A 41,590-nucleotide genomic window follows, 5' to 3' on the forward strand; every position below is an offset into this window, starting at 1 on the left:
AAGGCGCTTCCGCTTTTCTGTTTTATCCATTTTTATGGAATACTGCGGTTGAATCTCTCACAATCAATTTGGTAGGAAGGAGGATCTCTTGGATGGGGTCCTCTTTATGATGGATTCGCCACCAAAGCTGCTCCACTGCTTTTTTACCAAAGTACTTTAAATCAATGTCCATGGTCGTAATTTTTGGCGTGGCAATTTGTGATAGCTGGCCGTTATCAAAGTTACAAACCGACACATCCTCAGGAACCTTGTAGCCTTTTTGATGTAATAAGGAAGTAATCAGGAAACCATGGCCATCGTTCACGCAGAACCAGGCACTAGGCTTCGTATCCAGCGCTTCAAAATACTGATTTAATTCCCCTAAATCTTCTTGAGCTTTTGTAAAAATGAACTCATGCTTCGGCTCCAACCCGTAATTTCTAAGTGCAAGTAAATACCCATCTAATCGTTCTTGATAGCTCGGTGAAAAATTCACATCACCGACAAAGCCGATCTCTTGATGGCCTAGTTGGATTAAATGTTCAACTGCCGAGTACGCACCAAAACGATTGTTGGTTAAAATCGCATCCGCCTGCAGGCTTGGTTCATGATGGTCAATGAGAACCGTTGGAATGCCGGTATCAATTACTTTTGCAATATAATCTGTACTGATATGAGATAAAATCAGGATGCCATCGATTTGATGGTTAGAAAGCAGGCTAGGTAAAATTAACTTCTCTTTTGATTCACTATTAATCGATTCAATGAACAAATTCATGCCACGGTTTCTGACTTCTTTTTCCACACTTAAGTAAATTTCGCCAAAGAAGCTTACAAGTGAAAAGGCAAAATCAGAAGCAATCAGGGCTATGTTTTTGGGGGCAGTGGTGTTATCAGGTTGTTTCAGCTTACGGCTGCCTGCATATTGATACCCTAATTCATCTGCCACCTTTTGAACTAGCTGTCTTGTTTCTTCACTAACCCCTGGTTTCCCCGAAAGAGCTTGAGACACTGAGTTCTTCGATATGTTTAGCCGATCGGCTATGTCTTGCATCGAAACCTTTCTTTCCATATTACATTCTCCCTTTATATAGTAACTTTACGTTTTGTTTAATTTGTCATCTGTTGTAACTTCATTGTAACGTTACAGCGTTATTATTGCAATAGAGCTTTATGTAGTGTGTAAGGTAAATTTTTGTAAGGTTTCTGTAAATTTTCACGAAATATTGTTTGACATTACAGGTTTACAGTGTAATAATGTTCTTGTAACGTTAATTACAACATTACAAAATAAGTAATTTACTAGTTTTGTAATGATGAAATCATTTATAGGAAATGAGGGATTACGGCAAGACTGACCTTCCATGACAAATGATTACATGTTTATTGTAAATTTTTTTGCAAGACAATGATAGCGTTATCATACTTTATTTTTCGTAGATTCGTAATCATGTTTTTAACTTCTTCAAATTAAGACAAGATATTAATAATTGGAGGAATTTAGGATGAAAATAAAAAAGGTAGCATCAATCTTATTTGCAGCATCACTGACTGTTTCCGGCCTTGCTGGCTGTTCTACAGGAAACAAGGAGTCGAAAACAGCAGGATCCAAAAGTGGAGTAACAACGATTGAATTCTGGGCCGCACCAAACCCAACGCAACAAGTATATTGGAAGGAAGTTGCTGAAGAATTCACAAAAGAAAATCCTAAAATCAAAGTTAATGTAAGTCCGATGAAGGAAAGTCCAACATCAGAAGCAAGCATCCAATCAGCGATTGCTGGCGGAAGTGCTCCTACCTTATCTGAAAATATTAACCGTGGGTTCGCGGCGCAATTAGCGGATAGTAAAGCGCTAGTTCCACTGGATCAATTAGATGGATGGAAGGAAGTAACTGAAAGCCGTAAGATGGAAAATACAATGAAGGGCTGGGAATTTGCAGACGGTCATCAATATGTATTACCAATCTACTCTAACGCGATGTTATTTGGTTGGAGACTCGACATCTTAAAAGAACTTGGCTTTAACGAAGCACCAAAAACCTACAGCGAAATGTTAGCTGTTGCGAAGAAATTAAAAGAAAAATATCCTGACAAATATGTTTGGGCAAAAGCGGACTTAGCTGACCCAACTGCTTGGAAGAGATGGTTCGACTTCTTCATGCTTTACGATGCAGCGTCAAACGGTAACAAGTTTGTAGAAGGAACAAAGTTCACTGGTGAGGCAAAAGCAGGCGAGCAAGTTCTTTCATTAGTAGATGGTCTTCGTAAAGAGAATGCATTACTTCCGAAGCAAGCAAAAGATCCATTTGAAACAGGATTAGGAATCTTCACTGACATTGGTCCTTGGACGATTCCATACTGGGCAGACAAATTCCCTGATATGAAGTTTAACGAAACTTACACATTAGCATTACCACCGGTTCCAGATGATATGGACCCAGCTAATGCGAAAACATTCGCAGATACAAAAGGTTTAGTCGTATACGCTTCTGCAACGAAAGAACAACAAAAAGCAGCAATGGAATTCATTAAGTGGGTTTATGCAAATCCAGAAAATGATGTGAAATGGCTTGAAAAGACAAGCTTACCACCTGCTCGAGATGACCTAACATCTAATGATGCGTTCAAAGCGTTCTTTGATAAAAACCCAGCATTACAACCATATGCAGCCGCTGTTCCGAATGGAATTCCTTCAATGGATAACGCTAAATATAATGATATTCAAACATTAATTGGCCAACAGGCATTCAATCCAGTAGTAAAGGGTGAAAAAGATCCAAAAACTGCATGGAAGGATATGCAGAAGGCTATTGAGGGGGCTCTTAAGTAATGAGCACGAAACAAGGAAGGTTGGGCTGGCTATTTGCCAGTCCTTATCTTTTATACGCCATTGTTTTCTTTCTAATACCGCTAGTGTGGTCACTATTCCTTTCTTTTACTGATTGGAACTTAATTGCGCCTACGTTCAGTTTCGTAGGATTGGAAAATTATTCGGAGGCTTTTAAAAGTCCAGGGGTGCAATCGGCCTTCTTCGTATCGTTTAAGTTTATGGCCGTGTTTGTCCCATTGGTGATTGCCTCATCGATTATTGTTGCGTTAATTGTTCAAGGATTACCGAAGTTTAAAGGGGTATTCTTAATTGGCTTTTTCCTCCCTTACTTAGCATCAGGGGTTGTTTCCTCGCTAATTGTAAAAGGGCTTCTATCGTATAACAGTCCGGTAAATGAATTTTTACGAGGCTCTTTAGGGTTAGATATTGACTGGCTTGGAAGCCCGTTTGCGGCATTGTTTACGGTTGCCGTCATTATTGCGTGGAAGTTCACTGGTTATTATGCGCTGATTTTAACATCAGGCTTTGAAAGCATTGATAAGGAAGTATATGAAGCAGCCAGTATCGATGGGGTTACCGGCTGGCAGCGTTTTTGGAAGATTACGTTCCCGCTTCTATACCCGGCTTTGTTTACGGTGTTAATTTTATCAATCGGTGTGACGTTCGGTATTTTCACAGAGGTGTACCAGTTAACAGGCGGTGGACCAAACTTTGCAACGAATACATGGCAGATGGAGATTTTTACAAGAGCGTTCTCGAATCTTCAGGCAGGTTATGCTTCTGCTATTGCGATTATTGCTTCTGTTGTCACGTTTATTTCCATTTTTATCATTCGAAAACTTCTAGAAATGTGGGGGAAACGAAATGGATGGAGCTAAGAAAAAGGGAGTATGGTTTCGCTACCTACTTGCGATCGTTCTCTTACTAGTCATGATTTTTCCATACATTTATATGGTACTGAATTCTTTTGCTGATTGGGATCAAGTCGATAAAAAGCTTATTCCCACACAGTTTAGCTTGAAATCGTATGAATGGCTTCTTGGTGGAGGAGAAGCGGTCATTCCAAGACCTTGGGTGAGTGCCTTCTTTAACAGCTTTCTTGTGTCAGCCGGTTCGACTTTCTTGATGATGGTCACTGGGGTCATGGTCGCGTATGCGTTAGCAAAAATTCCTTTTAAGGGAAGAGATACAATTAACAACGTGATTTTGTTCCAAATGTTTTTCCCGGCGATTATTTTGTTAATCCCGACGTTCTTGGTGATTCAACGAATCGGCATGTATGACTCTTACTGGGGCATGATTTTGCCAAAGGCACTGAGCTTATGGGCAGTATTTATGTATACGAACTTCTTTAAGGCAATACCAGATACGTTTATTGAAGCGGCGAAGCTAGATGGGGCGAGTGAGTTACAGATCATGTTCAAAATCGTGTTGCCGATGTCGAAGTCGATTACGACAGTTATTTTCTTGTTCTTGTTCATGGAACGTTGGACAGAGCTTTTATGGGATATGTTAGTGGCGAAGAGCGACAGCATGCTGACACTGAACGTGTTGCTTTCACAAATGTTCGGTCCATACGGCGGCTATCCAGGCCCAATGTATGCAGCATCCGTGTTACTAACGCTTCCGATTATTATCATTTTCTTATTGTTTGCGAAAAAGTTCCAAGAAGGAATGCAGTTTACTCTTAAATAATCGTTTGGACTGGGGAGTTATGGTCGGGATTTGAGGAGTTGGCGGAATAAACTCAGAAGTTGGCGGAATTCTGGCCCAAGTTGGCGGAATAAATGCAAAAACTGGCGGAATTCCAATTCAAGTTGGCGGAATGAATTCAAAAACCGGCGGAATCCCGCATCGCAAAGGAAAATTTAGTTTAAAAAACAGGAAAAAAACTAGTCTCAAAGTCTTCAAAGGTTAGGAGTCCAATCAAATGGTGAAATGGTGGCAAAAGTCGACTTTTTATGAAATCTATATGCCGAGCTTTAAAGACGGAAATGGCGATGGAATGGGGGATTTCTCAGGTATCACCTCCAAGCTCGACTACTTAAAAGAGTTAGGAATTGATGGCCTGTGGCTGACGCCGTTTTATCCGTCGCCCAAAGTGGATAACGGCTATGACATTTCTGATTACCAAAGCATCGATCCGGCGTACGGAACGATGGAAGAGTTTACCCTTTTTATAAAAGAAGCTCATCAGCGCGGCATCAAGGTCATCGCCGATTTGGTTCTGAACCATACCTCTTCAGCACACAAGTGGTTTCAGGAGTCGAAGTCATCAAAGGACCATCCGAAACGCGATTGGTACATTTGGAGAGATGAGCCGAACAACTGGGAATCGTTCTTTGGCGGCACAGCCTGGGAGTATGATGAGGCGACCGAGCAGTATTATTACCATGCGTTTGCGAAGGAACAGGTCGACTTAAACTGGGCGAATCCAGAAGTGAAGGTCGCCATGTTCGATGTGATGAAGTTTTGGCTTGAAAAAGGGGTCGATGGCTTCCGTCTTGATGTCATCAACTTTTTAAAAATCAATGATCAGTTCGTGGACAATCCGTATGATGCTGAGAAGCAAGAACAGGAGCATGTATACGATAAAGACCAAGAAGGAATCCTCGGCATCATCGAGGAGATTGCGGCCTTTGTCCATCAGTATCCGGATACATTCCTTGTAGGCGAGGTGGGGTCTGAAGACCTCGATATCCTCAAGCAGTATTCAGGTCTTGGAAAATTAGATGTGGTGTTCAATTTTAATATCGGAAGTATTGCGGAGTTTAACACAACCAAGCTGTATCAGCAACTCGCGGATACGGAGGCTGCTTATAACGAAACGCAGGTACCGACGCTGTTCTTCGGCAGTCATGATATGTCACGCTTTATTTCACGGTTCGGCGGGGACGAGGACCGGGCCAAGCTCGTTGCAACCCTGATGCTTACCGCAAGAGGGGTACCGTTCATCTATTTCGGTGATGAAATCGGCATGCGCGACTGGATCACCGATGATATCAACAAAATGAAGGATGTGCAAGGGATCATGGGTTACAAGCTGGCACTGGAGGCTGGTAAGTCACATGAAGAGGCCCTTGTCATCGCGAATGACAAATCACGTGACAAATCGCGGACACCGATGCAATGGGATACAAGCGAGTATGTCGGCTTTTCTGAGCAGAAACCATGGATTACCGTTCCGAATAATGCTGCACTAATAAATGTAGAAGAACAGAAGAACAAACCGGAATCGATGCTTTCTTTTTATAAAAGCTTGCTGAAGCTGCGGAAGGAACATGCTGCGCTTACCTTAGGAACCTATGAATCTTTACGGTACGAGGATGGATTGATGACGTTCGTCAGAAGAGATGAATCGGAACGAGTTCTCGTGGCGTTAAATTTTTCAGAGCAGCTGAAAGCCCTTGATGGGCTCACGACAGGAAGCCGTTTGCTGCTGTCTAACAAGCGGACAGCTCTTGATGGAAAAATAAGAATGATTTTGGGCAACGAAGCCATGATTTTAAAGGAGGATCTTGAATAATGACCGTTTTAACGAAAGGGAATGTCAAAACCTGTGAACAGCTGGTAGAGGAGTTTGCGAAAACACCGATGAATCCTGAGAAAATTATCTTCACAGGAGTAGGCGAAAACGATGTGTATAATATTTCTGCGCCATTTGAGGATGAAGGGGAGCTTGTCATTGCGGGTCGCGTAGAGTCACGTGACAGCGAGCATTCAAATGTGTATTTCTTTGTTAATCGCGATGGACAGTGGGTACCGCGTGAAGGTGCACCAGTCCTAGAATTACAGGATCCTTTTTTTACAAAAATTGCAGGGGAACTCGTGCTGGGTGGCGTACAAATTTTTCCACACCCCATCAATAAAGGCGCCCTCGGCTGGCGCACAGTTTTTTATAAAGGTGCCAACATTGCAAGCCTTAAGGAATTTGCCAAAGGACCAGACGGCATGAAGGACCTTCGCTTAATAGAGTTAAAGGACGGAAGTATTGGGGTATTAACGAGACCTCAAGGGGATAAGGGCGGCCGTGGAAAAATTGGTTGGACACGTATTGCTTCATTAGATGAGTTAACCATTGATGTGGTGGAGCAGGCTCCATTATTAGAAGGTCAGTTTATCGAGGAACAGTGGGGCGGAGCGAACGAACCGCACTTGCTGGAGAACGGCCTTGTCGGTGTGTTGGGACACATTGCTTCTTTTGATGAAGAAGGAAACCGTCACTACTATCCAATGGTATTTGCTTTGAACCCAGAAACAGGTGCCATTTCTGACATCGAGTTAATCGCGACAAGAAGTCATTTTCTGCCTGGCCCTGCGAAGCGTCCGGATTTAATTGATGTGGTGTTCAGCGGCGGTCTCGTACGAAAAGCTGATGGAACAGCTGATATATACGCAGGAATCAGTGATGCGGAAGCGCAAAAAATTACGATTATTGATCCGTTTTTACAATACGAAGGTTAAGAGGAGACTATACAAATGAACGTATATAGATATGAACAGAACCCATTAGTAACTCCGGCAGATGTTACGCCACACCGCGAGGATTTCGAAGTCATCGGTGCGTTTAACGCAGGGGTAACCACTTTCAACGATGAAATTATCATGATGCTTCGTGTGGCCGAGCGCCCGATTAGTCACGAACCGAATATCGTGAAGGCGCCGATTTATAATCCACAAACAAATGAGCTTGAAATTATCGAGTTCCGTTTAGATGATTCAACGTATGATTTTTCCGATCCGCGTGTGATTCGTCGAAACGGTGATACGCAAGGGTTTGAGTACCTAACTTCTATCGCATATTTACGTATTGCTCGCAGCAAGGACGGCGGCCATCATTTTACGATTGATGAAAAGCCGTTTGTGTATCCATCCAATGAGTTAGAAACGTTTGGAATTGAGGATCCGCGGATTACGAAAATTGACGATACGTATTATATCTATTTCAGTGCGGTTTCACCGGTGGGTGTAGGGGAATCGATGGTTTCCACGAAGGACTTTGTTACGACTGAGCACCACGGGATGATTTTTGCACCGGAAAATAAAGATGTGTTAATTTTTCCAGAAAAAATCAACGGTAAATATTATGCGATTCACCGACCAGTTCCAAAGAGTGTAGGGATGCCGGAGATGTGGATTGCGGAATCTACGAATCTCATACACTGGGGTAACCACAAGCATTTGCTAGGATTGCGTGAAGGTATGTGGGATAGTGCTCGTATGGGCGGAGGAGCGGTTCCGTTTAAAACGGAAAAGGGCTGGCTCGAGCTTTACCACGGTGCGACGACGGATCATCGCTATTGTATGGGGGCAGTGTTGCTAGATTTAGAGGATCCAACGAAGGTGATTGCTCGCTCGGATCAGCCAATTCTGGAGCCGGAAGCAGAGTATGAGGTTGAAGGATTCTTTGGAAACGTTGTTTTCTCTTGCGGTGCCGTGGTAGAAGGCGATGTCGTTAAAATGTTCTATGGTGTTGCCGACACGTCAATGGCTTGTGCGGAGTTAAATGTACAAGAAATCTTAGATTCATTGACCTATATAAAATAGTTCTTATAGTGCCAAAATTGTTCACACGATTTTGGCCTTTCGTATGTTTTTACCAAGACGAGCTTACAACAAGGCAGGTGAGGTTTCGATGAAACTGAATGACAACTGGAAGATCAAGCATTTTGATATAGGGGCTGCGCGTGACCTGGAGGTCGCTTCGCCTGAGTATATTGATTATTTTTGGATGACAACTGCCGTACCGGGCGACGTCCACTCCACGTTAATTGAACGGAAATTGATTGACGACCCTTTTTACGGCCATAACGACTTAAAATGTCAGTGGGTCGAGGAAAAGGTGTGGTGGTACCGGACTACGTTTGAGCTTCACGACGAAATCCAAAAAGGAGACCGCTATGAACTCATTTTCGACGGCCTCGACACGTTCGCAACTGTGTATCTAAACGGCGTAGAGCTTGGTTCTACCGAGAATATGTTTATCAGCCATACCTTTGAAGTGGCGCGCGAGCTAAAACAAGGGAAAAACGTGTTGGCGGTTCGGTTTGATCCGGTCACAGTAAATGTTAAAGATAAGGTGCAATATTACTGGTCCGGTTTTAGCAAAAAAAGAATTTGGACGCGGAAAGCCCAAAGTCATTATGGCTGGGATTGGGGTCCGCGACTCGTTGCTGCTGGGATTTGGAAGGATGTTCGTTTAGAAAAGCGGTCCACGGCTAAAATTGATCACGTGTTTGCGAGAACCACATCGATTGACGCTGGCAAAGCTACCCTCGAAGTCGATGTGGACATCACCTCGTACGCACGTGAAAAAGAATTTGAGATCCTCATTAGCCTTAACGACGGCGAGGAGAAAATTACTACCAAGAAAGTCAAAGTCAATCGAAAAAAAGCAGTGGCAGTCTTAGAAGTAGCGAATCCAAAGCTATGGTGGACCCATGATATTGGGATGCCGCATCTGTATGAGCTAACCGTTGAGCTACTTGCCGATGGAGCTATCATCGACGAAAAACAAGAAGACATCGGGATTCGTACGATCGAAGTCAGACGAAGAGACGAGAATGGTGAGCCTAGCTTTACCTTCGTTCTAAACGGGGAAAAGATTTTTGCCAAGGGAGCCAACTGGATTCCGATTGATAGTTTCATAGGAGCGGTGCCTGACACCCGCTATAAACACCTGATTAAGATGTCAAAGGATGCAAACATGAACATGCTCCGCGTGTGGGGGGGCGGCATCTATGAAAAAGAGGTGTTCTATGAAGAGTGCAACCGACTGGGAATCTTAGTGTGGCAGGACTTCATGTTCGCTTGTGCGCTTTATCCCGATTACAACAAGAATTTCATGGCGAATGTCCGCGAAGAAATTATCCATGTGGTCAAACGTCTACGCAATCATCCGTGCCTTGCGATTTGGTGCGGCAACAATGAAAATGATTGGCTGTATGAGGCATTAAATTCTTCAGGTGAGATTACGCATCCTTTTTACGGCGAGAAAATCTACCATGAGTTAATGCCGGAATTACTAGAGGAACTCGACCCAACCCGGCTGTTTTGGCCAAGCTCCCCGTTTGGCGGGAATGACCATAACTCGAGGGAAGAGGGAGACACGCATAATTGGCAGGTGTGGCATGGAAATATCGAACCGCGGGTGTTTGGTGAACCGCAGCGTGTCAATTACAGTATTGAAGGTCTTTCTTTTAAAAATTTCAAAACGGACACGACGCTGTTTGCCAGTGAGTTTGGTATGCATGCTTCGTCTAACCGTTATACGCTCGAACGAAACATCCCCAAGGAACAATTCTTCTGGGGAAGTGATGAAATGTCGTACCGGAACAAAGATATTCATCATCCAAAAGGCATATTGTTAATGGAAGGGTACACGGGTGCCCCGAAGGACCTCGATGAGTATATTGCCTTTTCGATGCTGACGCAGGCGGAAGGTTTGAAATTTGGTATTGAGCATTATAGACGCAACAAGCCGCATACAAGTGGTGCATTGTTCTGGCAGCTGAACGATTGCTGGCCGGGGACGAGCTGGTCGGTGATTGATTATTATTTATTGCCAAAGGCTTCCTATCATTATGCGCGGAAATTCTTCAGCCCAATTGTATTAACGCTTGATGTGGTTCCAGGGGAAGACATCAAGGTGTGGGTCGTGAATGACCGGTTAGAAGCCTATATGGATGAAATTGAACTTGCTGTGTACCATTTTAACGGGGAAAAGGTGTTTTCTAAGGAGTGGCAGGTCCGTGTGGAAGCCAATGTGGCGATACAGGTTGCGACAGTCTTAGAACACAAAGCTCTTGGCGGACTGCAGCCGGAAGAGTCTGTGATGGTCATTCGCTCGAAAAATCATAGAGCTGGCGAGAACTACTATTTTTTCCGCGATCAAAAGGATTTGCGATTCGAAGAGGCTGAACTAACGGTTTCCGTCAATCGCGAAACGAACGAGATGACGGTCTCAACGAATACGCTGGCGCGAATGGTCACGATTGAACTCGATCAGGAGCAGCTAGTGATGGAGGACAATTTCTTTGACCTACTGGCGAATGAGTCGCGCACGATTCGAGTTGAGCAGGCACAGGGAAAAGAAATTCCTTGGGAGACTTTACGAGTAAAAGCGATCAATAGCAAGAAAGGATGAGCCAAATGAAGGCAGCGGTATTGCAGGGAACAAAGCAGTTAAAAGTGCTAGAGTGGGAGAATCGACAACCACTCGCCCATGAGGTGGTTGTAAAGGTGAAAAGCTGTGGTATTTGCGGCACGGACCAGCATATCTACCATGGACATCCAGGTTCTGCCGAAGTTCATCCGCCAATTGTGCTTGGACATGAGCTAGCAGGAGAAGTGGTGGAAGTAGGTTCAGAGGTTACTAGTTTACAAGCAGGCGACCGTGTGTCGATTGACCCGAACATTTACTGCGGAACCTGTGAGTACTGCCGCAGTAATCGTGCGCATCTTTGCCAACGACTTCAGGCGGTTGGTGTCACAAGAGATGGCGGCATGGCCGAATATTGTACGGTGCCAAGCGCGAACTGCTATCAGATACCGGATGAAATGACGTTTGAGGAAGCGGCACTTGTTGAGCCGTTAGGCTGTGTACTGCATGGCTTTAGAAAAATAAACCTGTCAACTTTGAGTAGAGTGCTGATTATCGGCGGCGGATTTATTGGCCAGTTGTTTTTGCAATTGGTAAAGCAACAGCATGTTCAGTCGATTGTTGTCAGTGAGCCAGCTGATAATAAAAGAGAGCTTCTGTATCAGCTGGGTGCGGATGAAGTCGTTCAACCGGTGGCTGCTGCGAAGCTTGAAGTAGATGTGGTGATTGAGTGCGTCGGTCGACCAGAGAGCATGGAGCTTGCCGTGAAATCGGCGGCAAAAGGCGGGCAGGTACTACTTTTCGGAGTGGCTGCCCCTGACACAGTGATTTCTGTGTCTCCATTTGAGATTTTTTCAAAAGAACTAACGATCAAGGGCTCGTTTATTAACCCTTATACACACGAAGAAGCGATTAGGTTGATCGCGAAAAAAGTAGTCGATGTGGGCCCGCTCATCTCGCACCGCTTTACAAAGGAAGAACTACCTGCGGCGATGGCAGACTATCCAGCCCTTCGTGTGTCAAAAGGGATCATTAACCATTAGCGCATTAAAGCAGCGGGGGACAGTCCCCCGTTGCTTTAATGCCCCATTGCTTTAAAGGAGATTAAACTATGTTTCAAATTTTTAAATCGTTTTCCACGGAATTAAAGTTCTATTTGCTGATGAATACCTTTTTTTCCTTTGGGGGAGCCTTGTCGGGGGTCTTTCAAAGCGTGTTTCTGTGGAAACTGGATAAAACGTATTCCCTGCTAGCGTACTATAGCTTGTATTGGTCGTTGGCGATCATTGTTTTTTTTGGAGTGTGTGCCTGGATTGCCAGGAAAACAAGTCCGATGATCACGATGCGGTTAGGGTTTGTTTTTTACCTGATCACCTACCTTATAATGCTGGTCTTCCATGATACGTTACGAGATCATATCTTTTTGCTGGGCATGTCCAATGGTTTGGCGATGAGCCTTTACTATGTGGGCGTCCATATGGCCGTGTTAGATTTGACTACGAATGATAAGCGCGATCAATTTTTATATGTGCAAGGGATTTTACTTACGATCGGAGGCGTTATCGCTCCACTTATTGCTGGTGTGTTGATTTCCCAATTCCAAGGTATGGTTGGTTATTATGTAGTTTTTATTGCGACCTGTGTATTCTTCTTCATTTCCTTCTTGGTTTCGTTAAAAGTAAAAGGAAGTCCGGTGACGACAAAGAGTCATTTCTGGGATGTGATCAAGCGACCGTCACCGGAATGGATGAAGATGTACAAGGTCATGTTTGCGGATGGCATCGTTTCTGGTGTCTACACCACCTTTTTGATTACGATGATTACCTTCAAGGTTGCCGGAGGAGAGCTGAGTTTAGGGGTGTATAATACAGCGGCAGAGATTGTCGCGATTGTCGCGTTTTATGTGCTCGCTAAGTTCTCAAATCCGAAATACCGGTTGGTTATTTTTACGATAGGCTCGATCAGTGTATTTTTAAGCTCTGTCTTATTATCCGTATTGCCTGTGCTTTTTTCGTTGGTGGTCTTTGGAATTGTATCTCCTGTTGCGATGAATATGATTAGCACGTCAATGAATGCAATGATATATGAATCAATCGAGAGGGACCCTCATTATAAGGAGCGGCGTTTGGACTATATTATCATCCGCGAAATTCCACTCGGTGTGGGAAGAATCATTGGGGTGTTCTTATTTTTAGCGATGCGGAAGTTCTTTGATTTTGAACAGCTTTTACCCGTATCGTTTAGCCTTTTTCCAATTGTCTATGTCATAATGATACCAGCGCTATATTTTATTTGGAAAAAGCCTAAAAAGGAATCTGTGTTGGGTTCAAATGAATGCTAGGATAAATTTTCACATGGAGGAATTGCTGTATGTTAGGTGCCATTGAAGCAGGCGGAACAAAGTTTGTTTGTGCGGTGGGGGACGAAAAGGGAACGATTGTGGAGCGAATTCAAATCCCGACTACTGTCCCTGAGGAAACTCTGCCACAGGTCAGTGCCTTTTTTGAAAAATATGATGTCGAAGCAATCGGGATTGGTTCGTTTGGACCGATTGATGTGAATGTGGAGAGTCCAACCTACGGGTATATTACGTCTACACCGAAGCCGGGGTGGAAGGATTATCCGTTCGTTCAGAGGATGAAGGAAGCGTTCGGTGTGCCGATTGGATTTAATACGGATGTGAACGCAGCGGCGTTAGGCGAGGCCTCGTTTGGTGCAGCGAAAGGCTTGGACAGCTGTTTGTATATCACGGTTGGCACCGGGATTGGTGCCGGCGCGATTGTCCAGGGGCAGCTTTTACAAGGATGGTCTCATCCGGAGATGGGGCATATTCTGTTACGACGTCATCCGAATGATGCGTTCCAAGGGAAGTGCCCTTATCATGGTGATTGTTTGGAGGGCTTGGCAGCCGGTCCTGCGATTGAAGAACGCTGGGGGGAAAAGGGCGTAAATTTGGTGGACCGTCCAGAGGTTTGGGATCTAGAGGGCTACTATCTGGCACAAGCTCTCATGCAATATATATTGATTCTTTCGCCGAAGAAAATCATCCTCGGCGGGGGAGTGAGCCATCAGGAAGCCGTTTTTGCAGCCATATACAAATATCTGCCAGAACTGTTGAATGATTACGTCGCATTACCAGAGCTATCCGACTACATCGTCCGCCCAGGATTAGGCGATGATGCAGGAATCACCGGGTCATTGATGCTCGCGGATAGAGCAAAATAAGGGGACAGTCCCCCAGCGCTTTAGCGCAGTGGGGGACTGTCCCTCTCTCTCTTTTTTATTGTTGTTTTTTACCAGCCAGTGTTTCATACGCTGCATCGTCCGGTGCATCGCCTTTTGGCCAGTCATAAGCCTTTTTCGCAAAGTCTGGGCGTTGTTGGAGCTTGTTGATGTAGGCCGCGATATTCATTGCTTCTTCATCCGTAAAGGAACCGGCTTCATATCCACCCATTGGTGATTTTGGCATATAGGCTTGGATAAACCCAGCAGCTGTTCGAACCCTTGCCATTCCAGCGCCGATATTGTAGGAATTGTCTCCCCATAACGGGATGCCTAGTGCACCGCCGTCTCCGCCTTCACCATGACAGGTAATACACGCTTTATTGTAAAGCTCTCTGCCAGCTTCAGCATCAACAGTTGTTAAATCGCCTTGAACCTTTTTAAGTGTGGCCCATGGTCTTTCCTTTGTCCCATCTGGAACATTTTGTGAAATAAACGTGTAATACGCAATCATTGCCTTCATTTCTGGACCATCTTTCTTTAGTGGCTTGCCGTTCATGCTTCGAACAAAACATCCGTTAATGCGGTCCTCTAACGTTACCTCTCTACCGGCACGAGGATTATATTGTGGATAGGTTTTGGCCACACCAACTAAATCGAGAGAACCATTCACTCCTCCATTTGCATGACAGCTGGTACAGTTTAATTTATTACCTACATACCCATCTAGAGCACTGCTTGTTTCATTGTGGTATTTTTCCCCTAACTTGATTAAATCGCCTTCTTCTCCATTAGGAACTTCGTCCATGCTTGGTGGTAAATATGGGTGGGTAGGTTCTTGTTCTTCTGTTGTCTGAGTGTCCTCCATACTGGCAGTTGCTGTTTCATTTTCTACAGGATTTGCCTTTACGTACAGGTAGAGGAATGAAAATCCTAACACTAACGTAACGAGGATGGCAGTAATTGAGTAAATGGCTTCCTTCTTATTCATGTTTGTTCTCCTTCCAGGGTGGGAATTCACTATAAAAATTTTGGTTAGATTAATTAATTAAAATTATAGAATAAGAGACGATTCATTTTACCCTCCAAGGTATAAGGTTCAAAAAGTTATCACATTTGTCGACATAAAATGGACACTTGTAGGGGTAAGGGTATATCGGCGTGTTCGACTATTGTAGTAGTTTTTTATAGTTGGTGTTTACCACGGGGTACTGTTTTTGAATCCGTACAAGCACAAAAAAAGCGCTCAAATCTTGATGAGCACTTCATTCTTGTTAAAATTCATAAACTGCTTTGCTATTTAGACAGTGCGTGAGAAAGGTGCCTTCCCACGGCTTCTTTAACTTTTCGAGTTTCTGGCAATAGTCGCTTACTACTTCCCTCTGCCCATCGAAGTCTCTTGCCTCCTGGCTGTAATAAATGATCTCACCATTGAATTGGAATTCCGTAATTTCTCCAGGCTTGTCATCTGTGTTGAAGCGAATAAAGCGAAGAAGGTCGGGTTTTCCATCTTCTACGTTCTTTTTAAACTCGTTAATCCTTGCTCGTTGTTTCGCTTTGATTTGTCCTTGTGGAATATCGCCATTTTTAATGGCTTCTTTCAAACTATAATCCTCTGGAACCTGATTGGTTTTCTTTTCACCAAAGTTCTTCACTTGTGTTTTAAGACTCACACTTTTGTCTGCCGTGACCATTTTGTAACCAAACACGCCGACCACGATTAGCATCGCCATAAAGATAAAACCAAACTTTTTCATTCCAGCCCCTCGTTCCCTGTAGTTTTTCTGCACTTACCCATTAGACGAGGCTACCTAGGGATGGTTTCATTGTGGGGACAGTCCCCCAGCGCTTTAGCGCGGTGGGGGACTGTCCCCATCACGAACAACAGGAAGAGGAACATGGTAACTATATAGGTCCAGTCTGTTGTATGGTCAACGACTTTGAAGTCACTAAAATTGCCAATCTGGCTTTTGAACAGGGATACGCTGTTCCAGCCCCAGTGACAGCCTATGGTGAACCAAAGGGACCGTGTTATTGCAAAGGGGATGGCATAGGTCAGTCCCATGAGAAACAGCATGATCCATTGGGTGTAGCTGTCGCCAATCCGCCAAATGTGATTGAGGACGTAAATGATTGACGAGACGACGACTAGCGTAGGGAGTGACCAATTTTTCGGGAGGTACTTGAACACGTACCCGCGGGTTAAGATATCTTCGCTGGCCGAGGAAAGGAATGTAAGTAAAATGATTCCCACTAAGGGCAGGATGATTTGTTGCAGCGAAAAGGTACCTTCAAATTCAATTTTTCCTGTCCAGACCGAGACGAAAAAGCTTCCGCCGTAAAATAAGACGCCTAACAAATAACCAGTCCATAGATTCATAGATGCCAGTTTGTGTTTGTGCAGCCCAAAGGTGGAGAGTCCCTTTTCACCACGAACTTTTGCCACGATGTGTGCGGTGATAAAGAATAGAATAAAGGAGGCAAACAGTAATATTGGGTTACTACCGACCAGCTCTGATGTATGGTAGACAGCAAACAGGATAAGAAAACCTAATAGATTTTTTAGTATCATCGGTTAAACCTACTTTTTTATGTAGTGCTCCTCGGTGGGAGTCTATTAGAGTTTAACATAATTTACCTAAAAAGGGGACAGTCCCCCACCGCTTTAACGCAGCGGGGGACTGTCCCCAAGAAATATTTTATAAATCAAGCTGTGCTCTCAATATGTTTTGCACTCGCTGTTTTTCTTCTGGTGAAACTAAACCATAGTAGATGCTGTTAATCTTGGTGCCTTCTTCTTTTAGCTCCATCTGCTCAATTGTTGTGTCCTTCACGTCATATCCCTTTTGGATGGCAACGATCTGGTTGAAGGTTAGGTTGGTTTTCACATTTTTCCCTAGAACGTCAAAGATGCCTGCAAAGTTCTTTAAGCTGGATAAGCTCGCACCCTCGTCAATCACGCCCTGAATAATTTCACGCTGTCTCATTTGACGGCCAAAATCACCTCTAGGGTCTTCATGCCTCATTCGTGTATAGCTCAAGGCCTTTTCGCCGTTTAGCTTCAATTTCCCTTCCGCAAAATGGAAGCCATCCTGAGTGAAGTCTAAATCATTGTTTACCGTCACACCGCCAACCGCGTCCACCATATCCTTAAAGCCTTCCATATTCACCTGGATATAGTAATCAATCGGAATATTAAGGAAATCCTCAACCGTATTCATCGCCATTGGGACGCCGCCGAAAGCGTAAGCATGGTTAATCTTATCCTCTTTCCCTTTTCCAATAATCTCCGTACGTGTGTCACGCGGGATGCTCAGCATTTTTACCGTATGATTCTTAGGGTTAACCGTCAACACAATCATCGTATCCGAGCGGCCTTTATCTCCTTCGCGCTCATCCACACCCAGCATTAAAACGGAAAAAGGATCCTTTTCCGCCACCGCCACAGGCTCCTCGCGCTTATCAGAAGTTCGATCAACTGCTTGATGCATTGAATCAATCGCGTTATTTAAAGATTTATATACAGAGTAAGCGTACACGCCTCCGCCAATTCCCATAGCTAGAAGGATGGTGCCTGTCACTTTTACCCATTTTCTCAATTTTCTTTTCTTTTTTCGAGCTCTCATAAAAGCAGAACCTCCTAAAAACTAACAAATAAGTTACAATCGTTATCTATGTTAACAAAAAATTAGATTAAGAGGTATGTAAAAAATATGGAAATGATAGAGTGGAGGCATCAAGGACTATGACTAGCTATTCAAACTTCTGCCATTTTCTTGCTATAATGACAGATAGATATAGTGAAAATTGGAGAGGGGCTCCCCATCTTATGAAAATTAAAGTCATAATTGCGGACGATAACTCATTTATTCGAGAAGGGTTAAAAATCATTCTATCTACCTATGCAGAATTTGACGTTTTGGATACCGTGAGTGATGGAAAAGAAGCCGTGGAATACTGTCAAACGCATGAGGTCGATGTTGCTTTATTAGATGTCCGTATGCCGAATATGAACGGAGTGGAAGCCACCAAGCTTCTGACTGAAAGGACGAAAACAAAGCCCATCATCCTCACCACCTTTGATGACGATGAATACATAATGGATGCGATTAAAAACGGTGCGAAAGGCTATTTATTGAAAAATAATGATCCTGAACAAATTCGTGATGCAATCAAAAGTGTGTATAAAGGAAACAGCATTATTCAAGACGTGATTTTAGAGAAGCTCAAATCGAATCTCGGCGCCGGCACGAAACCGTCCGACACCAAACTGGACCTCACCCTTTTTACCGAAAGAGAGCGGGACATTATGTCGTTGATTGCCAAAGGGTATTCCAACAAAGCGATCTCTAAGGACTTGTTTATTTCTGAAGGAACTGTCGCCAATTACATTACTTCAATCCTAAATAAAACTGGTCTCGAGCACCGTACCCAAATCGCTATTTACTACCTCACGGGGAAAGTGGAATAAGATGGAGCTTTGGATGATTTTTACAAAGCTAATCCTCTTGGTATATATCGCGTTTACCTGTATTCGCGGAGAGGTCAGTCACATTTCGTGGGTGGTCCTTGTCTTTTTGCTTTATTTTTGTCTCAATATCACGATGTATATCTTTAAAAATCACACCGTTAAACGGGTGTTGCTGATGCTCACTATCTCTCTCTCGGTCACGGCCTGCATCCTTGTTCAGCCGTTGTTTTGTTTGGTATTGCCGCTAGCAATCATTGAATTGGCTGGAGAATTTGTGCATAGCCGTCTTACTCTATTGATTCTATCCGAGGTTCCTATTCTTTACATAAAGGTCGAGCTTCAGCCCATTTACGGGTTGGCGGCCACTCTTTGTTTTTTGATTTTCACCATGACTCAACTGTATCATGATAAGCTCGAAAAAAATGAAGCCCAGATTGATACGATGCGCAAGACGCTCCACAGGTTAACGAAGAATATTAATGAAAACACGGAATATATCCGACAGTCGGAGTACACGTTTAAGTTAGAGGAGCGGAATCGAATTTCACAGGAGATTCACGATAAAATCGGTCACTCGATGACCGGGGCTCTTTTTCAAATGGAAGCGGCCAAACGCTTGATGGAGACCGACCAGCAAAAAGCCACTGAACTCCTGCAAAACGCCATCAACATCTCCAAGGAGGGGATTGAAAAGATTCGGATGACGTTAAAAAATATGAAGCCCCCAACCGAGCAGGTGGGAATTAACCGGATGAAGCTCTTAATCGACGATTTCAACTCCAAGCAATCCATCAAAACCGTCCTTACCTACGAAGGCAATTTAGATCACATCACGCCGATTCAGTGGAAAATTATCCATGAGAATGTCACGGAGGCATTAACGAATGCCATGAAGTATTCTGGGGCCACGCTTATTTCGGTGGATGTCAAAGTGCTAAACAAAATCATTCGCGTCGAAGTGAAGGACAATGGAGTTGGAACGGAAATGATCAAGAAGGGCCTTGGGATTATTGGGATGGAAGAGCGGACGGCTACTGTGAACGGCAAAATCATCGTGGACAGTACGCATGGATTTTCGGTCACCACCTTGTTGCCAATCGCATCAACATGAGGTTTTTACACAAAACCGGGTTGCCAATCACATCGCCATGAAGTTTTTCACACAAGACAATGTTGCCCAAGCCGTCACCATGACCATCTCACACGAAAAACATGAAGATTCTCATGTGAAAAGAATGAACGATTGCACTTATGCAGGTTCATTCTTTTTTTTATACTTGAACTATACAAGGGAACAGGGGTGAACACGATGAACGTGTTGGAAATTAGAAACTTAACAAAGAAATTCAGTGATTTTATCGCTGTCGATCATATGAGCTTATCCGTCAAAGAGGGAGAAATCTTTGGGTTCCTCGGATCCAATGGAGCCGGGAAAAGTACGACGATTAACATGATTGCCGGCCTCTTGCGCAGCAACGAGGGGACGATTACGATTCTGGGCAAGGATACGGTGAAGCACAGCCGTTACGCTAAAATGAACATCGGAATGGTGCCGCAGGACCTTGCCATTTACGAGGACATGACGGCCTATGAGAATGTGAAATTCTTCGCCGGACTGTACGGTTTACGCGGGGCCGAGTTAAAGGAACGGGTCGAGGAAGCCTTAGAATTTGTCGGACTACAAGATCGCCATAAGAGTTATCCGAAAAGTTTTTCCGGCGGGATGAAACGGCGGTTAAATATTGCCTGTGCCATTGCTCATCGACCAAAGCTGATTATAATGGATGAGCCGACGGTCGGAATCGACCCGCAATCGCGGAATTATATCCTCAATTCGGTTCGGAAGCTAAATGAGATGGGCTGTACGATCATTTACACCAGCCACTATATGGAGGAAGTAGAGGAAATCTGCACGCAGATTGCTATTATTGACCATGGAAAAATCATTGCGGAAGGCACGAAGGAACAGCTGAAATCGATCATCACCAATACAAAGGATTTATGGATAGAGGTCAAATCAACGGAACACGTGAACGTTCAGGCCATTAAGGAAATCAAAGGGGTCGAAGCCGTTACGGTGGACGAAAACTTTATCAAAATTAACTCGGATTCAGGTGTGAACAACTTAAATCAAATCATGGAACACTTTATGAGTCAGCACATCGAAATCCGTTCATTGCAGGAAAAGGCGCCAAACCTAGAAACCGTCTTTTTAACGTTAACAGGCAGGAATTTACGGGACCAATAAGGAAAGGGAGGGACGGCCATGAACATTTTCAGTATTGCTTGGAAGGAAATCAAATCAGATTTCCGTGACAGAAGAACCTTGTTTTTTATGCTCCTCTTTCCGATTGTCTTGATGCTTGTACTGGGTACGGCTTTGTCTAACACGTTTACGACCAGTATTCCTGTGGATGATCTCAACGTGATATACACGGATACAACAAAGGGAGAGAACTTTCAGTCGTTTGTTACGGAGGTCAAAAAGTCGGGTGTTCATTTTAAAAAATCCACCGATGAAACCAAGGCGAAAAAAGACGTACAGCAAAGTAAAGTGGATGGCTATGTCAAGGTATCAGATAAGGGAGTGCAGCTGTATCTCAATAATGGCAACAGCATCGAAGCAAACATCCTTCAAGGCATGCTGTCCGCTTATGTGAATCAATACAATATTGCCACTGAAATCATGAAGACGGCACCGGATAAAATGGCAGCAGCGTTTTCTCGCGACAGCCAGGCGAATTTTATCAAAGAAACCTCGCTTCAACCGGATAAACAGCCGAGTTCGATGGACTATTACGCCATTGTGATTACCACGATGATCATCCTGTACGGAGCGATGTCCTCCAGTTCGTTAATTGTGGAAGAACGAGTGAGAGGGACGGCCAATCGTCTAATTGCCTCTCCGATTAGAAAAAGTGATATTTTTATCGGAAAAGTACTTGGAAGTCTTGTGAGCAGTAGTCTATCTGCCTTGCTGGTGGTTCAGCTGAGCAAGCTGTTATTCCATGCGAATTGGGGCGATCATGAAGGAATGGTCTACCTGGTTCTTTTGACAGAGATTATTTTTGCGGTGAGCTTAGGGATTGGGATCAGCTTTTTAGCAAAAACACATGCCACTCCAAAAGTGATCATTACACTTGTTGCTCAGTTATCCTCCTTCTTTGGCGGATCCTATTTTAGGATTGTAAATCCTGAGGGTTTCTTCAAATTTATTACGGAGCTTTCTCCCCTTACTTGGATGAACAACGGGTTAATGAAATTAATTTATGCGAATGACCTTTCTGCGGCCATCCCTGCAATCACAATCAACTTGGCTGGGTCACTCCTCTTTTTACTAGTAGCGGTTATCTCTTTAAAACGACGGGAGGGGCTATAAATGAAGGATATCCTCTGGTTAATTCAAAACACATTAAGTATGACGTTTCGTAAACGAAAAAATGTCATCATGTTCTTGTTAATGCCGTTGGTGGGGATTTTCATTGCCCTTCTTGCTTATGGCGGAAACCAAACACCGACCCTAACGGTAGGCGTCGTAAATCAAGACAAGGGTCTGGTCACGGACGATACGATCCAATTCCTCAAAGGGTCAGAAAATGTGAAGGTGTCCGAGGTGGAGGCTACAGAGGGGAAGGAGCAGATTACGTCCGGCAAGCTGGACTCTGTGATTACCTTTGAAAAAGGATTCTCAGCAAGCGTACTCAAGGGTTCGCCTGACCATATTGAGATTAGCTCCATCAAAGGGGCTGCGGTGACAGGATTCGTGAAATCCTATTTATATCAATATATCAATAATTTAGCAACGATCAGTCGTGCGGCGGACGGAAATCAGCCGATGTTCGAACAAATGTTGAAGGACTATCAGCAAAGCGGATATAAGCTTGCGACCCATTCGGTTGAAGATGCTTCAAAAAATAAGCTTATGACCAACCAAGCGATTGGGTTCCTGATTATGATCATGATGATGTCAGCGGTTAATCTATCTGAGATCATTTTGTTGGAAAAAGAACAGCGGACGTATTACCGTTTATTATCGACACCGATCAATGCGAGGAAGTATTTATTAGCGAATGTGATTGTGAATATGATTGTGATGACGATCCAGGTGTTAATCACGTTAACCATTATGAGAACGGTCTTTGATATGGGCGTGAATGTGTCCTTTTGGGAAGCGGCGTTTGTTATGATCCTGTTTTCCTTGATTTCGGTCGGCTTGTCATTAGTGATTATTTCTTTCGCCAACAACCGAAGTGCGGCGGGCGCTTTGCAAAACTTAGTGATCACTCCAACTGTCATGCTGTCTGGCTGCTTCTGGCCAGTTGAAGTCATGCCGAAATCGTTGCAAAAAATCGCAGAATTCCTGCCGCAGCGCTGGACATTAGACACGCTTACTAAATTGCAGGAAGGAAGCACCTTCAGCGGCCTGTACCTACACTACATCATCCTATTCTCCTTTGCAACGGCCTTCTTCCTCATCGCCGTGTATCGGTTCAGCAGAAATAACACGACACAGAACTTTATCTAAAAGAGCGGGGACAGTCCCCCACTGCGCTAAAGCGCTGGGGGACTGTCCCCAAAAATATTTTTAGACACCCTAAATAGTTGATTTGATAATAATGGAAACACTTACAATGGTAGAATACTATTTTTTGATGATTGACAAGATAAAAATAGATTAGTAATATCAAAAATGTTAAAAAAAACTAATAATTCTTATCGAGAGTGACCGAGGGACTTGGCCCTATGACGTCCGGCAACCCCCTAACTGGGAAGGTGCCAATTCCAGCAGAATGAACTTCATTCTGAAAGATAAGCTTGAAATAATCGTTTGTATTTCGATGCTCCTTTCAGATGAAAGGGGCATTTTTTTATAGAGAAAACCAACTAGTCACACCTTATTAATTGGACAAATAAACATTATTTTAGAATAGCGCTTATAGAAAATGAGGTCATACATATGATTGAGATTCGTCAGCTTACAAAGGAATATAAAACGAAAAATGGCACGGTAAAGGGAGTGGATGACGTTTCCTTAACAGTTCAACGAGGCGAAATTTATGGCATCGTCGGCTATTCTGGTGCCGGGAAAAGCTCGTTGCTACGTTGCATCAACCTATTGGAGCGGCCCACTTCAGGCAGCATTACTGTCGAAGGAACAGACCTTACTTCCTTAAAAGGAGAAAAGCTCCGCTTAGCCCGGTTAAAGATCGGTATGATCTTTCAGCACTTTTACCTCATCAGTCAGAAGACAGTGTATGAGAACATTGCCTTTTCGCTGAAAGCGGCCAACTATCCAAAGAGCCAAATCAGTGAGCGTGTCATGGAATTGCTAGAAACGGTGGGACTTGCGGATAAGCGCGACGTGTACCCAGCCCAGCTAAGTGGAGGGCAAAAGCAACGGGTCGGAATCGCAAGGGCACTCGCCAACAATCCAACGGTTTTATTGTGTGACGAGGCAACCTCCGCCCTTGACCCAACCACAACCAAGTCGATCTTGAATTTATTAAAAAAGATCAACAGGGAGCTTAACATTACAATTATTTTGATCACACATGAGATGGATGTAGTCAAAGAAATTTGCCACCGGATGGCGATTATGCAAAACGGCAAGGTCATTGAAGAGGGTTCGGTCTATGACATCTTCGCCAATCCTCAAGCGGAACTTACCAAAGAGTTTATTGATAGCGTGGTATCTTTTGATATTCCGGAATCGATCCTGGCTAGCTGTGAAGGGCCGATCATCAAGGTGTTGTTTAAAGGGAAGGTCGCCGGAGAGGGGGTCATTTCCGATATGCTGCAGAAATTCAGCGTAAAAGGGAATTTCCTGCATGGTTCGATTGAATATATTCAGGAACTGCCTTTGGGTATTTTCATTATGGAACTGAAGGGTGAGAAGGAAGAAGTGTCATCGGCACTTCAATACATCGAGGACCGGGCAGCGCAAGTGGAGGTGTTACATAATGGGCTTTGATTTTCAGCATCTAGTGGAATTAATTCCAGATATCAATACCGCTTTTATGCAAACAATTTATATGATTGTGATTTCCTTAGCAATTGCCATCGTCATTGGCCTGCCAGTGGGAATCCTGTTATTTGTCACTGACAAGGGTTTGTTTTTACAAAATCGCTTCATCCAAATAACCATGGGATTCTTGGTTAACTTAATCCGGTCCATTCCTTTTATTATTTTGCTGGTTGCATTGATTCCATTAACCGATTTCATCGTAGGTTCCACTATTGGACCCACTGCAGCAAGTGTATCGCTATCAGTCGCGGCGATTCCGTTCTTTGCCCGTATCGTCGAATCAGCATTAAGGGAAATTGATAAGGGGGTCATCGAAGCAGCGATTGCAGTTGGAGCGACGCCAACTATGATTATAAAAGATGTTCTGCTCCTTGAAGCGAGATCAGGAATCATCTCTGGTATTACGTTGACCCTCATTAGTTTAATTGGATTCTCGGCGATGGCTGGTACAGTCGGCGGAGGCGGAATTGGTGATTTAGCGATTCGCTTTGGGTATTACCGCTATGACAATACCATCATGATTGCCACTGTTGTTATATTAATAGTTTTAGTTCAGGTAATTCAGCTTCTTGGTGATTACATTGCCAAAGTTGTCGATAAAAGAAGATAAAGTAGAAAGAAGGAAAAAGTCATGAAAAAATGGTTTTTAGCAATGATTTTAGTTTTACTCGTAGGTGCGTTAGCAGCATGCGGCAGCAGTTCAGAAAGCAAAGAGAAGGCTGAAGCAAAATCAAAGGGCATCAAATTGGGAGCAACTGCTGGCCCGTATAGCGATATGTTGAAGGAAGCGATTGTTCCTGGATTAGAAAAGAAGGGCTACAAAGTTGAGATTGTAGAATTTAGCGATTACATTCAACCAAACAAAGCGTTAGATAATGGGGATATCCAAGCAAACCTATTCCAGCATTCTATCTATCTAGAGAATTTTGCGAAGGAAAACAACATGAAGCTGTCTGCATTGATTTCAGTACCAACTGCACCAATGGGGCTTTACTCAAAAAAATACAAATCATTGGGTGAAGTAAAAGACGGAGCAACGGTTACTCTTCCGAATGACCCAACAAATGCGGCACGTGCATTGAATACTCTACGTGATGAAGGCTTAATTACAATCAACGAAAGTGCCGATCCATTAAAAGTTTCAGAGAAAGATATTGTTGAAAATAAGAAAAAACTAAAGTTCCAAGCGATTGAAGCTGGTCAACTACCTCGTTCTGTGGACAGTGTCGATTTAGCAGCAGTACCAGGAAACTTCGCATTAGCTGCAAAAATGAATCTGCTTGATGCATTAGCACTTGAAAACATGCTAGATTCCTATCGTAATATTGTTGCGGTAAAAACAGTAAACAAAGATTCCCAGCTTGCAAAAGATATTAAAGAAGTTGTGGAATCTGCAGACTTCGAAAAAGTTATGGATGAAAAATTCAAGGGCTTCGGGAAGCCTGAGTGGATGAAATAAATAAAAAGAAAGGACGCAAACCAATGTGGGAATGCGTCCTTTTTCTAACATAAGAATCTGTTTGTTATGATGTAATTATTAAAGCTTCTTTGGAAGAAGAAAAAATAATGAAACTTGCCATCATTCATACAACCCCTGTAACTATTGAGCCATTAAAGAAATTAGCTGAGAAATATTTAGCAAACTATGAAATAATCAATTTTCTCGATGATAGCATCCTACCCAGCTTACTCTCAACTGGGGGAAACATAGAAAAAATTGAGCACAAGTTAATTCAATACTCCATCTTTGCAAAGGAAGCAGAAGCAGACATTATCCTTTTCGCCTGTTCCTCTGTAGGAGAAGTGGCTGTAAAGGCAGAACAAAAAGTATCCATTCCTGTGGAAAGAATTGACGAAGCAATGGCAGAACAGGCGATTCATCAAGGAGATAAAATTGCTGTAATCGCCACTTTATCCACCACCTTGAATCCAACGGTAGCACTTCTTAAACAAAAAGCGGACATATACAATATGAGCCCACAAATTATTACCTTACTTGCTAATGAGGCTTATACAGCTTTGACAAACGGAGATAAAGAGATGCATGATACCATTTTGGCGAATGAAATTGATCGATTGGCAGCAGAAGTAGATATAGTGGTTCTTGCACAGGCTTCTATGGCTAGGGTATTGGTTCAATTACCAGAAAAGGTTAAGGACAAATGTCTTACATCACCAGAATTAGGTATGAAACGAGTACAAGAAGTGATGAAAGGGCTTTGGTAAAAATAAAATTATACGGGTTCGGTATCTGCTATTTTTCTAAACAGCAAGAATGATATATCCATATATTTACTTTTTTAAGGGTGGGAAAGTTATTTCCTAGCCTTTTTTTTATTAATAGAGCTTTTCCAAGAGGTTTAAATGAGCTAAAATACAAGCCTAATATAATTATGTGAAAAATATCACATAATTATTTAGAATTTTTCAAAAAATCCAATTGACATTGTAAGCGGTTTACAATATGATTTACATCAAGGAATCTAACATAGATTTATGATAGATTTATGTTGAATCTATGATGATGATAGTTAAGTGATCTACGAAAGGTTGGTGTGATAATGCAGTCCAATAGAGTTCTAGCTAAGTATCTAGTAGAAACGGCTTTTCCTCTTGATTACGCAGCTGAAGTGATGGCAGGGGAACAATCAACTGGAACCTTTGTATCAGTTCCAGGAGAAACTCCTGAATTGAAGGAAAAACACGGAGCTCATGTAGTTAAAATAATAGAATTAGAGACTGTCAAAACCCCATCCCTACCGGGAGCCCAGATTCCAAAGGGAGTCGATTCCTCCAACGTGGAGTACCGGAGAGCGATCATCGAGCTATCGTTCCCACTTGATAATTTTGGACCATCCTTACCGAACCTTCTATCGACGGTTGCCGGAAATTTATACGAGCTTGGAGCTTTTTCCGGATTAAGATTAATAGATATAGAGCTGCCAAATGCTTTTGCTGAAAAGTATCCTGGGCCTCAATTTGGAATAAAAGGAACGAGGGCATTAATCGGGGTGGATGAAAGACCTTTAATAGGAACAATCATTAAACCAAGCATCGGACTACATACAGAAGATTACCGTCCACTTGTCAGAGAACTTGCCGAGGCAGGCATTGATTTCATAAAAGATGATGAATTATGTGCAAACCCTACGTTTGCACCGCTTGAACAGCGGGTCAAGGTTATCATGGAGGAAATCGAACGAGTGGCAGATCGAACAGGAAAAAAACTGATGTACGCCTTTAATATTACAGGCGATATCGACGAACTCCGTAGAAATCATGATCTCGTCCTAAATGCAGGCGGAACGTGTGTGATGGTTTGTGTCAATAGTGTGGGGTTAAGTGGCACCGCTTACTTACGGCAATACTCGGAGCTGCCGATCCACGGACACCGTACACAATGGGGGGCAATGTCCCGTGACCCGCTATTAGGAATGAGTTTTACAGTCTTTCAAAAGCTTTGCCGACTTGCAGGGGTGGATCATCTGCATACGAATGGCTTAAACAATAAATTCTCTGAGGATAATGAAACGGTTGCACAAGCGATTCGGGATAGCTTAACCCCTTTCCTTGGTGGATACCCGATTATGCCTGTACTTTCTTCTGCACAGTGGGCAGCAAGCGCGATCCCAACTTATGAAGCGGTCCAAACCGTTGATGTTATCCATTTGGCAGGAGGAGGAATTCTTGCTCACCCAGATGGGATTGAAGCAGGGGTCCTTAGTATGAGGCAGGGATGGGAAGCAGCTGTTCAAGGAATCCCTTTGGAAACCTACGCGAAGCAAAACCCTGAGTTAGCAAAGGCAATAGATAAATTTTCGACAACATAAGCTTGGAGGTAAAACAACATGAAAGAAAGTGAACTGTTACTCGCTTTTTATGGAGATGATTTCACCGGATCGACGGATGCGATGGAAGCGCTGGCTATCAGTGGGTATCGGACGGTTCTTTTCCTCGAGCCGCCGAGTGAAGAATTACTTAAACGGTTTGAAGGAATAAGCTGTATCGGGGTGGCAGGAACAAGCAGAGCTAAAAATCCTGAGGACATGGAGGAAGAGCTTCGCCCAGTATTCAAGAGCTTTGCTGAAACAGAGGCAAAGGTGGTCCATTATAAGACTTGTTCGACGTTTGATTCTGCTCCTGATGTGGGAAGTATCGGGAAAGCAATTGAAGTAGCGAGAGAGTACTTTGATGATAAAAAAGTAATTCCCCTTCTTGTTGGTGCACCACCTTTAGGACGATTTACCGTCTTTGGGCAGCACTTCGCCAGAATGCACGATACAGTGTATCGATTAGACCGCCATCCGGTTATGTCTAGGCACCCGATTACACCGATGGGTGAAGCGGACTTACGCCTGCATCTTGCAGAACAAACTTCTGAAAAAATCGAACTGATGAATATTTTGGAACTAGAAGGCAGCATAGAGGCTGTACGGGAAAGATACAATCAGAAATTGAATCAACCAGGCGTACTGCTCCATGATGTACTTGATGAAGATCGCCTCCGAATAAGTGGGCAGTTGATTTGGGAATCTGCCGAAGAAAATCGAACCTTTGCAGTAGGCTCCTCTGGTTTAGGCTATGCCTTAACAGCCCATTGGAAAAATGCTGGAGTGGCACCTAGGATTCAAGAATCCGTGGAATCTGTTCCTGCTAGAAATCAAGTATTTGCAGTTTCGGGAAGCGCTTCGATGGTTACTCAGCAGCAAATTGAAGAGGCACTTACGGATGGATTCCATGGTATTAAAATTAAACCGGAGCAAATCGTCCAAACTGATTCTGTCCCGCGTGAACTACTTGATCAGGTTATTCAACTGATTAAGGAGGGGAAAAGCGTAATTCTTTATACGGCAATGGGGCCGGAGGATGAAGCGATTTCAGCTACACGTGAACTTTTCAATCAGCTGGGGATTCCGGAATTCCAATCCGGTGAGTTGATTGGACGTCAGCTTGGTAAATGGACTCGTGAAGTTATGGAGGCCACCGGAATTCGCCGTGTGATCGTCGCAGGCGGGGATACATCTGGATTTGCAACTCGGGAAATGGGTGTCTATGGATTAGAGATGCTGCTGCCAATTTCTCCAGGAGCACCGCTTTGTAAGGCTTATTCCGATGAAAGCTTGATGAACGGGATTGAAATTGCACTTAAAGGCGGCCAGTTGGGGGGCAGCAATTATTTTTCAAATGTCCGTAATGCAACAAATGAATCAAAACAGGTTAGTGTTTAAATTAACTAATCACAATGGAAAGTAGATGGAATGTATGGCAAAAGTGGGAACAGCCCCTCTATTAAAAGATGTGGCTTACCAGAAGATTAAGGAAAATATACTCGATGAGAAATTTCCACAAGGAAGTTTTCTATCAGAGCGCGAATTAATTGAAATTCTTCAAATGAGCAAAACGCCGATTAAAAATGCGTTAGTTCGCTTAGAAACAGAAGGTTTTGTTACAATCTCTTCCAAGCAAGGGATTATCATTAATGAACTATCTTTAAACCGGATTATTGATATTTATAATCTTCGAGTTGCACTTGAAACCTATGTTTGCTCGCAAATCGCAGGTAAATTAACGGAAGAACAGTGCAAGAGGATAGAAGAGAATCTTGATACCACCGAAGAAATGGCGATGCAATTAGATATAAAGGGATTCACACGTGCTGATCATGACTTTCACCTTCTGCTCTGTGAATGCTTGGGTAACCAAGAAATTCATCGTATCCTGCTAAATTATCAAGATCACTTGCAACGAATCACCTTGCTTCATTTAAGGAAAGACCCGCAACGTATGCAAGAGTTCTCGCAAGATCACTTTAAAATCTATCAATCTTTGAAAACAGGTGACCAAAAAGCGGGCGATCTGATTGAGGAGCATCTTCAGCATTCGAAGCAAAAACTATTGTTATAACGTTGGTGCCTGTCACCACCTGATTATGAATCAAGATGAAGCACAAAGGGGAGAGGTACATTGAAAGCGGTATATGTAGAAAATGCTTATGAGGTAATTGTTAAGGAAGTGGAATTACCTCAATTAGCGGATAAGGATGTATTAATTAAAGTAAAAGTGGCAGGGATTTGCGGTTCTGATATTCATACTTACAAAGGACTTCACTTATTCCGTAAGCCGCCGGTTATCATCGGTCATGAGCTGGCTGGTGAAGTAGTAGAGGTCGGAGATGGTGTTACAAAGTTCCAGGTCGGTGACCGGGTAACCGTTGAACCACAGGTTGGCTGTGGCAATTGTGAAGCTTGTTTAACAGGTAATGTTAACTATTGCGCACATCGAGGAGCTCCTGGCCTTAATGGCTGGTATGGAACAATGGCAGAGTACTTTGCCACACCAGAACATACCGTGTTCAAATTACCAGATACCATGACTTATGATCAAGGTGTTCTCGTTGAACCGTTTGCTGTAGGGGTACATGCGGTTCGAAAAGCAGACATCCAGCTGGGTGATAAAGTGGCGATCCTCGGTGCAGGACCAATCGGACTACTGGCACTTGCCGCGGCAAAGGCAGCAGGAGCAACGACTGTTCTTGTTACGGATATTATGGATTATGCCTTAGAGGGTGCTGTTAAAATGGGGGCAACCCATACGTTGAACACCATAAACAAACAGGATTGGATTGCTGAAGCCAAGGAAGCTGTTGGCGGTGAGTTTGATAAAGTCCTTATCGCAGCAGGAGTGCCAGGGATCATTGACAATGCTATCTCATTACTACGTAAAGGCGGTCGTTGTGTGACGATTGCTATGTTCCACGGAACGCAAACGTTTGATATTGTCAATTTACAGCAGAGTGAGAAAGAAATTGTTGGCTGTATGACTTACACAAGAGAAGATACGATTGCGGCTATCGAGCTAATCAATGCGGGCCATGTAGCGGAAGACGTGATTATTACTCACAAGCTTTCATACGAAGAGGCAGCGAGAGGTTTCCGTCTTGTTGATAAAAAAGAAGAATCATCATTAAAGGTGTTAGTTAAATTTTAACCATAAATGAAAACGCTTATTTAAAGAATTCGTACCAAAGGGAATGGAAGAAATTTTTTACGAACAAACAATTTAAGGGGGAAATAAAATGTTGTTGAAAAAAATTGGTATTGCGGCAGCGGCGTTATCTCTTAGTTTAAGCCTTGTAGGGTGCGGGGCGAAAGAAAAAGCGAGTGGTTCAGATTCTGGAAAAGCGGAAAAAGCAGTTACATTAAAGCTTGGTCATATTGCAGGGGAAGATGATCCTTGGAACCTTGGTGCGAAGAAATTTGCTGAACTAGTAAATGAAAAGACAGACGGGTCTGTAAAAATCGATGTTTATGCAAGCTCAACGTTAGGAAATGACCGTGATTTAATAGAAGGAATGCAACTTGGTTCAGTTGATTTTGCCTTAGTTGCCGGCGTACTTTCCAACTTTTATGAGCCATATTCCATTTTAGAATTACCGTACTTATTCCGTGACCGTGAGCATATGGAAAAAGTTTTATATGGTGAAGTAGGCGAGCAATTAAAATCAGATTTATTAACAAATGCACAGATTCGAGGTCTTCAATTCTGGGAGCGTACGCCACGTCAATTAACAGCAAATAAAAAAGTGACTAAGCCATCAGATCTTGATGGGATCAAAATTCGTGTTCCTGAAATCCCTGCTTCCATTGCAGCATGGAAGGCAATGGGTGCAACACCAACTCCGATGGCGTTTAGTGAAGTTTATTCTTCCCTTCAAACAGGAGTTATCGATGCTCAGGAAAATCCACTTGCATTAATTGAAAGCTCAAAATTACAAGAGGTTCAAAAATACTTGATCAATACAAACCATGTTTATGGTTACGTTATGTTAACAATGAGTGATGCAACTTACAGCAAGCTTTCAAAGAAACAACAAAAAGCAGTTGAAGAAGCAGCTAAAGAAGCAACTGAATACGAGAACAAGATCGTTTATGAACAAGAAAAAGAATTGCTAAAGAAGGTTAAGGATGCTGGAATGGAAGTTGTTGATGTAGATACAAAGCCATTCATGGAAAAGGCAAAGGCTGTTCAAAAGGAATTTGCAAATAAATCAGAAGCTGATAAGAAGCTTTATGAAAGTATTGTGAACACAAAATAATTGTTAGACTGATGGGTACCAAGACCCAGGCCAACCATGGTCTTGGTACCCTTCTAAATTATAATCTTTAATACAAAGGGGAGTTACTATGCAACAAGTTGTGAAAATGGTTGACACCTTGAATAAAGCTGTAGGATTTATCCTTGCTTTGATGCTTGGCGTTATGTCCATATTAATTATTGCACAAGTAATTAGCCGCTTCTTTATACATTTTCCATTGACGTGGTCTGAGGAATTATCTAGATATTTAATGGTGTACATTGTTTTTGCAGGTGCAAGTCTAGCGATGAGACATAATCAGTTGATTTCTATAGAGTTACTTCCTGAGTCACTCGGTTTTAAGAAGCGTAAAATTCTAATCATATTTGTAATGATTCTATCTATCGTATTTTTTGGAATTCTATTTTTCCAAGGTCTAACTATGTTAGAACATGTTAGTTTGCAAACATCTGCAAGTTTAGGGATTTCTATGGCAGTGCCGTATGCGGCTATTCCAATTGGAGCAGTTTTGTTAGCGCTTAATTCCCTTGCTTTAATTCTAGAACTATCCTCAAAAAAGGAGGATGACAAGTAATGGCAATTATTTTAATGGTTTGTATGCTCGTATTTTTTGCTTTAAGTGTTCCGATTGCCGTGTCAATCGGTCTTGCTTCTGCCATAGCTCTATGGTGGGATGGGAGTACGCCTCTAATCGTACTGGTTCAACGTTCTTTTACATCTATTGACTCCTTCCCGCTTATGGCCATTCCGTTCTTTATTCTTGCGGGAACCTTAATGGAATATGGAGGAATCTCCAAACGATTAATCAACCTTGCCAATGCCTTTACTGGTCACCTGCCAGGAGGACTTGCCATAGTAACAATCGTAACAGCCATGTTTTTCTCAGCAATTTCCGGTTCTAGTGCCGCTACAACAGCTGCATTAGGAAGTATGCTTATTCCAGGGATGATTAAACGAGGATATGATGCAAAATTTGCTGGAGCGACACAAGCTGTTGCTGGTGAATTAGGAATTATTATTCCACCGAGTATCCCGATGATTTTATATGGGGTAACGGCTTCAGTATCAATTGGGGACTTGTTTATGGCTGGTTTTGTACCTGGTATCCTTATTGGCTTTGCTCTTATTATGACTGTTTTAGTGATTGCAAAGAAAAAAGGGTATAAGCGTGAACCAAAAAGATCCGTTAAAGAAAGACTTATTGCCATTAAAGAATCCTTCCTTGCGTTATTAATGCCTGTTATTATTCTTGGAGGTATCTACGGCGGTATCTTTACTCCGACAGAAGCAGCAGGAGTTGCAGTGGGTTATGCATTTATTGTTGGTGTTTTTGTTTATAAAGAAATTAAACTGAACAACCTTGTCAAAATTTTCACCCAATCAACTGTAACAACTGCGACAATTATGTTTATCATTGCGAGTGCTGGTTTGTTTGGATGGATCATTACTCGTGCAAATGTACCACAAGCAGTTGCAGAGTTCTTTATTAATATTTCCGATAACCCAGTCATTTTCCTTCTATTAGTTAATTTGTTCCTTCTTATCGTTGGTATGTTTATGGAAACAAACGCATCGATTATCATCTTGGCACCGCTATTATTACCGGTTGCAACACAACTTGGAATCGATCCAGTTCATTTTGGTATTATCATGATTGTAAACTTAGCATTAGGTATGTGTACACCACCGCTTGGTGTAAATCTGTTCATCTCGTCGCAGATAGCCAAAATCAGGCTGGATCAGATATCAAAGGGAATGTTACCGTATTATGCGGTTCTCCTAGTAACTTTAATGTTACTTACCTTCATTCCGCAGTTATCAATCGGACTTGGAAGTTTGTTTAAATAAGAGAAATAACTTTGGAGTTCCACATTTATTAAGGTGTGGAACTTTCCTTAGTAGTTTAATAGATTTCTAAAGGAGTGTGAAGTCACTATGCAAAAAGCAGAATTAATTAGACAAGAACTAGTGAAGACTGGAAAATATATGATGGAATACGGATTAGCCTGGGGAACAGCAGGTAATATCAGTGCCCGGACTAGTGCAGATGAATATATTATTACGGCCAGTGGGACCTATCTTGGAGAGTTGGATAATACGGATTTAGTGTTATGCTCTCTTTCTGGTGAAGCCGTAGCTTGGGATGTACAAAAACAATCAGACACCAGCAAAAAGCCTTCTAAGGAAACGCCTATGCATCGCGCGATTTATGAAAATCGCCCTGATATTGGAGCTGTACTTCATGCTTCTCCTTTTTATACCACGTTGGTGGCTTGCTCTTCGATTGAGATTCCATCGAATTGGTTTGTTGAAACCATGTATTACTTAGAACGTGTTGAACGAGTAGGGTATTATCATCCGGGTACCCTGGAATTAGGAAATGCTGTTGCAGAAAAGGCGAAGTCTGCAAATATTCTATTACTCGAAAATCATGGTGTTTTGGTTTATGATGTTAATATTAAAGAAGCACGAATGGCGTTGCAAACGTTGGAAATGGCCTGCAAAATGCTAATTACTTCAAGGTCAGCGAATGTGGAAATGAACGGACTCTCCAATAAAGTAGAAAGAGATTTTCTTGAGAATGCGGGATACAAGCCTCGAAGAGATTGGTAGGACCTATTTTAAAAGGATGGGAAAAAATTATTCCCATCCTCTTTTGTATGTCTTTTAGTATAAGAACCTAACCTACTTCTTCTTAAGTCCAGGCGGCATGGTTTTTACATGAATTTGAAGCTCAGTCTGTAAGCCATGGTAATAGACCTTGATCGTTGTTTTGCCTTTTTTTCCGGCTTGGACGACACCGTTTTGGTCCACCTTTGCAATCTCTTGATCCTCACTAGTAAACTCAAGATCATCCGTCAATGTTTTGACTGACCCATCATAATAAGTACCCTTCACCACAAGCGAAGCTGTTTCTCCTTCTCGTATGGAATCCGGGCCTTTTACTTTAATGGATACGGGGTTAGCTGCTAACGCTCCGACTTGGGCTCCCGCTTTACTTAGTTCGCTTTCAGGAGCTATACGAAGGAAGTTGCCATAATTAATGGCACCATTCTGATATCTAGTAAACTTTTCAGGAACATCGAGACTGACGAAGTCCTTCTCGGTAACAGCCATACCGGTACTATTTACTGTCTTTGTTCCGTCAAAAAGGAAATTGGTCTCATCCACATTTCCGCTGATTGAATCCCTGATGGTACCGCCGTTCGTTCTAAACGAGAGATTATTTTTAAAGATTCCCTGCTCCGCGGCAGTAAAATAAGGATTGATTCGGAACACATAGTTAAAGCGCTTGTTGTTGAAAGAGGTATTGTTCTCAACAACGATTTTTCCAGGATTAAAATTATCGGTAAAGCCGTCCATATTGTTATCAAACGCAATGTTGTTACGGACAATGTGAGCAACCGGCAGGCCTTCGCCACCTAGCTTAAAGCCATTCCCCTGATTGCCCTCCTCGTTATAGCCATTACTTAGCTTCCCGTTGGAATAAGCAATATTTCCGTCCAAGGTAATCGGCATATTTGCCCCTTCATTCGTTCGGTTATATAAATCCCAGCCATCATCCACATTGTGATGGGCAATATTGCCTTTAAACACATTGCCAACACCCACGCCTAGCTTGGCGGCAAATCCATCCGCATTTTCATCACTCAAATCGCGGTTGTCATGAGATTCACAATTTAAAATCAAATTGTACTTCGGCCATTTTTCCGGATCTGAACCGCTGCCGCTAATTTGCAAGCCGGTATCTCCGTTAAAATTAAATAGCATTTGTTCAACTACGTTGTGATCTCCACTTACTCTCATACCACTGGAAACGGCCTTTGTGATATGAATTCCAGCCAAATGCCAATAATCCGCACTTAACTTCAGGACATTTCCAAGATGGTTTTGACCATCAATCGTTACCTTTTCACCGTTATAGGCTGCCAAGGTTTTTACTTTATCTTTTGCTCCACTATATTCCTTCTTAATATCGATGATGGAGGAAGGAGTATAGGTGCCTTCACGCATAAAAATGGTTTCCCCAGGAAGGACGTATTTGATTGCCGTTTCTAAGTTCATCGGATCATCGATGGTTCCTCGGGCTGAACTTGTCCCATTTGGAGACACGTAGAGTCCGGCACCTGAATTGTAAACCTTCTTTGTTACCTTTAGGTTTTTTGTAATCGGAGTGGAATCGGGTGCGCCGGTTGGTGAATAGGTCACGTTGAAATCCGTTGTATCGTTTTCTAAATTGGTACCAAAGGAGTTGACCTCATCCTTCTTAACTGCTGCGTTGCTAATAACTTCTGCCCCATCCTTCGTTACCGTAATTGTTCCATCATAGTTAGCAAGTGTTTTTAGCTCATAGTCAGACGAACCAATTTCTGGTGCAGAAACGATTTCCATAGCTGCCTTCGGTTGAACTACGGGCGCCGGTGGTGTAGGTATGGTATGAGCCTCACTTAGTGTTAAGCTCGCATTTCGTACCGTCATTTTTGCATTTCTTGCTGCATAGAAACCTACATACATGTGATCAGGATCGATGACCTGTACCATGTCGGCCCCAGTGATTCTTTTTTCAAAAGTCTTCTGCTGGGATAAATGGGTAAAGGTCGTTGACATAATAAACTCGCTGTCTGTTCTCTCTAATTTCACTCGTACGGGTGTTCCAGTTGGAAGCTTATAGGTTGAATCTGTTGTAAAAGGAGAGGCCTTTAACTCACTTCCTAAATTCCCCCAAGGATATTTAACCCCTGTACGATAGATGGGACTGACTCCGCCACGCATCATACCAACACCAAAAATGTTGGATGCTGCAGGAACTTCCTCATACCCTAAAATCATTGGATCCTGACGTGCGGCACCGTTAACATCTCTGACCATGATACCGGCACTTTCCTGCCCGTTTGGTCCAGCCGTTGTTTCCGGACCAAATTGGTCGATGGTAATGTCCGCCTCAAGAACGAAGTTGTTAACCTTTGGATCAACCTTTGTGTAGTAAAAAGTCAGTCCGTCATGGCCTGGTGCTAATTTTCCGCCTCTACTCTCTAAGACGATTTCACCATCAATGGTCCCAGGGTTTTCAGGATGGGCATAGTTTGTCCCTACCTTTTCCGGCAGGACGTTCGGTGCGAAGCTTAAATCGGTTGACTGACCAAAGGTAATGCTCTCCCATTTTAGCTGGGAGGCATCTGCCTCCTGCGGGTCTCCTGCAGCTGCGTTTGCAGGTGTGACCAGCATTGGTGCTGCACTTAGCACTAACACCATAGAAAGAAAGATACTCCAAAATTTAGTAAGCGTTTTCAAATCTCCATCTCCTCTCGGTAAAATATGTAACACTAGAGAGTATAGTAGATTTTATATTTATTAAAAATTTAAAATTTTTAGATTTTTGTTAAATATTTTTGGAACTTTTTAAAATGGGGACAAAAATGGGGACAGTCCCCCGGCGGGGTAAAGCGGTACAGTCTAAAAGTTCAAAGATAGGAATAGGTTCTTGTTGAATAAAGTTGTCGTTGTTTTCATACAGTTATGTAAACAGTCATTTTTCTGTGGAAAAGTGGTGTAGCTTCGCTTGGTTCCAAGGTTAAAAGGAGGGAGCAGCATGCAATATAAGAAATCTATTATAAGTGGAATTATTGCGATTGTTATTTTAGTAGTTGGCTTCTTTTCGACTACCACAGTTGCATCCGGTTATCGAGGAGTCCTTTTGCAATTAGGGGCTATTAAGCCAACAATTTTAACGGAAGGCTTTCATTTTAAGCTTCCGTTTATCCAAACCGTTCAACCGATTGAGGTACGGGTACAAAAAGAAGAAAGTTCCCAGACCGCTGCCTCCAAGGATCTGCAAATCGTTACTACAAATGTGGCCGTCAACTTTTCTGTTAATCCAGAAGCTGTGAATAAACTTTATCAAGATATCGGATTGGATTACCGTTCTAGAATTGTTGATCCCGCGATTGCCGAATCTTTAAAGGCCATTACTGCGCTATATACAGCAGAAGAATTGATTTCCAAACGTCCAGAGGTATCAGCAAAGGTGAAAGAAATGCTTGCAGCGAAATTAACTAAATATTATATGATTCTAGAAGATATTAATATCAAAGAGTTTGCGTTTAGTGAAGAATTCAATAAAGCGATTGAAGCCAAGCAAACGGCGGAACAAAACGCGTTAAGGGCACAAAGAGACTTAGAGAGAATCAAAATTGAAGCGGAGCAAAAAGTGGCTCAAGCAGGGGCAGAAGCAGAGGCCCTACGCTTGAAAAAGCAAGAAGTCACTCCGGAGTTAATCCAATTAAAACAAATCGAAGTTCAAGAGAAGGCATTGGAGAAATGGGATGGCCGCCTACCAAGTGTCACAGGTGGAGCCACACCGTTCATTGATGTAAATGGGCTCGAGAAACAAAAATAGAAAGAGATGGACAGTCCCCCGGCGCTTTAGCGCGCTGGGGGACTGTCCCCTAAAAGTTATTCTTCCAGTTGAAAAGAATGACTAAAATGAACCTTTCCGTTTTCATCACGGATTTCAACTTTAGCTTCTTGCTTAGAAGGATTTATTTGGAACACGCCAAAGTTGAAGAAATTCCCTTCTGCATATAATCTCTCAGGCCCGAAGGTGGGATCTAGTGTACCTGGATTAATTTTTACAGCTCCTATCGGTCCGCTAATTAGCTCATTATAATCCGTTTTCCCGTCCTGATTGGCATCGTATTTGATGACCTCGGCAAAATGCACATCTGTGGTGACGAAAAACACGTTTTTGATTTCTTTTTCGATAATAAAATCAGAAATTTGTTTGAACTCATTCTCATAGCCTGTCGGATCATTTGGGTTTACTTGATTGCCATTCGCCCATCCATCCCTGGCCATTGCTTTTCCGGTTGGTATGGAGATAGGTACGGATGTCGCTACAAGCTTCACTTTTGCATCCGACGCAAGAAGCTGTTGTTTTAACCATTCTAACTGCTCCTTACCAAGCATGGTTTTATCTGCTCCATCAGCCTGGGTGTTAGGAGAACGGTATCCCCGGTTATTAAGAATGATCATATCCATTGTATTACCCCATGAATACTTTTGGTAAAGCTTATCTTCTGTACTGCGTTCACTGGACATTGGCCAGTAGTCCTTAAACGCCCGTAAACCAGTGGGAGTAAGCGGCTGTGTTGGACCTGAAAAGTCATTGGTTACTTCATGATCATCCCAAATGGCAAATGTTCCTGTTTTTTGCAGAAGGCTGCGCAAGCCTGCATCCGTACGGTTTTCTTTGTATTTCGCCCAGAAATCCTCTACAGTTTCAGAAGGAGGGTTAGGCACAGCAGGTGTTTTATTATCCGCATAAATGGTGTCGCCGCTGAACAGGAAGAAGTCAGGATTTAAAGCGGACATCGCTTTAAAAGAATTAAATGGAGGAATCTCTCCCTGACCGCCAGTATCCCCGCCCCAAACCATAGTTAATGGCTTTAAGCTGTTCTCCTCCGGTGCTGTTTTGAATGAACCGTTAACGGTATACTTGCTGGAAATAGCATGCGCCCGGTAAAAATAAGTAGTATCAGGCTTTAATCCGGTAGCATTTACATTCACCGTAAAATCATGCTCAACATCAGCACGACTCGTTTTTACGATTGTATCGTGTTTAAAACTGCTATCAGTTGAAATTTCAAATTGAACTCTTGCCTTTTCATTGGTACGGGCCCATAAAATTGCTGACGAATCCGTTATATCCCCACTTGCAACTCCATGTGATATAAATGGATTATCCAGTAAATCAACAAGCAGGTCCGTATTGTTTGTGAATTCTCCGTCCACACCAAGGGAAAGCAAGGATACCATATCATCCTGAGAATTGACTGTCCATGGATGAACCAGAAGCTGATTCTGATGAGCGGCTTCCATAAATTTTGGAACAACCAGTTCCTTACTAGGACCTACACCGGCAGCATAGTCAGAGATTCGTTTAAATTCCTGATACACATCCTTACCGGAAAGCATTTTAGCTGTGTAAAGCTGAACCAGTTTTACTTCAGGGACGAGTTTTTTTAACTTACGGAGGCTTTCTTCACTAAATGATTCTAGAAAGAGTTTTTCGTCATCAAGGACATTAGTTTTTTTCAAAATCTCGATTAATTTCTCTTCCATTCCTGGATATACACTCGGTGCCTTCGTTTCCATGTAAAGACCTACTTTTCCATTTCCATGCTGTTTCACAAATTCGATGGCTTCTTCGAGCGTTGGTACATGTTGTCCGATGTATTCTGTTTTTGCCTTATCTGGGTAGGCTTTATTAAACCATGAGCCTGCATCCAAACGGCTGATTTCTTCGAGCGTAAAATCCTTTACCTGCCATGGAGCACGGTCTGGATAAAGTTCCTTTGCATTAGTGGTTCTGGCCAGCGTTTCATCATGCATGGCAATCAAATGACCATCTTTTGTCATTTGTAAATCGAATTCCACATAATCAGCCTTCATCGTCATGGCCTGCTTATAGGCTGCAAGTGTATGTTCCGGGCCATAGGCGGATGCGCCTCGATGGGCAATTACTGCTACATCAGAGGAGAGTGGACGTAAGGTGGTTTGTCCATTATCAGTTGCTGAGATTTCAATCGGGTGGGCTAAAACGGCTAAAGGTGCTCCTGAGGTTACCGAAAGAGATAGACAAGCAATGCCAGCAATTAAACTCTTTTTCATTTACAATCATCTCCTATAAGTTATGTATTACGAGTTTAAAAATATAGGAGAATTGTAAAGTGGCTATTAATAGAGTATGAATATTGCGTAAATATGGCAAAAATAGGATATTCTACTTATCAGGACGGATTAAAAATAGGCCTATTATTACATAACGAATTACCTATTCAGAAAAGAGGGGACAGTCCCCCAGCGC

35 protein-coding genes and 1 riboswitch are annotated in these 41,590 nt (G+C 42.9%); of the genes, 28 read left to right on the forward strand and 7 right to left on the reverse strand.

Annotation, left to right across the window (positions count from 1 at the left end; all coding sequences use genetic code 11):
• Window positions 1–22: 22 nt before the first annotated feature.
• Complete coding sequence (locus tag ABES03_RS13845) at window positions 23–1,051, reverse strand: LacI family DNA-binding transcriptional regulator (RefSeq protein ID WP_430117842.1); 1,029 nt, start codon at window positions 1,049–1,051, stop codon at window positions 23–25.
• A 433-nt stretch (window positions 1,052–1,484) separates the two neighbouring features.
• Between ABES03_RS13845 and ABES03_RS13850 the strand changes: the two genes are divergently transcribed.
• The 10 genes from ABES03_RS13850 (at window position 1,485) to ABES03_RS13895 (ending at window position 14,136) form a co-directional block, all read left to right on the forward strand.
• A complete protein-coding gene (locus ABES03_RS13850) occupies window positions 1,485–2,810 on the forward strand; it encodes an extracellular solute-binding protein (protein ID WP_430117843.1) in 1,326 nt (441 codons plus the stop codon).
• Complete coding sequence (locus ABES03_RS13855; protein WP_430117844.1) at window positions 2,810–3,688, forward strand: carbohydrate ABC transporter permease; 879 nt, start codon at window positions 2,810–2,812, stop codon at window positions 3,686–3,688. The genes ABES03_RS13850 and ABES03_RS13855 overlap by 1 nt, the downstream gene beginning before the upstream one ends.
• Entirely contained in the window at window positions 3,675–4,505 is an 831-nt protein-coding gene (locus ABES03_RS13860; protein WP_430117845.1) for a carbohydrate ABC transporter permease, read from the forward strand. Before ABES03_RS13855 ends, ABES03_RS13860 begins: the two co-directional genes overlap by 14 nt.
• A 235-nt stretch (window positions 4,506–4,740) precedes the next feature.
• On the forward strand, window positions 4,741–6,336 hold the full coding sequence (locus tag ABES03_RS13865; protein WP_430117846.1) for an alpha-glucosidase: 1,596 nt from the start codon (window positions 4,741–4,743) through the stop codon (window positions 6,334–6,336).
• Window positions 6,336–7,274, forward strand: a complete 939-nt coding sequence (locus tag ABES03_RS13870; RefSeq protein WP_430117847.1) for an MTP-1 family protein — start codon at window positions 6,336–6,338, stop codon at window positions 7,272–7,274. Before ABES03_RS13865 ends, ABES03_RS13870 begins: the two co-directional genes overlap by 1 nt.
• Before the next feature lie 15 nt (window positions 7,275–7,289).
• A complete protein-coding gene (locus tag ABES03_RS13875) occupies window positions 7,290–8,357 on the forward strand; it encodes a BtaManbiosPhlase (protein ID WP_430117848.1) in 1,068 nt (355 codons plus the stop codon).
• A gap of 88 nt (window positions 8,358–8,445) precedes the next feature.
• Entirely contained in the window at window positions 8,446–10,956 is a 2,511-nt protein-coding gene (locus tag ABES03_RS13880; protein ID WP_430117849.1) for a beta-mannosidase, read from the forward strand.
• A gap of 5 nt (window positions 10,957–10,961) precedes the next feature.
• The gene (locus ABES03_RS13885; RefSeq protein WP_430117850.1) at window positions 10,962–11,954 is read left to right on the forward strand and encodes a zinc-dependent alcohol dehydrogenase family protein; all 993 of its coding nucleotides are present in this window, start codon (window positions 10,962–10,964) and stop codon (window positions 11,952–11,954) included.
• Window positions 11,955–12,022: 68 nt separating this feature from the next.
• Window positions 12,023–13,252: an MFS transporter gene (locus ABES03_RS13890; protein WP_430117851.1), complete on the forward strand. Its 1,230-nt coding sequence runs from the start codon at window positions 12,023–12,025 to the stop codon at window positions 13,250–13,252.
• 29 nt (window positions 13,253–13,281) lie between these two features.
• The gene (locus ABES03_RS13895; RefSeq protein WP_430117852.1) at window positions 13,282–14,136 is read left to right on the forward strand and encodes an ROK family protein; all 855 of its coding nucleotides are present in this window, start codon (window positions 13,282–13,284) and stop codon (window positions 14,134–14,136) included.
• A gap of 55 nt (window positions 14,137–14,191) precedes the next feature.
• Here ABES03_RS13895 and ABES03_RS13900 read toward each other — a convergent pair whose 3' ends face one another.
• The 4 genes from ABES03_RS13900 to ABES03_RS13915 all read right to left on the reverse strand — a co-directional run bounded on the left by ABES03_RS13900 (window position 14,192) and on the right by ABES03_RS13915 (window position 17,759).
• On the reverse strand, window positions 14,192–15,124 hold the full coding sequence (locus ABES03_RS13900) for a c-type cytochrome (RefSeq protein WP_430117853.1): 933 nt from the start codon (window positions 15,122–15,124) through the stop codon (window positions 14,192–14,194).
• A gap of 283 nt (window positions 15,125–15,407) precedes the next feature.
• Window positions 15,408–15,890 carry a hypothetical protein gene (locus tag ABES03_RS13905; RefSeq protein WP_430117854.1) on the reverse strand — a complete coding sequence of 161 codons (483 nt, stop codon included), beginning with the start codon at window positions 15,888–15,890 and terminating at the stop codon, window positions 15,408–15,410.
• Window positions 15,891–15,940: 50 nt separating this feature from the next.
• Complete coding sequence (locus ABES03_RS13910) at window positions 15,941–16,705, reverse strand: CPBP family intramembrane glutamic endopeptidase (RefSeq protein WP_430117855.1); 765 nt, start codon at window positions 16,703–16,705, stop codon at window positions 15,941–15,943.
• 127 nt (window positions 16,706–16,832) lie between these two features.
• Window positions 16,833–17,759: a LytR family transcriptional regulator gene (locus ABES03_RS13915; RefSeq protein ID WP_430117856.1), complete on the reverse strand. Its 927-nt coding sequence runs from the start codon at window positions 17,757–17,759 to the stop codon at window positions 16,833–16,835.
• Between the two features lie 203 nt (window positions 17,760–17,962).
• On the opposite strand from ABES03_RS13915, the gene ABES03_RS13920 reads away from it, so the two are divergent.
• From ABES03_RS13920 to ABES03_RS14000, 17 genes are all read left to right on the forward strand, one after another.
• Entirely contained in the window at window positions 17,963–18,604 is a 642-nt protein-coding gene (locus tag ABES03_RS13920; RefSeq protein WP_430117857.1) for a response regulator, read from the forward strand.
• A gap of 1 nt (window position 18,605) precedes the next feature.
• Complete coding sequence (locus tag ABES03_RS13925; protein ID WP_430117858.1) at window positions 18,606–19,715, forward strand: sensor histidine kinase; 1,110 nt, start codon at window positions 18,606–18,608, stop codon at window positions 19,713–19,715.
• A gap of 198 nt (window positions 19,716–19,913) precedes the next feature.
• A complete protein-coding gene (locus ABES03_RS13930; protein ID WP_430117859.1) occupies window positions 19,914–20,852 on the forward strand; it encodes an ABC transporter ATP-binding protein in 939 nt (312 codons plus the stop codon).
• 18 nt (window positions 20,853–20,870) lie between these two features.
• On the forward strand, window positions 20,871–21,983 hold the full coding sequence (locus tag ABES03_RS13935; protein ID WP_430117860.1) for an ABC transporter permease: 1,113 nt from the start codon (window positions 20,871–20,873) through the stop codon (window positions 21,981–21,983).
• The gene (locus ABES03_RS13940; protein WP_430117861.1) at window positions 21,984–23,129 is read left to right on the forward strand and encodes an ABC transporter permease; all 1,146 of its coding nucleotides are present in this window, start codon (window positions 21,984–21,986) and stop codon (window positions 23,127–23,129) included.
• A 185-nt stretch (window positions 23,130–23,314) separates the two neighbouring features.
• A riboswitch (SAM riboswitch) is annotated at window positions 23,315–23,420 on the forward strand.
• Between the two features lie 141 nt (window positions 23,421–23,561).
• A complete protein-coding gene (locus ABES03_RS13945) occupies window positions 23,562–24,575 on the forward strand; it encodes a methionine ABC transporter ATP-binding protein (RefSeq protein ID WP_430117862.1) in 1,014 nt (337 codons plus the stop codon).
• Entirely contained in the window at window positions 24,565–25,239 is a 675-nt protein-coding gene (locus ABES03_RS13950; protein WP_430117863.1) for a methionine ABC transporter permease, read from the forward strand. The genes ABES03_RS13945 and ABES03_RS13950 overlap by 11 nt, the downstream gene beginning before the upstream one ends.
• 21 nt (window positions 25,240–25,260) lie before the next feature.
• Window positions 25,261–26,088 (forward strand): MetQ/NlpA family ABC transporter substrate-binding protein, encoded by an 828-nt coding sequence (locus ABES03_RS13955; protein WP_430117864.1) that lies wholly within the window; start codon window positions 25,261–25,263, stop codon window positions 26,086–26,088.
• Between the two features lie 107 nt (window positions 26,089–26,195).
• On the forward strand, window positions 26,196–26,855 hold the full coding sequence (locus tag ABES03_RS13960) for an aspartate/glutamate racemase family protein (RefSeq protein ID WP_430117865.1): 660 nt from the start codon (window positions 26,196–26,198) through the stop codon (window positions 26,853–26,855).
• Between the two features lie 335 nt (window positions 26,856–27,190).
• Window positions 27,191–28,459, forward strand: coding sequence for a ribulose-bisphosphate carboxylase large subunit family protein (locus ABES03_RS13965; protein WP_430117866.1), 1,269 nt, complete (start codon window positions 27,191–27,193; stop codon window positions 28,457–28,459).
• Window positions 28,460–28,477: 18 nt separating this feature from the next.
• Window positions 28,478–29,857 (forward strand): four-carbon acid sugar kinase family protein, encoded by a 1,380-nt coding sequence (locus ABES03_RS13970; RefSeq protein WP_430117867.1) that lies wholly within the window; start codon window positions 28,478–28,480, stop codon window positions 29,855–29,857.
• 34 nt (window positions 29,858–29,891) lie between these two features.
• Window positions 29,892–30,533, forward strand: a complete 642-nt coding sequence (locus tag ABES03_RS13975; protein ID WP_430117869.1) for a GntR family transcriptional regulator — start codon at window positions 29,892–29,894, stop codon at window positions 30,531–30,533.
• Between the two features lie 60 nt (window positions 30,534–30,593).
• The gene (locus ABES03_RS13980; protein ID WP_430117871.1) at window positions 30,594–31,616 is read left to right on the forward strand and encodes a zinc-dependent alcohol dehydrogenase; all 1,023 of its coding nucleotides are present in this window, start codon (window positions 30,594–30,596) and stop codon (window positions 31,614–31,616) included.
• Between the two features lie 88 nt (window positions 31,617–31,704).
• The gene (locus tag ABES03_RS13985; RefSeq protein ID WP_430117872.1) at window positions 31,705–32,724 is read left to right on the forward strand and encodes a TRAP transporter substrate-binding protein; all 1,020 of its coding nucleotides are present in this window, start codon (window positions 31,705–31,707) and stop codon (window positions 32,722–32,724) included.
• A gap of 88 nt (window positions 32,725–32,812) precedes the next feature.
• Window positions 32,813–33,298: a TRAP transporter small permease gene (locus tag ABES03_RS13990; RefSeq protein WP_430117873.1), complete on the forward strand. Its 486-nt coding sequence runs from the start codon at window positions 32,813–32,815 to the stop codon at window positions 33,296–33,298.
• Window positions 33,298–34,572: a TRAP transporter large permease gene (locus ABES03_RS13995; protein ID WP_430117874.1), complete on the forward strand. Its 1,275-nt coding sequence runs from the start codon at window positions 33,298–33,300 to the stop codon at window positions 34,570–34,572. Before ABES03_RS13990 ends, ABES03_RS13995 begins: the two co-directional genes overlap by 1 nt.
• A gap of 87 nt (window positions 34,573–34,659) precedes the next feature.
• Window positions 34,660–35,337 (forward strand): class II aldolase/adducin family protein, encoded by a 678-nt coding sequence (locus ABES03_RS14000; RefSeq protein ID WP_430117876.1) that lies wholly within the window; start codon window positions 34,660–34,662, stop codon window positions 35,335–35,337.
• A gap of 72 nt (window positions 35,338–35,409) precedes the next feature.
• On the opposite strand, the gene ABES03_RS14005 is transcribed toward ABES03_RS14000, so the two are convergent.
• Window positions 35,410–38,016 carry an Ig-like domain-containing protein gene (locus ABES03_RS14005; RefSeq protein WP_430117878.1) on the reverse strand — a complete coding sequence of 869 codons (2,607 nt, stop codon included), beginning with the start codon at window positions 38,014–38,016 and terminating at the stop codon, window positions 35,410–35,412.
• 298 nt (window positions 38,017–38,314) lie between these two features.
• On the opposite strand from ABES03_RS14005, the gene ABES03_RS14010 reads away from it, so the two are divergent.
• On the forward strand, window positions 38,315–39,121 hold the full coding sequence (locus ABES03_RS14010) for a prohibitin family protein (protein WP_430117879.1): 807 nt from the start codon (window positions 38,315–38,317) through the stop codon (window positions 39,119–39,121).
• 56 nt (window positions 39,122–39,177) lie between these two features.
• Here the strand turns inward: ABES03_RS14010 and ABES03_RS14015 are convergent, their stop codons facing one another.
• Complete coding sequence (locus tag ABES03_RS14015) at window positions 39,178–41,394, reverse strand: glycerophosphodiester phosphodiesterase family protein (RefSeq protein ID WP_430117880.1); 2,217 nt, start codon at window positions 41,392–41,394, stop codon at window positions 39,178–39,180.
• Window positions 41,395–41,590: the final 196 nt, after the last annotated feature.

Source organism: Neobacillus rhizosphaerae, from assembly GCF_050477885.1.
Lineage (GTDB): Bacteria > Bacillota > Bacilli > Bacillales > Cytobacillaceae > Neobacillus > Neobacillus rhizosphaerae_A.

Excerpts from the sequence above, each read along its gene's own strand:
- ABES03_RS13845 (WP_430117842.1), bottom strand. The coding sequence starts at position 1,051 with ATGGAAAGAAAGGTTTCGATGCAAGACATAGCCGATCGGCTAAACATA.
- ABES03_RS13850 (WP_430117843.1), top strand. The coding sequence starts at position 1,485 with ATGAAAATAAAAAAGGTAGCATCAATCTTATTTGCAGCATCACTGACT.
- ABES03_RS13855 (WP_430117844.1), top strand. The coding sequence starts at position 2,810 with ATGAGCACGAAACAAGGAAGGTTGGGCTGGCTATTTGCCAGTCCTTAT.
- ABES03_RS13860 (WP_430117845.1), top strand. The coding sequence starts at position 3,675 with ATGGATGGAGCTAAGAAAAAGGGAGTATGGTTTCGCTACCTACTTGCG.
- ABES03_RS13865 (WP_430117846.1), top strand. The coding sequence starts at position 4,741 with ATGGTGAAATGGTGGCAAAAGTCGACTTTTTATGAAATCTATATGCCG.
- ABES03_RS13870 (WP_430117847.1), top strand. The coding sequence starts at position 6,336 with ATGACCGTTTTAACGAAAGGGAATGTCAAAACCTGTGAACAGCTGGTA.
- ABES03_RS13875 (WP_430117848.1), top strand. The coding sequence starts at position 7,290 with ATGAACGTATATAGATATGAACAGAACCCATTAGTAACTCCGGCAGAT.
- ABES03_RS13880 (WP_430117849.1), top strand. The coding sequence starts at position 8,446 with ATGAAACTGAATGACAACTGGAAGATCAAGCATTTTGATATAGGGGCT.
- ABES03_RS13885 (WP_430117850.1), top strand. The coding sequence starts at position 10,962 with ATGAAGGCAGCGGTATTGCAGGGAACAAAGCAGTTAAAAGTGCTAGAG.
- ABES03_RS13890 (WP_430117851.1), top strand. The coding sequence starts at position 12,023 with ATGTTTCAAATTTTTAAATCGTTTTCCACGGAATTAAAGTTCTATTTG.
- ABES03_RS13895 (WP_430117852.1), top strand. The coding sequence starts at position 13,282 with ATGTTAGGTGCCATTGAAGCAGGCGGAACAAAGTTTGTTTGTGCGGTG.
- ABES03_RS13900 (WP_430117853.1), bottom strand. The coding sequence starts at position 15,124 with ATGAATAAGAAGGAAGCCATTTACTCAATTACTGCCATCCTCGTTACG.
- ABES03_RS13905 (WP_430117854.1), bottom strand. The coding sequence starts at position 15,890 with ATGAAAAAGTTTGGTTTTATCTTTATGGCGATGCTAATCGTGGTCGGC.
- ABES03_RS13910 (WP_430117855.1), bottom strand. The coding sequence starts at position 16,705 with ATGATACTAAAAAATCTATTAGGTTTTCTTATCCTGTTTGCTGTCTAC.
- ABES03_RS13915 (WP_430117856.1), bottom strand. The coding sequence starts at position 17,759 with ATGAGAGCTCGAAAAAAGAAAAGAAAATTGAGAAAATGGGTAAAAGTG.
- ABES03_RS13920 (WP_430117857.1), top strand. The coding sequence starts at position 17,963 with ATGAAAATTAAAGTCATAATTGCGGACGATAACTCATTTATTCGAGAA.
- ABES03_RS13925 (WP_430117858.1), top strand. The coding sequence starts at position 18,606 with ATGGAGCTTTGGATGATTTTTACAAAGCTAATCCTCTTGGTATATATC.
- ABES03_RS13930 (WP_430117859.1), top strand. The coding sequence starts at position 19,914 with ATGAACGTGTTGGAAATTAGAAACTTAACAAAGAAATTCAGTGATTTT.
- ABES03_RS13935 (WP_430117860.1), top strand. The coding sequence starts at position 20,871 with ATGAACATTTTCAGTATTGCTTGGAAGGAAATCAAATCAGATTTCCGT.
- ABES03_RS13940 (WP_430117861.1), top strand. The coding sequence starts at position 21,984 with ATGAAGGATATCCTCTGGTTAATTCAAAACACATTAAGTATGACGTTT.
- ABES03_RS13945 (WP_430117862.1), top strand. The coding sequence starts at position 23,562 with ATGATTGAGATTCGTCAGCTTACAAAGGAATATAAAACGAAAAATGGC.
- ABES03_RS13950 (WP_430117863.1), top strand. The coding sequence starts at position 24,565 with ATGGGCTTTGATTTTCAGCATCTAGTGGAATTAATTCCAGATATCAAT.
- ABES03_RS13955 (WP_430117864.1), top strand. The coding sequence starts at position 25,261 with ATGAAAAAATGGTTTTTAGCAATGATTTTAGTTTTACTCGTAGGTGCG.
- ABES03_RS13960 (WP_430117865.1), top strand. The coding sequence starts at position 26,196 with ATGAAACTTGCCATCATTCATACAACCCCTGTAACTATTGAGCCATTA.
- ABES03_RS13965 (WP_430117866.1), top strand. The coding sequence starts at position 27,191 with ATGCAGTCCAATAGAGTTCTAGCTAAGTATCTAGTAGAAACGGCTTTT.
- ABES03_RS13970 (WP_430117867.1), top strand. The coding sequence starts at position 28,478 with ATGAAAGAAAGTGAACTGTTACTCGCTTTTTATGGAGATGATTTCACC.
- ABES03_RS13975 (WP_430117869.1), top strand. The coding sequence starts at position 29,892 with ATGGCAAAAGTGGGAACAGCCCCTCTATTAAAAGATGTGGCTTACCAG.
- ABES03_RS13985 (WP_430117872.1), top strand. The coding sequence starts at position 31,705 with ATGTTGTTGAAAAAAATTGGTATTGCGGCAGCGGCGTTATCTCTTAGT.
- ABES03_RS13990 (WP_430117873.1), top strand. The coding sequence starts at position 32,813 with ATGCAACAAGTTGTGAAAATGGTTGACACCTTGAATAAAGCTGTAGGA.
- ABES03_RS13995 (WP_430117874.1), top strand. The coding sequence starts at position 33,298 with ATGGCAATTATTTTAATGGTTTGTATGCTCGTATTTTTTGCTTTAAGT.
- ABES03_RS14000 (WP_430117876.1), top strand. The coding sequence starts at position 34,660 with ATGCAAAAAGCAGAATTAATTAGACAAGAACTAGTGAAGACTGGAAAA.
- ABES03_RS14010 (WP_430117879.1), top strand. The coding sequence starts at position 38,315 with ATGCAATATAAGAAATCTATTATAAGTGGAATTATTGCGATTGTTATT.
- ABES03_RS14015 (WP_430117880.1), bottom strand. The coding sequence starts at position 41,394 with ATGAAAAAGAGTTTAATTGCTGGCATTGCTTGTCTATCTCTTTCGGTA.